The 55,963-nt window shown below is 71.1% G+C and carries 54 protein-coding genes (1 of these 54 cut by a window edge); 33 read left to right on the forward strand and 21 right to left on the reverse strand.

All coding sequences use genetic code 11. From position 1 onward, the window contains the following. Window positions 1-359: 359 nt before the first annotated feature. Window positions 360-1,100 (reverse strand): class I SAM-dependent DNA methyltransferase, encoded by a 741-nt coding sequence (locus NGF19_RS05735; RefSeq protein WP_252422662.1) that lies wholly within the window; start codon window positions 1,098-1,100, stop codon window positions 360-362. Window positions 1,101-1,156: 56 nt separating this feature from the next. Next, window positions 1,157-1,735, reverse strand: coding sequence for a TetR/AcrR family transcriptional regulator (locus tag NGF19_RS05740; protein WP_252422664.1), 579 nt, complete (start codon window positions 1,733-1,735; stop codon window positions 1,157-1,159). Window positions 1,736-2,107: 372 nt separating this feature from the next. Here NGF19_RS05740 and NGF19_RS05745 point away from each other — a divergent pair, with 372 nt between their 5' ends. The 5 genes from NGF19_RS05745 (at window position 2,108) to qcrB (ending at window position 8,669) form a co-directional block, all read left to right on the forward strand. Then, window positions 2,108-2,671, forward strand: a complete 564-nt coding sequence (locus NGF19_RS05745) for a 2Fe-2S iron-sulfur cluster-binding protein (protein ID WP_252422666.1) — start codon at window positions 2,108-2,110, stop codon at window positions 2,669-2,671. Continuing rightward, window positions 2,668-3,660, forward strand: a complete 993-nt coding sequence (locus NGF19_RS05750) for an FAD binding domain-containing protein (protein ID WP_252422668.1) — start codon at window positions 2,668-2,670, stop codon at window positions 3,658-3,660. Before NGF19_RS05745 ends, NGF19_RS05750 begins: the two co-directional genes overlap by 4 nt. After that, the gene (locus tag NGF19_RS05755) at window positions 3,657-5,780 is read left to right on the forward strand and encodes a xanthine dehydrogenase family protein molybdopterin-binding subunit (RefSeq protein WP_252422670.1); all 2,124 of its coding nucleotides are present in this window, start codon (window positions 3,657-3,659) and stop codon (window positions 5,778-5,780) included. Before NGF19_RS05750 ends, NGF19_RS05755 begins: the two co-directional genes overlap by 4 nt. Next, complete coding sequence (locus NGF19_RS05760; protein ID WP_252422672.1) at window positions 5,773-6,915, forward strand: XdhC family protein; 1,143 nt, start codon at window positions 5,773-5,775, stop codon at window positions 6,913-6,915. The genes NGF19_RS05755 and NGF19_RS05760 overlap by 8 nt, the downstream gene beginning before the upstream one ends. Window positions 6,916-7,169: 254 nt before the next feature. Next, window positions 7,170-8,669, forward strand: a complete 1,500-nt coding sequence (gene qcrB / locus NGF19_RS05765) for a cytochrome bc1 complex cytochrome b subunit (protein ID WP_252422674.1) — start codon at window positions 7,170-7,172, stop codon at window positions 8,667-8,669. Here the strand turns inward: qcrB and ctaF are convergent. From ctaF to NGF19_RS05780, 3 genes are all read right to left on the reverse strand, one after another. After that, window positions 8,599-8,988: an aa3-type cytochrome oxidase subunit IV gene (gene ctaF, locus NGF19_RS05770; RefSeq protein ID WP_252422676.1), complete on the reverse strand. Its 390-nt coding sequence runs from the start codon at window positions 8,986-8,988 to the stop codon at window positions 8,599-8,601. The genes qcrB and ctaF overlap by 71 nt on opposite strands. 54 nt (window positions 8,989-9,042) lie before the next feature. Beyond that, entirely contained in the window at window positions 9,043-10,713 is a 1,671-nt protein-coding gene (gene ctaD / locus NGF19_RS05775; RefSeq protein ID WP_252422677.1) for an aa3-type cytochrome oxidase subunit I, read from the reverse strand. Between the two features lie 204 nt (window positions 10,714-10,917). Further along, window positions 10,918-11,298, reverse strand: a complete 381-nt coding sequence (locus tag NGF19_RS05780) for a DUF5997 family protein (RefSeq protein ID WP_252422678.1) — start codon at window positions 11,296-11,298, stop codon at window positions 10,918-10,920. A gap of 82 nt (window positions 11,299-11,380) precedes the next feature. Here NGF19_RS05780 and NGF19_RS05785 point away from each other — a divergent pair, with 82 nt between their 5' ends. Further along, on the forward strand, window positions 11,381-12,205 hold the full coding sequence (locus NGF19_RS05785) for a LysR substrate-binding domain-containing protein (protein WP_252422679.1): 825 nt from the start codon (window positions 11,381-11,383) through the stop codon (window positions 12,203-12,205). Between the two features lie 141 nt (window positions 12,206-12,346). On the opposite strand, the gene NGF19_RS05790 is transcribed toward NGF19_RS05785, so the two are convergent. Then, on the reverse strand, window positions 12,347-12,823 hold the full coding sequence (locus NGF19_RS05790; protein WP_252422680.1) for an Lrp/AsnC family transcriptional regulator: 477 nt from the start codon (window positions 12,821-12,823) through the stop codon (window positions 12,347-12,349). A gap of 228 nt (window positions 12,824-13,051) precedes the next feature. On the opposite strand from NGF19_RS05790, the gene NGF19_RS05795 reads away from it, so the two are divergent. Beyond that, on the forward strand, window positions 13,052-14,539 hold the full coding sequence (locus tag NGF19_RS05795; RefSeq protein WP_252422681.1) for an FUSC family protein: 1,488 nt from the start codon (window positions 13,052-13,054) through the stop codon (window positions 14,537-14,539). A 121-nt stretch (window positions 14,540-14,660) separates the two neighbouring features. Continuing rightward, complete coding sequence (locus NGF19_RS05800) at window positions 14,661-15,680, forward strand: lactonase family protein (RefSeq protein WP_252422682.1); 1,020 nt, start codon at window positions 14,661-14,663, stop codon at window positions 15,678-15,680. A gap of 146 nt (window positions 15,681-15,826) precedes the next feature. On the opposite strand, the gene NGF19_RS05805 is transcribed toward NGF19_RS05800, so the two are convergent. Further along, complete coding sequence (locus NGF19_RS05805) at window positions 15,827-16,750, reverse strand: sirohydrochlorin chelatase (protein ID WP_252422683.1); 924 nt, start codon at window positions 16,748-16,750, stop codon at window positions 15,827-15,829. A gap of 189 nt (window positions 16,751-16,939) precedes the next feature. Here NGF19_RS05805 and NGF19_RS05810 point away from each other — a divergent pair, with 189 nt between their 5' ends. Then, complete coding sequence (locus NGF19_RS05810; protein WP_252422684.1) at window positions 16,940-17,617, forward strand: uracil-DNA glycosylase; 678 nt, start codon at window positions 16,940-16,942, stop codon at window positions 17,615-17,617. Between the two features lie 19 nt (window positions 17,618-17,636). Here the strand turns inward: NGF19_RS05810 and NGF19_RS05815 are convergent, their stop codons facing one another. The 3 genes from NGF19_RS05815 to NGF19_RS05825 form a co-directional block, all read right to left on the reverse strand. Next, on the reverse strand, window positions 17,637-18,449 hold the full coding sequence (locus tag NGF19_RS05815; RefSeq protein WP_252422685.1) for an SDR family NAD(P)-dependent oxidoreductase: 813 nt from the start codon (window positions 18,447-18,449) through the stop codon (window positions 17,637-17,639). Window positions 18,450-18,533: 84 nt separating this feature from the next. Further along, the gene (locus NGF19_RS05820; protein ID WP_252422686.1) at window positions 18,534-19,346 is read right to left on the reverse strand and encodes an SAM-dependent methyltransferase; all 813 of its coding nucleotides are present in this window, start codon (window positions 19,344-19,346) and stop codon (window positions 18,534-18,536) included. Window positions 19,347-19,451: 105 nt separating this feature from the next. Further along, complete coding sequence (locus tag NGF19_RS05825) at window positions 19,452-20,537, reverse strand: WD40/YVTN/BNR-like repeat-containing protein (protein WP_252422688.1); 1,086 nt, start codon at window positions 20,535-20,537, stop codon at window positions 19,452-19,454. Between the two features lie 358 nt (window positions 20,538-20,895). Here NGF19_RS05825 and NGF19_RS05830 point away from each other — a divergent pair, with 358 nt between their 5' ends. The 3 genes from NGF19_RS05830 to NGF19_RS05840 all read left to right on the forward strand — a co-directional run bounded on the left by NGF19_RS05830 (window position 20,896) and on the right by NGF19_RS05840 (window position 23,421). Then, window positions 20,896-22,281, forward strand: a complete 1,386-nt coding sequence (locus NGF19_RS05830) for a rhodanese-like domain-containing protein (RefSeq protein WP_252422690.1) — start codon at window positions 20,896-20,898, stop codon at window positions 22,279-22,281. Then, the gene (locus NGF19_RS05835; protein WP_252422692.1) at window positions 22,278-23,024 is read left to right on the forward strand and encodes a sulfite exporter TauE/SafE family protein; all 747 of its coding nucleotides are present in this window, start codon (window positions 22,278-22,280) and stop codon (window positions 23,022-23,024) included. Before NGF19_RS05830 ends, NGF19_RS05835 begins: the two co-directional genes overlap by 4 nt. A 109-nt stretch (window positions 23,025-23,133) precedes the next feature. Then, window positions 23,134-23,421 carry a metal-sensitive transcriptional regulator gene (locus NGF19_RS05840; RefSeq protein ID WP_252422694.1) on the forward strand — a complete coding sequence of 96 codons (288 nt, stop codon included), beginning with the start codon at window positions 23,134-23,136 and terminating at the stop codon, window positions 23,419-23,421. Window positions 23,422-23,449: 28 nt separating this feature from the next. Here NGF19_RS05840 and NGF19_RS05845 read toward each other — a convergent pair whose 3' ends face one another. Further along, window positions 23,450-24,808, reverse strand: a complete 1,359-nt coding sequence (locus NGF19_RS05845) for an FAD-dependent oxidoreductase (protein WP_252423193.1) — start codon at window positions 24,806-24,808, stop codon at window positions 23,450-23,452. Between the two features lie 228 nt (window positions 24,809-25,036). Here NGF19_RS05845 and NGF19_RS05850 point away from each other — a divergent pair, with 228 nt between their 5' ends. Beyond that, on the forward strand, window positions 25,037-25,483 hold the full coding sequence (locus tag NGF19_RS05850) for a DUF6214 family protein (protein WP_252422696.1): 447 nt from the start codon (window positions 25,037-25,039) through the stop codon (window positions 25,481-25,483). 50 nt (window positions 25,484-25,533) lie between these two features. Here NGF19_RS05850 and NGF19_RS05855 read toward each other — a convergent pair whose 3' ends face one another. The 5 genes from NGF19_RS05855 to NGF19_RS05875 form a co-directional block, all read right to left on the reverse strand. Next, the gene (locus tag NGF19_RS05855; protein WP_252422698.1) at window positions 25,534-26,217 is read right to left on the reverse strand and encodes a TetR/AcrR family transcriptional regulator; all 684 of its coding nucleotides are present in this window, start codon (window positions 26,215-26,217) and stop codon (window positions 25,534-25,536) included. 147 nt (window positions 26,218-26,364) lie between these two features. Beyond that, complete coding sequence (locus NGF19_RS05860) at window positions 26,365-27,063, reverse strand: HAD family hydrolase (RefSeq protein WP_252422700.1); 699 nt, start codon at window positions 27,061-27,063, stop codon at window positions 26,365-26,367. 51 nt (window positions 27,064-27,114) lie between these two features. Then, window positions 27,115-27,816: a phosphatase PAP2 family protein gene (locus tag NGF19_RS05865; RefSeq protein WP_252422701.1), complete on the reverse strand. Its 702-nt coding sequence runs from the start codon at window positions 27,814-27,816 to the stop codon at window positions 27,115-27,117. Window positions 27,817-27,874: 58 nt separating this feature from the next. Then, on the reverse strand, window positions 27,875-28,810 hold the full coding sequence (locus NGF19_RS05870) for a M56 family metallopeptidase (protein ID WP_252422702.1): 936 nt from the start codon (window positions 28,808-28,810) through the stop codon (window positions 27,875-27,877). A 123-nt stretch (window positions 28,811-28,933) separates the two neighbouring features. Continuing rightward, window positions 28,934-29,524, reverse strand: a complete 591-nt coding sequence (locus NGF19_RS05875; RefSeq protein WP_372505586.1) for a DUF5134 domain-containing protein — start codon at window positions 29,522-29,524, stop codon at window positions 28,934-28,936. Between the two features lie 184 nt (window positions 29,525-29,708). Between NGF19_RS05875 and NGF19_RS05880 the strand changes: the two genes are divergently transcribed. The 3 genes from NGF19_RS05880 to NGF19_RS05890 all read left to right on the forward strand — a co-directional run bounded on the left by NGF19_RS05880 (window position 29,709) and on the right by NGF19_RS05890 (window position 32,609). Further along, window positions 29,709-31,346, forward strand: coding sequence for an FUSC family protein (locus NGF19_RS05880; protein ID WP_252422703.1), 1,638 nt, complete (start codon window positions 29,709-29,711; stop codon window positions 31,344-31,346). Further along, window positions 31,343-31,936, forward strand: coding sequence for a MarR family winged helix-turn-helix transcriptional regulator (locus tag NGF19_RS05885; RefSeq protein WP_252422704.1), 594 nt, complete (start codon window positions 31,343-31,345; stop codon window positions 31,934-31,936). The genes NGF19_RS05880 and NGF19_RS05885 overlap by 4 nt, the downstream gene beginning before the upstream one ends. A gap of 106 nt (window positions 31,937-32,042) precedes the next feature. Then, the gene (locus NGF19_RS05890) at window positions 32,043-32,609 is read left to right on the forward strand and encodes a GNAT family N-acetyltransferase (protein WP_252422705.1); all 567 of its coding nucleotides are present in this window, start codon (window positions 32,043-32,045) and stop codon (window positions 32,607-32,609) included. Between the two features lie 30 nt (window positions 32,610-32,639). Here the strand turns inward: NGF19_RS05890 and NGF19_RS05895 are convergent, their stop codons facing one another. Then, complete coding sequence (locus NGF19_RS05895; RefSeq protein WP_252422706.1) at window positions 32,640-33,323, reverse strand: glycerophosphodiester phosphodiesterase; 684 nt, start codon at window positions 33,321-33,323, stop codon at window positions 32,640-32,642. A gap of 361 nt (window positions 33,324-33,684) precedes the next feature. On the opposite strand from NGF19_RS05895, the gene NGF19_RS05900 reads away from it, so the two are divergent. Genes NGF19_RS05900 through NGF19_RS05910 form a run of 3 tightly spaced genes read left to right on the forward strand, consistent with a single transcriptional unit; the run spans window position 33,685 to window position 36,967 of the window. Beyond that, entirely contained in the window at window positions 33,685-35,082 is a 1,398-nt protein-coding gene (locus tag NGF19_RS05900; protein WP_252422707.1) for a DUF6421 family protein, read from the forward strand. Between the two features lie 56 nt (window positions 35,083-35,138). Then, entirely contained in the window at window positions 35,139-35,891 is a 753-nt protein-coding gene (locus NGF19_RS05905) for an SDR family NAD(P)-dependent oxidoreductase (RefSeq protein ID WP_252422708.1), read from the forward strand. Continuing rightward, entirely contained in the window at window positions 35,888-36,967 is a 1,080-nt protein-coding gene (locus NGF19_RS05910) for a threonine aldolase family protein (protein WP_252422709.1), read from the forward strand. Before NGF19_RS05905 ends, NGF19_RS05910 begins: the two co-directional genes overlap by 4 nt. 108 nt (window positions 36,968-37,075) lie before the next feature. Here the strand turns inward: NGF19_RS05910 and NGF19_RS05915 are convergent, their stop codons facing one another. Further along, window positions 37,076-37,804 (reverse strand): lysophospholipid acyltransferase family protein, encoded by a 729-nt coding sequence (locus NGF19_RS05915; protein WP_252422711.1) that lies wholly within the window; start codon window positions 37,802-37,804, stop codon window positions 37,076-37,078. Window positions 37,805-38,040: 236 nt separating this feature from the next. On the opposite strand from NGF19_RS05915, the gene NGF19_RS05920 reads away from it, so the two are divergent. The 5 genes from NGF19_RS05920 to NGF19_RS05940 all read left to right on the forward strand — a co-directional run bounded on the left by NGF19_RS05920 (window position 38,041) and on the right by NGF19_RS05940 (window position 42,719). Then, window positions 38,041-38,421: a TlpA family protein disulfide reductase gene (locus NGF19_RS05920; protein ID WP_372505588.1), complete on the forward strand. Its 381-nt coding sequence runs from the start codon at window positions 38,041-38,043 to the stop codon at window positions 38,419-38,421. Window positions 38,422-38,685: 264 nt separating this feature from the next. Next, window positions 38,686-39,195 (forward strand): flavin reductase family protein, encoded by a 510-nt coding sequence (locus tag NGF19_RS05925; RefSeq protein ID WP_252422715.1) that lies wholly within the window; start codon window positions 38,686-38,688, stop codon window positions 39,193-39,195. Between the two features lie 197 nt (window positions 39,196-39,392). Further along, entirely contained in the window at window positions 39,393-40,178 is a 786-nt protein-coding gene (locus tag NGF19_RS05930) for an electron transfer flavoprotein subunit beta/FixA family protein (RefSeq protein WP_252422716.1), read from the forward strand. Window positions 40,179-40,234: 56 nt separating this feature from the next. After that, complete coding sequence (locus tag NGF19_RS05935) at window positions 40,235-41,197, forward strand: electron transfer flavoprotein subunit alpha/FixB family protein (protein ID WP_252422717.1); 963 nt, start codon at window positions 40,235-40,237, stop codon at window positions 41,195-41,197. Window positions 41,198-41,378: 181 nt separating this feature from the next. Beyond that, complete coding sequence (locus NGF19_RS05940) at window positions 41,379-42,719, forward strand: DUF6986 family protein (protein ID WP_252422718.1); 1,341 nt, start codon at window positions 41,379-41,381, stop codon at window positions 42,717-42,719. Here the strand turns inward: NGF19_RS05940 and NGF19_RS05945 are convergent. Beyond that, a complete protein-coding gene (locus NGF19_RS05945; protein WP_252422719.1) occupies window positions 42,685-43,731 on the reverse strand; it encodes a LacI family DNA-binding transcriptional regulator in 1,047 nt (348 codons plus the stop codon). The two genes, NGF19_RS05940 and NGF19_RS05945, sit on opposite strands and share 35 nt — an antisense overlap. 302 nt (window positions 43,732-44,033) lie before the next feature. On the opposite strand from NGF19_RS05945, the gene NGF19_RS05950 reads away from it, so the two are divergent. After that, entirely contained in the window at window positions 44,034-44,996 is a 963-nt protein-coding gene (locus NGF19_RS05950; RefSeq protein WP_252422720.1) for an ROK family protein, read from the forward strand. A gap of 114 nt (window positions 44,997-45,110) precedes the next feature. On the opposite strand, the gene NGF19_RS05955 is transcribed toward NGF19_RS05950, so the two are convergent. Then, on the reverse strand, window positions 45,111-47,135 hold the full coding sequence (locus NGF19_RS05955; protein ID WP_252423197.1) for an NPCBM/NEW2 domain-containing protein: 2,025 nt from the start codon (window positions 47,133-47,135) through the stop codon (window positions 45,111-45,113). Window positions 47,136-47,402: 267 nt separating this feature from the next. Here NGF19_RS05955 and NGF19_RS05960 point away from each other — a divergent pair, with 267 nt between their 5' ends. The 4 genes from NGF19_RS05960 (at window position 47,403) to NGF19_RS05975 (ending at window position 51,004) form a co-directional block, all read left to right on the forward strand. Further along, window positions 47,403-48,671, forward strand: coding sequence for an ABC transporter substrate-binding protein (locus NGF19_RS05960; RefSeq protein WP_252422721.1), 1,269 nt, complete (start codon window positions 47,403-47,405; stop codon window positions 48,669-48,671). Between the two features lie 20 nt (window positions 48,672-48,691). Beyond that, window positions 48,692-49,603: a carbohydrate ABC transporter permease gene (locus NGF19_RS05965; RefSeq protein ID WP_252422722.1), complete on the forward strand. Its 912-nt coding sequence runs from the start codon at window positions 48,692-48,694 to the stop codon at window positions 49,601-49,603. Then, complete coding sequence (locus NGF19_RS05970) at window positions 49,600-50,523, forward strand: carbohydrate ABC transporter permease (protein ID WP_252422723.1); 924 nt, start codon at window positions 49,600-49,602, stop codon at window positions 50,521-50,523. Before NGF19_RS05965 ends, NGF19_RS05970 begins: the two co-directional genes overlap by 4 nt. A 109-nt stretch (window positions 50,524-50,632) precedes the next feature. Beyond that, entirely contained in the window at window positions 50,633-51,004 is a 372-nt protein-coding gene (locus NGF19_RS05975; protein ID WP_252422724.1) for a MiAMP1 family antimicrobial peptide, read from the forward strand. 77 nt (window positions 51,005-51,081) lie between these two features. Here the strand turns inward: NGF19_RS05975 and NGF19_RS05980 are convergent, their stop codons facing one another. Next, complete coding sequence (locus NGF19_RS05980; RefSeq protein WP_252422726.1) at window positions 51,082-51,828, reverse strand: hypothetical protein; 747 nt, start codon at window positions 51,826-51,828, stop codon at window positions 51,082-51,084. Window positions 51,829-51,923: 95 nt separating this feature from the next. Here NGF19_RS05980 and NGF19_RS05985 point away from each other — a divergent pair, with 95 nt between their 5' ends. The 4 genes from NGF19_RS05985 to NGF19_RS06000 form a co-directional block, all read left to right on the forward strand. Continuing rightward, window positions 51,924-52,118, forward strand: a complete 195-nt coding sequence (locus tag NGF19_RS05985) for a hypothetical protein (RefSeq protein WP_252422727.1) — start codon at window positions 51,924-51,926, stop codon at window positions 52,116-52,118. A gap of 151 nt (window positions 52,119-52,269) precedes the next feature. Next, on the forward strand, window positions 52,270-53,313 hold the full coding sequence (locus NGF19_RS05990) for an NUDIX hydrolase (protein WP_252422729.1): 1,044 nt from the start codon (window positions 52,270-52,272) through the stop codon (window positions 53,311-53,313). A gap of 258 nt (window positions 53,314-53,571) precedes the next feature. Continuing rightward, the gene (locus NGF19_RS05995) at window positions 53,572-55,395 is read left to right on the forward strand and encodes an ABC transporter family substrate-binding protein (RefSeq protein WP_252422730.1); all 1,824 of its coding nucleotides are present in this window, start codon (window positions 53,572-53,574) and stop codon (window positions 55,393-55,395) included. 147 nt (window positions 55,396-55,542) lie between these two features. Beyond that, a protein-coding gene (locus NGF19_RS06000) for an ABC transporter permease (RefSeq protein ID WP_252422731.1) crosses the window boundary here: on the forward strand, window positions 55,543-55,963 show its start. It continues 566 nt past the right edge of the window; the window shows 421 of its 987 coding nt (coding positions 1-421); it begins with the start codon at window positions 55,543-55,545; its stop codon lies beyond the right edge, outside the window.

Raw genomic sequence — 55,963 nt, forward strand, 5'->3', positions numbered from 1 at the left:
ACCGCCTGCGCAAGCATAAGATCTTCGGCTACCTCACCCCGGCTGAGACCCGGCAGCGGCATCAACACGCCCTCGCAGCGTAACCATCGAGTGTCCAAGAGCACGGGGAAACTTCATGGACGGCCCATACCCATCCGGCGGACTCCCCGGTCTCCAGCGGCTCGCGCCGGGCCGCGCGGAGCCCTGCGGTGAGCGCGTCGAGATCCGTTCCACGCGCCAGTACGACGTTCACCTCGTGGTCAGGACGGGAACCCCGGAATGTGATCCAACTTCGCATGAGGCGAACCCTAGTTGGGGGCACTGACATTCGATCGATGGGTCGTGTCGACGGCACTCTTGGCGCGCCGAACGGGCTTGTCTCAGGTCGACCTGCGCCATACCGAGATGTGCTTCGCGGAGTCCTGAGTGAACGGCGTTCCGTCCCAGTCCGCTACTCGCCGCTCCAGTTCCAGCCCCGCGATCCGTGCCATCAGGTCGAGTTCCGACGGCCATACGTACCGGTGCCGGGACGCGTCGCGGCGGTAGCGACCGTCGTCGCCGTCGCGGGTGAGGTGGTGCGAGACGAGGATCTGCTCGACCAAGTCGAAGGTGTCGAAGCCGAGATGTCGATCCGAGACGTCGAACGGCACCGCGACCTGCCCCGGCGGCAGGAACCGCAGCGGCGGCACGCTCACCTCGATGACGAACCGGCCGCCGGGCGCCAGATGCCGCGCGGCGTTGCGGAAGCACTCCACCTGCTCGTCCTGGGTGAGCAGGTTCGAGATGGTGTTGTAGACGAGATAGACCAGGCCGAACTCGCCCGGGACGACGGTCGTGGCCATGTCCCCGAGCGTGACCGGAAGCGTGTCCTCGTCGACCTTGCGCCTGAGGACCGCGGCCATGTGCGGGGAGAGTTCGATACCGGCCACGGGCACGCCGCGTCGGCGCAAGGGGACGCCTACACGTCCGGTTCCGATGGCGAACTCCAACGCCCTGCCGTCCCCGGCGAGTTCGGCCAGGAAGTCGAGAGTCGGTCCGAGCACGGCGGCCGAGGACATCTCGTTCTCCTCGGCGTCATAGCGCTCGGCACTCGCACGGGTCCACAGCTCGCTGCTCGTCACGGTCGTCCACTGTGCAGAGCGCGGCGGGAGCTGTCCACGTATTTACCTCCGAGCGTTCACTGTTCACGCGCTCCCACTCGCAGCCCGTCCATGACGAGGTCGAGGAGGCGCGTCGCGCGAGGCTGCCAGTCGCCGCAGGGGTCGATCTGCCAGAGGCCGGCGATGGCGAGCAGGAAGTCGTCCGCCGTCACTCCCGGGCGGATGGTGCCCGCCTCCTCGTTGGCGCGAAGCAGGAGTTCGGCCGCGGAGGTCAGTGGCGCGTGACCCGGTTTCGCCGGGCCGCCCGGTGCGCTCGTGGCCTGGCGGATGGCGTCCGCGAGGCCTGCCTTGGCCATGGCGAACCCGGCGAGGCGGTCCATCCACTCCCGCAGGGCCCGCTCGGGTGCCCGGCTCTCCAGCAGCTCGGCCGCGCTGTCGGCGACCTGCCGCATCTCATGGCGGTAGACCTCGAGGACGAGCGCCTCACGATGGGGGAAGTTGCGGTAGAAGGTGCCCTGCCCGACGCCCGCCTTCCTGGCGATCACGCTCAGCGGAGCGTTCGCGGAGCAGGTCAGCTCGGCCAGCGCCACCTCCAGGATGCGCTCGCGGTTCCGCTGCGCGTCCGAGCGCTGAGGCGCGTCCTTCCTCGGCTGCACCCGTCCTCCTCGTAGGCTCGTGGCCGAACCCCGGTCTTGCTGAGCGGACAACTGTCCGGTAGCTTCCCCAGTACCGGACAGTTGTCCAATTTGCTCCACCATAGCGGTGGTTGCGGTTGATGGGGACACCCTGTGGCCGTCGACCTCGGCGTTCCTTCCCCGCGCCTCGCGGGTTCCCGAAGCACTATCGCTCCGTACAACACCACCGTTCCGTACAGCACCACCGCTTCGTACCGCACCACCGGCTTCGTACCGCACCGTCACTCCGTACAGCGCCATTACTCCGTACAGCGCCATCTCCTTGTCCGTGATTCGTCTGTCTGCCGGACCGCCCCTCGCGAGGGGTTCCGGATATGCGAAGGAAGGCTGATCGTGGCCCCACCCGTGTCCAGCGCCATCACCTTGACCATCAACGGCGAGAAGCACACGCTGTCCGTCGACCACCGCACCACACTGCTCGACGCTTTGCGTGAGCGTCTCGATCTGACCGGTACCAAGAAGGGCTGTGACCAGGGGCAGTGCGGTGCCTGCACGGTCCTGCTCGACGGGCGCCGGGCCGTGTCCTGCCTCCAGCTCGCGGTGGCCGTCGAAGGGCGTGAGGTCACCACCGTCGAAGGCGTGGCCGAAGGCGAGCGGCTGCACCCGGTGCAGCAGGCGTTCCTCGACCTCGACGGCTACCAGTGCGGGTACTGCACCCCCGGCCAGATCTGTTCCGCCGTCGCGGTGATCGAGGAACACGCGGCGGGCTGGCCGAGCGCCGTCACCGACGACGTCCGCCCCGAAGCCGGGCCGCCACCGCTGAGCGCCGAGGAGATCCGGGAGCGTATGAGCGGCAACCTGTGCCGCTGTGGCGCGTATGTGTCGATCGTCCAGGCGGTCGCGCGCGCGGCGGCCGAGGCGGGGGCCGAGGCCGAGGTCACGGAGGCGGTGGCATGAGGGAGTTCGGCTATCAGCGGGCGTCCGACGTCGCGGGCGCGGTCGCGCTCCTCGGCGCGGACCCGGACGCACGCTTCCTCGGCGGTGGCACCAACCTCGTCGACCTGATGAAGACCGGTGTCGAGCGGCCCGCCCGGCTCGTGGACGTCCGTGAACTCCCCCTGGACGGCATCGAGTCGACGAAGGACGGTGGTCTGCGTATCGGCGCGACCGTCACCAACAGCGACCTCGCCGCCCACCCCGAAGTCCGCCGCCGCTACCCGGCGTTGACGCAGGCGGTCCTGTCCGGCGCCTCCGGTCAATTGCGCAACATGGCCACGGTCGGCGGGAATCTGCTCCAGCGCACCCGCTGCGGCTACTTCGCCGACGTGACCAAGCCGTGCAACAAGCGTGTCCCCGGCAGCGGTTGCCCCGCCATCGAGGGCGACCACCACAACCACGCGATCCTGGGCGCCTCCCAGCACTGCGTGGCCGTCCATCCCTCGGACATGGGCGTCGCGTTGGCCGCCTTCGATGCCGTCGTCTCGTACGAAACCACCGACGGGCCGGGCGAGTTGGCGCTCGCCGACTTCTATCTGCCGGTGGGTGACACCCCGCACCGGGAGACCGCCCTGCCGCCGGGGGCGCTGATCACGGCTGTCACCCTGCCACCCGCCCCGGTCGCCGCCCGCTCGCGCTACCGCAAGGTGCGCGAGCGCGCTTCCTACGCGTTCGCGATCGGCTCGGTCGCCGCCGCGCTCGAGGTGCGGGACGGCGTCGTCCGCGAGGCGCGCCTGGCCCTCGGTGCGGTCGCGTCGCGGCCGTGGCGGGCCCGGACGGCCGAGCGGGAACTGACCGGGGCACGGGCCGACGGCGAAAGCTTCGCCGCCGCCGCGGACGCCGAACTCGCCGCGGCCAAGCCGCTGTCGCACAACGGATACAAGGTGACACTGATGCGCAACCTCATGGTGGCCGTCCTGTCCGAACTCGTCGAGGAGGCCTCCCGATGACCACCGCCACCGCCAAAGCCACGACGGCGCAGGGCTCCGTCGGCACCGCGCACACCCGCGTGGAGGGCCGGGACAAGGTCACCGGGACGGCCCGCTACGCGGGAGACCTTCCCTTCACCGAACTCGCCTACGGCTGGCTGGTGTTGTCCACTGTGGCCCGTGGCCGTATCCGCTCGATGGAGACCGGACCGGTCCTCGCGATGCCGGGCGTCCTCACCGTCCTGCACCATCAGAACGCGCCGCGGATCGACAGCGACTACATCGGGCGGCTGGGCGTTCCGCCGGACCCGAGCGCCGCCCTCTTCCAGCACGACCGGGTGCCGCACCTGGGCTGGCCGGTGGCGCTGGTCGTCGCCGAGACCTCCGAGCAGGCCAGAGAGGCCGCCGAAGCGTTGGTGGTGCACTACGAGGAGAAGCCGCACGACACCGCCTTCGACGGCGAACGCCCGGACGTGCCCTCGCAGGACACGGAGGAGAAGGGCGACCTGGAGGCCGAACTCGCCGCGTCCGCCGTGGTCGTGGACGCGCGGTACACCACTCCGGAAGAGCACCACCACCCGATGGAACCCCATGCGGCGACCGCCCGGTGGGAGGGCGGACGACTCGATGTCGTCGACTCCGACCAGGGCACCGCATGGGTCGCGGAGGAACTCGCCAAGCTCTTCTCGCTCGAACCGAGCGCGGTTCGGGTGCGGTCCGAACACGTGGGCGGTGCCTTCGGGAGCAAGGGGGCCCGTGCGCATCAGGTGGCCGCCGTGATGGCCGCGACCGCCCTCCAGCGCCCGGTCCGCGTCGTCCTGACGCGCCGCCAGATGTTCTCAATCACCGGCTACCGCAGCCCCACGTCGCAGCGGATCAGGCTGGGCGCCGACGCCGACGGGCGGCTGCGCGCGCTGGAGCACCGCTCCGTGAACCTCACCTCGACCGTGTTCGAGTTCGTGGAGCCCTGCGCCGGGGTGTCACGGGTGATGTACGACGCCGCCGCCCACCACACGTCCAACGAGGTCGTACGGCTCGATGTGCCGACCCCGACATGGATGCGCGCTCCGGGCGAGGCGCCGGGGTCGTTCGCGCTGGAGTCGGCGCTGGACGAACTCGCCGAGCGGTGCGGCATCGACCCGATCGAACTGCGCGTACGCAACGAACCCGAGCTGGGCCCCGTGTCCGGCCTGCCGTTCAGCACCCGTCGGCTGACCGACTGCTTCCGCGAGGGGGCCCGCAGGTTCGGCTGGGCCGAGCGGGACCCGCGCCCCGGCCTGCGCCGTGAAGGGCGCTGGCTGCTCGGCACCGGTACGGCGGCGGCGAGCTTCCCCTCCGGGGCCGCGCCCTCCACGGCGGCCGTGACCGCGCAGGCGGACGGCACCTTCACCGTGCGGATCGCCGCGGCGGACATCGGCACCGGGGCCCGTACCGCGATCACCCTGGTCGCCGCCGACGCGCTGGAGGTGGCACCGGACCGCGTACGGGTGCGCATCGGCGACAGCGACTTCGGACCGGCGATGATCGCGGGCGGTTCGATGGGCACCCGCTCCTGGTCATGGGCGGTCGCGGTGGCGGCCCGGGAGCTGCGCGAGCGGCTCGCCCTGGGCGGCGGCGTACCGCCGGAGGGCGTGACGGTGCGCTCCGACACCTCCGAGGCCGTCCGCGCCCTCGCCCAGAAGGAGCGGCACTCCTTCGGAGCGCAGTTCGCCGAGGTCGCCGTGGACGTCACCACCGGCGAGGTGCGGGTGCGGCGCATGCTCGGCATCTTCGCGGCCGGTCGCATCGTCAACCCGCTGACGGCGCGCAGCCAGTTCATCGGCGGGATGATCTGGGGCATCTCCATGGCCCTGCACGAGGAGGCGGTCCGGGACCGGGCCTCGGGCGGCCACGTCGGCGCCGACCTCGCCGGCTATCACGTGGCCACGCAGGCCGACGTACCGCTCGTCGAGGCGGACTGGGTGGACGACCCGGACCCGGACGACCCGGTCGGGATCAAGGGCGTCGGGGAGATCGGCATCGTGGGCGCCGCGGCGGCGATCGCCAACGCGGTCTGGCACGCGACCGGTGTCCGACACCGCAGCCTGCCCATCCGGCCCGACCGCGTCCTGGCCGCGGCCGAGGGAGCACCGGATGCTTGACATCGCCGAGGAGCTGCACCGCTGGGCCGAGGAGGGCAGGGCCTTCGCCGTCGCCACCGTCGTGGCCGTCGGCGGCAGCGCGCCCCGCGGCCCCGGTGCCTCCCTCGCCGTCGACAGCGAGGGCACGGTCATCGGTTCGGTCTCCGGTGGCTGTGTGGAAGGAGCGGTGTACGACCTGTGCGTCCAGGCGCTCGAGGACGGGGAGACCGTCCTCGAGCGGTTCGGGTACAGCGACGAGGACGCCTTCGCCGTCGGGCTGACCTGCGGCGGAGTCATCGACGTCCTGATCACACCGGTCGGCGTGGACACCCCCGCCGGTCCGGTGTTCCGCTCGGCCCTGTCGGCCGCCGTCCGGTCCGAGCCGGTGGCTGTGGCCCGGGTGCTCCAGGGCCCCGCCGACCTCCTCGGCAGGGCCCTGCTGGTCCGCCCCGACGGCACGTACGAGGGCGGCCTCGGCGGGCACCCGAGGCTGGACCGGACGGCGGCGGCCGAGGCCCGGTCGCTGCTGGAGGCGGGCCGCACGGGCACGGTGGCCGTGTCCGAGGACGGCTCCCACTGCCCCGGCGGTCTGACCCTGTTCGTCGAGGCGAACGTGCCGCCGCCCCGTATGGTCGTCTTCGGCGCGATCGACTTCGCGGCGGCGCTCGTACGGGTGGGCAGGTTCCTCGGCTATCACGTGACGGTGTGCGACGCCCGCCCCGTCTTCGCCACCCGAGCCCGCTTTCCCGAGGCCGACGACATCGTGGTCGACTGGCCGCACCGTTACCTCGAGCGCACCGCGACCGACGCGCGCACGGTCCTGTGCGTGCTCACCCACGACGCCAAGTTCGACATACCCCTGCTGACGGCGGCCCTGCGGATGCCCCTCGCGTTCGTCGGCGCGATGGGTTCGCGCCGCACTCATGAGGAGCGTGTCCGGCGGCTGCGCGAAGTCGGCGTGAGCGAGCGGGAGTTGTCGCGGTTGAGGTCGCCGATCGGCCTCGACCTCGGTGCCCGGACACCCGAGGAGACCGCCGTGTCGATCGCGGCGGAGATCGTCGCGGCCCGCAGAGGAGGCACGGGCGTGCCGCTGACCGACTCCGGGACACCCATCCACCACGACCGGGGAGAGGAAACGGTCGTCGCGGCTGCCTGACGCTACGGCGTAGCACCTCTCGCCCATCCGAACGGGTGCACCGGCCTGGGCGCGCGGGTGTTTCGCCGGGCCGGGGCACTCGGCCGACGGTCCGGCGGCAATCCATGTGCGAGGGGGCGTCGAGCGAGAACCGGCAGAAGGAGGCGTTCCATGGCCCGGACCCCGGACCGGACCCGAGGGGAACGACCCGTCGGCCGTGGCACGGGCGCCCCGTGAACGCGCGGCGCCGCCCGCCTGCCCTCCCCTCGGGCACGGTGGAAGGCAGGCGCGCCGGAGAGCGGCTGGCCGACGCGGCGGACGGGCGGCTGCCCGTGCTGGACGGCGGCGGGAAGCTGCTCCGCAAGGCCTTCCCCGACCACTGGTCCTTCCTCCTCGGCGAGATCGCGCTGTACAGCCTGGTCGTCCTCGTCCTGACCGGAGTGTGGCTGACGTTCTTCTTCACACCGGGGATGGGCGACGTCGTCTACGACGGACGGTACGCACCCCTGCGCGGCGTCCTCATGTCCCAGGCGTTCGACTCGACCCTGCACGTCAGTTTCGACGTACGCGGCGGACTGCTCGTACGGCAGATGCACCACTGGGCCGCACTGGTGTTCGTCGCCGCGATCGGAGTGCATCTGCTGCGGATCTTCCTGACCGGCGCGTTCCGCAGGCCCCGGGAGATGAACTGGACCATCGGCGTCACGCTGTTCGCGCTCGCCCTGGCCGAGGGCTTCGCGGGCTACTCGCTCCCCGACGACCTGCTCTCCGGTACGGGGCTGCGCATCGCCCAGGGCATCATGCTCTCCCTGCCGATCATCGGGACGTATGTGAGCCTGTTCGTGTTCGGGTCCGCCTTCCCCGGGCACGACATCGTGTCGCGCCTGTACGGCGTCCACATCCTGCTGCTGCCGGGCGCGTTGGTCGCCCTCGTCACCGTGCATCTCATCCTGGTCGTCTATCTGAAGCACACCCAGTGGCGCGGTCCGGGCCGAACCAACCGGAACGTCGTCGGCAAGCCGCTCTTCCCCCAGTTCATGGCCTCCTCGACAGGGCTCTCGCTCACCGTCTTCGGTGTGCTCGCCCTGCTCGGCGGCATCGCCCAGATCAACCCCGTGTGGACCTACGGCCCCTACCGGCCGGACCATGTGTCGACCGGCTCGCAGCCCGACTGGTACGTGGGCTTCCTGGAAGGCTCGCTCCGGCTCATGCCGCCCTGGGAGACGAACGTCGCCGGGCACACGATCATGTGGAACGTCCTGCTGCCCGCGGTCGTCCTGCCCGCCCTGCTCTTCCTCGTCCTGTACGCCTACCCCTTCGTCGAACAGCGTCTGACGGGCGAGCGGCACGAGGAGCACCACCTGTGCGACCGGCCACGCGAACGTCCCGTCCGCACCGGGCTCTGCGCCGCGGGCGTCACCTTCTACGGCGTCCTGCTGCTGGCCGGTGCCAACGACATCATGGCCGCGAGCTTCCATCTCTCGCTCAACGCCCTCACCTGGGTCCTGCGCACGGCCCTGGTCGTGGCCCCGATCCTCGCCTTCCTCCTCGCCCGACGCCTGTGCCACGCCTTGCTGGAGGCCGAGCAGAAGCGCCTGACCGAGGGGGAGGAGACCGGGGAGGTACGCCAGACCGTGGAGGGGGGCTACGAGAGCAGCCATGAACCCGTCACCCGGTTCCGGCCGGGAGCCCCCATGAAGCCGCTCAGTCCCGACGAGTCGCGTACTGGAAGGCCAGCCCGAAGACCCCCCGCGCCAGCACCGCGACGCCGATGAGGAACAGCCACAGCCCGTAGACCACCCCGGCGGCGGCGACGGCGAAGCCCAGCGCCGTGACGAAGGGCCAGGGGCTGTGGGCGGGGAAGAACTCCAACGGGCCCGCCGCGTCCGCCACTTCGGCCTCCGGACGGTCCTGCGGGCGGCGGCCCCGGCGCCGGTACTGCACCGCGCAGAAGAACGAGATCACACCGGCCATGCCGAAGGCGACGATCAGCACCGCCATACCGGCGGGATCGCGCGACCACACGCCGTACAGCGCGGCGGAGCCGCCGAAGAACAGGGCGACGACGCCGAACAACCAGGACTCGGTCTTCATCGCGGTCCCTCCTGGAGCTGCGGCTTCATCGCGGTCCCTCCCGGAGTTGCGGCTTCATCGTGGCCCCTCCTGGAGCTGCGGCCGGACGGCCTCGGGATGGTGCAGGTCGAAGGCGGGCGACTCGGACCGCACCCGGGGCAGGGCCAGGAAGTTGTGACGTGGCGGCGGACAGGACGTCGCCCACTCGAGCGCGCGGCCGTACCCCCAGGGGTCGTCCGAGGTGACCCGCTCACCGTGCCGGGCGGTGCGCCAGACGTTGTACAGGAACGGCAGGGTGGAGACACCGAGCAGGAACGCCCCGGCGGAGGACAGGGTGTTGAGCAGGGCGAAGCCGTCGGAGGGCAGATAGTCGGCGTAACGGCGGGGCATGCCCCGCGAACCGAGCCAGTGCTGCACCAGGAAGGTCAGCTGGAAGCCCGGGAACAGCAGCCAGAAGTGCAGCTTGCCCAGCCGCTCGTCCAGCATCCGCCCGGTGAGCTTGGGCCACCAGAAGTAGAAGCCCGCGAACATCGCGAAGACCACGGTGCCGAAGAGCACGTAGTGCAGATGCGCCACGATGAAGTACGAGTCGGTGACATGGAAGTCGAGCGGCGGGGAGGCGATGAGCACCCCGCTCAACCCGCCCAGCAGGAACGTGAAGAGGAACCCCAGCGCCCACAGCATCGGTGTCTCGAACGAGAGGGAACCCCGGTGCAGGGTGCCGATCCACGCGAAGAACTTGATGCCGGTGGGCACCGCGATCAGGAACGACATCATGGAGAAGAACGGCAGCAGCACGGCACCGGTGGCGAACATGTGATGGGCCCACACGACCGCGGACAGCATGGTGATCGCGATCGTCGCCCCGATCATCGGCAGATAGCCGAACTGCGGCTTGCGCGAGAACACCGGGAAGATCTCCGAGACGATCCCGAAGAACGGCAACGCGACGATGTAGACCTCGGGATGGCCGAAGAACCAGAACAGGTGCTGCCACAGCACGGCGCCGCCGTTCGTCGCGTCGAAGACGTGCGAGCCGAACTTCCGGTCCGACTCCAGGGCCAGCAGCGCGGCGGTGAGCACCGGGAACGAGGGCAGCACCAGGATCGAGGTGAACAGGATGTTCCAGGTGAAGATCGGCATCCGGAACATCGTCATCCCGGGCGCGCGCAGCGACAGGATCGTGGAGATGAAGTTGACGGCGCCGAGCGTCGTCGAGACACCTGTCACCACCAGACCCATCACCCACAGGTCCCCGCCCGCGCCGGGGGAGTGGTACGCGCTGTTCAGCGGGGCGTAGGCGAACCAGCCGAACGACGCGGCACCGCCGGGCACCAGGAAGCCCGATACGACCAGCAGCCCGCCGAAGAGATACATCCAGTACGAGAGGGCGTTCAGCCGCGGGAAGGCCACGTCCGGGGCGCCGATCTGCAAGGGCATCACCGCGTTGGCGAACCCGGCGAACATCGGGGTCGCGAACAGCAGCATCATCACCGTGCCGTGCACCGTGAAGAACTGGTTGTAGACGCCCTCGGACATGAACTGCAGCCCGGGGCGCGCGAGTTCGGCCCGCATCCCCATCGCCAGCAGGCCCGCCAGGAGGAAGAAGCAGAAGGCGGTGACCATGTACAGGCGGCCGATCACCTTGTGATCGGTGGTCGTGGCCCAGCGCAGCAGCGCCCGGCCGAGCGAGGACGTGGTGGTCGTACGCCGGGCAGCGGCGACGCGGTCCGACAGTTCCGTCATCGTCCTCCTCCACGGGCCCGCGCCCGGCGGCATCACGCCCGACGCGGCCTGCGGTGCCACCGCTCGGCGCGGATCATGAGCGTCCGCCGTGACGCTATCGCCGCGCCCCCGAGGAGGCGATCACGCCACGCCCGTGCCGCCGGTGTCGGAGTCAGGAAGGAGGATCAGAGGGAGAGGGGGTCAGGGGCGCGGGTCGCGCTCCTGTCAGGCCTGCTCGGCCTGCTTCTGCTTGACGCGCGCCGCTTCCTTGCGGACCTCGGCCTGCGTGGCGCGCTCCTTCTCCAGCCACTCGGGCCGGGCGTCCTTCAGCGCGTCGATCTGCTCGGTGGTGAGCGGCTCGACGATCCCGCCGCGCGCGAGGCCCGAGATGGAGACGCCCAGCTTCGCCGCGACCACCGGGCGGGGGTGCGGGCCGTTGCGTCGCAGTTCCCGCAGCCACTCGGGCGGGTTCGCCTGGAGCTCGTTCAGCTCGGCGCGCGAGATGACACCGGCCCGGAACGTGTCGGGGGTGGCGGGGAGGTACACACCCAGCTTCTTCGCCGCGGTCGCGGGCTTCATCGTCTGGGTGGTCTGGTGCGACTTCATGATGTCAAGACTATCGGCCGTGTACGGGACCTCCGACCACGCCCGGTGACCTGGCGGCGACCACGCCCGGTAACCTGGCGGAGTGACAGGCACGGAAGCACCACCCCCCTCGTTCCGGCTCGCGTACGTCCCCGGGGCGACGCCCGCCAAATGGGCCCGGATCTGGAACGAGCGCCTGCCCGATGTCCCGCTGACCCTCGTCCAGGTGTCGGCCGCCGAAGCAGCCGAGGCGCTGCGCGGAGGAGCGGCGGACGCGGGGCTCGTACGACTCCCGGTCGACCGCACGGTGTTCAGCGCGATCCCCCTCTACACCGAGGCGACCGTGGTCGTGGTCCCCAAGGACCACGTCGTGACGGCGGCCGACGAGGTGTCCCTGGAGGACCTCGCGGACGAGGTGGTCTTCCACCCCCTCGACGACGTCCTCGGCTGGGAGCAGCCCCCGGGTCTGCCCGCGTTCGAGCGGCCCGCCACGACGGCCGACGCCGTCGAACTCGTGGCGGCGGGCGTGGGCGTGCTCCTCGTCCCGCAGTCACTGGCGCGCCTGCACCACCGCCGGGACCTCACGTACCGCCCGGTCGTGGACGCTCCCCAGTCGAGCGTCGCGCTGTCGTGGCCCGAGGACGCGACCACCGATCTGGTCGAGGAGTTCATCGGGATCGTCCGCGGGCGGACGGTCAACAGTTGGCGGGGCCGTACCCCGGCCCAGACCCCGGCGGCTTCGGAGCGCGGACGCCCTGACACGGGCGGCGCGCGACGGAAGCCGACGGCCGGGAAGTCCGCGGCCGGGAAGTCCGCGGCCGGGAAGTCCGCGGCCGGGAAGACTGCGGGCCGAAGTCAGCGGAGTGCTTCCAAGACGTCCAAGGCCTCCAAGGGCGGCAAACGCGGTAAGCCCCGGCGCCGCTCCTAGCTAGGGCCTGTCGTCACATTCCCGTCGTCGCCCGGAGGGCGGCCCGGCGGCGTCTGGTGCGTGCTCTCGGTGTGCCGGGCGTCGCGGGGCAGACGGGAATGTGACGACAGGCCCTAGGACCGCCGCGCCCGTACGTCGTGCTCAGCTCGCGGCTGTGCGGGCGATCGACTCCACCAGCGGCAGCAGCCGGTGCGGGACGCGCTCGCGCAGCGCGACCTCCGTACGGGTGCGGACGACCCCGGGCATGTTGATCAGCGTCTGGATCACGTCCTCCAGATGCGCGTTGTCCCGCGCCACCACCCGAGTCATCAGATCGCCGCCCCCAGTGATCGAGAACGCCTCGACGATCTCCGGTACGGCCGCGAGGGCGTCGCCGATCTCGTCCAGATGCCCCTGGGTGACCTCGATGTGGACGAACGCGAGCACGGGATGCCCGAGAGCCGCGGGGGACAGGGCGGGACCCATGCCGGTGATCACCCCGTCGCGCTCCAACCGGTCCAGCCGGGCCTGGAGCGTGCCGCGCGCGATGCCCAGGATGCGCGCGTACTCACGCACGCTGGTGCGCGGCTGTTCGAGCAGCAGTCGCAGGATGCGGGTGTCGAGTGCGTCCACGGCCATGGACCGATGGCCCCCCTGTTCGTATCAGTGGATCTCCCTGACTGTACCAATGGCTCAGTGAAGAGCGTGCAGGTTGAGCCATCACTACCTCCCCGCTTACCTTGTCTATGTCAATGGCGCCGCGTAGCGCAGGACCGGCAACGAAGCCGGAATCCGTGCCCGTGGCGCCTTTCCATGTCCTCACGGCACCGAACACGAAACGGGGGCGGGTTGCCGACGGCGAAGAAGATGTTCACGGCTCCGGATCCAGGGCTGTTCCGGCTGCGCGTCTCCCTGCGCGCGGTGCTCGGGATCGGCCTCGCGGTGACGGTGTGCGAGCTGGCCGGACTGTCCCGGCCCGCCTCGATCACCGGTGGGCTGGCCGCCCTGCTCGCGCTGTTCACCGTGACCGACCCGACCGTGCGGCGCCAGGCGGTGACCACCGCGCTGCTTCCCGTCGTCGGCCTGCCCGTGCTCGCGCTCGCCTCCACCCTGCACGGGGTGCCGGTGCTGCGGGACGCGGCCTGGCTCGCGGTGGTCTTCGCCGGTGTGTACGCGCGCCGCTGGGGCCCGCGCGGCCATGCGCTCGGCGTCTTCGCGTTCATGGCCTTCTTCATCGCGCTGCTCCTGCACGTCGTCCCCGGTCGGCTGGCGGAACTGTGCGTCGCCGTGCTGCTGTCGCTGGTCACCGCCGCGGCGGTGCGGTTCGGCGTGTGGTGCGTCGAGCGCCGTACGCCGTCGCCCGCCGCGCCCGCCCCGCTCGACGGGCGCGGACTCGCCCGCCCCGCCACCCGCCAGGCGTTCCAGGCGGTGGCGGCCTGCGCCGTCGCCATCGCCGTGGGCGAGGCCGTGTCGCACGAGCGCTGGTACTGGGCCGTGGCCACGGTCTGGTGGATCTTCGTGAACACCGCATCGCGCGGCGAGACGCTGGTACGCGGCTTCCGGCGCGTCGTCGGCACGGTCACCGGGATCGCCGCAGGAGTGCTGGTCGCCCTGCCGCTGCACGGAGATCCGGCGCTCTCGGCCGTGCTCGCCGCCCTCTGCGTCTTCGGGATCTTCTACACGGCGGCGCTCTCCTACAGTTGGATGATCTTCTTCGTCACCGTCCTGGCGGGCCTGCTCTACGGCCTTCTCGGCGTCCTCGGCCCGGGGCTGCTCGCGCTGCGCCTCGCCGAGACGGGCGTCGGGGCGCTGAGCGCCGCGCTCGCCGTCGTGCTCGTACTGCCGATCACCACGCACACGGTCACCGACCAGTGGGTGCGCCGTGTCCTGCACGCCGTGCACGGGTGCACCGCCGCGACGGCGTGGCGCCTCGCGGGTGACCCGGAGGCGGACCCCGCCTCGCACGCGGCGGAACTGGAAGCGCTGCTGGGACGCCTGCGGGCGGCCCTCGCGCCGCTGGTGCATCCGCTGAACCCGCTGCGGGCACGCAAGGCGCGGGCCCTTCGGGTGCTGGCGCTGCTCGACGAGTGCGCCCGCCGGACCCGCGGCCTCGTCGCCGTCGCGGCCGATCCGGACGCCTCGCACGACGCCCGTCTCACGGAGGCCTGCCGTCGCGTGGAGACCGCGGTGGAGACGCTGCTCGGCAGGCTCCCGGCAGGCGCCCTCACGGCCCCCTCGGGCGTCCCGGCCCGGCACCCCGGCGCCGAGCGGGCCCTCGCCCACCTGCACGGTCTGGAACAGGCCCTGGTCGACCTGGCCGCACCGCTGAGCGTTCCCTCGCCGGTCCGCGTCTGAAGCCCTCTGACGCCGCTGACCCTCTGAGCCGCTGACCCTCTGAGCCTCTGAATCCGGCGTCCTGGTCTAGACCTCCTGCTACCGTCGTCCCTCCAGGCATCGGCGGGAGGGACGGGCAGCGGTGGACGGCGACCGGCGGCGGGCATACATCGGCTCCTTCACGGCGGCGGGAGGACGGGGCATCCTCACGGCCGCCGTGGACCCGGACACGGGCGCGCTCACCTTGCTGAGCGCCGTGGACTCGGTGCCCGATCCGTCGTACCTCGCGCTCCACGGCGGCATGCTGTACGCGGTCAGCGAGACCGCCGACGGCGCGGTCGCCGCGTACCGTCTCGACGGCGACGCGCCCGAACTCGCCGGTCCGCCCGCCGCCGTCGGTGGCAGCGGGCCCACGCACTTGAGTGTGCACGCCGGTCACCTCCTGACCGCCAACTACGGTTCCGGCAGCGTCAGCGCCGTCCCCCTGCGCGGCGACGGCACCCTGGTCGCGGCCGTGCCCGCGGTGTTCCGGCACGAGGGCGCGGGGCCGGTTCCGCAGCGGCAGCAGGGGCCGCACGCTCATCAGGTCCAGGCCGACCCGAGCGGCCGGTGGGTCGTCAGCGTCGACCTCGGGACGGACTCCGTCCGCGTGTGCGTACTGGACGGCGGCGCCCTGAGGCCGCACCACGAGACCCCGTTGCGCCCCGGCTCCGGGCCGCGGCACCTGGCCTTCCATCCGGCCGGGGACCGCGCGTACGTCCTCAACGAACTGGCGCCGACCGTCACCGTCTGCCGCTGGGACGCCGAGAACGGCGTGCTGCAGCCGGTCGCCGAGACACCGGTGCTGTCCGACGCGCCCCTGGCGGACGCCTACCCGTCGGGGATCGTGGCCTCGCCCGACGGGCGCTTCGTATGGACCGCGACCCGCGGCCAGGACGTACTGTCCGTGCTCGCCGTCGAGGGCGAGGGGCTGAGACTGGTGGCCACGGTGCCGTGCAGCGGTGTCTGGCCGCGGGCGCTCACCTGGTCACGGCACTGCCTGTACGTCGCCAACGAGAGGTCCGGGGACGTGACCTGGTTCGCGGTAAACCCGGAGACGGGTGTGCCGCGACGGGGCGGCTCGGTGCCGGCCCCCGCGGCTTCCTGCGTCGTGCTCGGCTGACCGGAAGGCCCGAAGGCGATCGGAAGACCCGAAGGCGATCGGAAGGCCCGAGGGCCGGTACGGCGAAGGGCCCGCTCCGTCGAGGGAGCAGGCCCTTTCGGCAGTCAGGACGAGGTCGGTCCGGACGAGGTCGGTCCGGGCCCGGCTCAGCGCGCCTGGGCGCCCTGCGGCTGCTGCGGGGCGATGCCCAGCGCCGTCGTGTACTTGGAGAGTGCCAGCTTGCCGATGGCAGGGTACGCGCCGAGCGCTTCGGCGGCGGCGCAGTCCGCCTCCTTGGCGGCGGCGTCCAGCAGCTCCGGCTCCAGCTCCGGGCCGATCAGATACGGCGCGAGCGCCAGTTGCTGCGAACCCGAGGAACGCAACTGCTCGGCGACGGCCGCGATCGAGCCCTCCTGGTCCAGCGCGGCGGCCATGACCGGCACCGCGAGCCGCGCGGCCAGCAGCATGCCGGTGATCCCGGCCGCCTGGACGGCCTCGTCGCCCCCCACGGAGGCGAGGATGATGCCGTCCGCGGCCGTCGCCACGGTGAACAGGCGGGCCCGGTCGGCGCGGGCGAGACCGGACTCGGACAGCCGGACGTGCAGGGCCTCGGCGAGCAGCGGGTGCGGACCGAGGGCGTCGGTCAGGTCCGCCGCGACGCGGCTGTCCATGACCGCCTGGCGGATCCGGCGCAGCAGCGCGCTGTCCGGACCGGCCAGCAGCGGCACCACCACGGCGACGGGCCCGTCGGGCTTCGTGGCCTCCACACCGGCGGCGACAGCCCGCTCATAGCGTGCCGTACGCTCCTCGGCGGCCTGCGCCAGCACGGTGCGCAGCGAGACGTACTCGGAGTCGTCCCCGTCCAGATAGCCGATCCGTGCGTCCAGGCCGGGCAGCTCGGAACGCGCGATGCTCATGACCTCCTCGGCCAGGCTGCGCGTCGCGGCGCTGGGAGTGCCCGGCACCGCGAGGACGAGCGCGGGCGCGCCCTCGGGGGTCGCCAGAGGTTCCGGGCGGCGATGCCGTCCGGGCTGGCGGGGTCGCGGCATTCGTACAGGCAGGCCGGATGCGGGTCCAGTGGGGGAGCTCATGGCGCCGCATGCTACTGGTTTGGTCGGCTTCCCTGTTCAGGGAGGGGGTCGGCTGAGCGGTATCCGTCCGATTTTGTCTGATGAGTTACGTTCAGATGAGAACTGATCGTTACGATCGGACTCTTCGGCGTCTCTCAACGGCTGGTCCGCCGGTACGGATTGTCGGTGCGGGCCACTAGAGTGCGCGACGTGGCACGACGACCGTTGCATGAACTTGTAGAGGCCGGCTGGGCGAAGGCTCTGGAGCCGGTGGCCGAGCGCATCACGGGCATGGGGGACTTCCTCCGTGCCGAGGTGGCGGCCGGCCGGACGTATCTCCCGGCGGGAGCGAACGTCCTGCGGGCGTTCCAGCAGCCCTTCGACGACGTACGCGTCCTGATCGTGGGTCAGGACCCCTATCCGACGCCGGGCATGGCGATCGGCTTGAGCTTCGCGGTCGCGCCGGAGGTGAGATCGCTGCCGGGCAGCCTGGAGAACATCTACCGGGAGATGAACACCGACCTCGGCCTGCCCCGGCCCTCCAACGGCGATCTGACGCCGTGGACCCAGCAGGGCGTGCTGCTGCTGAACAGGGCGCTGACCACGGCCCCGCGCAAGCCGGGCGCCCACCGGGGCAAGGGCTGGGAGGAGGTCACCGAGCAGGCCATCCGCGCACTGGCCGCGCGCGGGCGGCCGTTGGTCTCGATCCTGTGGGGGCGGGACGCGCGCAATCTGCGCCCGCTGCTCGGGGAGTATCCGGCGATCGAGTCGGCGCATCCGTCGCCGATGTCGGCGGACCGGGGCTTCTTCGGCTCGCGCCCGTTCAGCCGCGCCAACGACCTCCTGGTGCGGCAGGGCGCCCAGCCGGTGGACTGGCAACTGCCGTAGCCCACGCAGGGAGCGGCCCCTACGCGACCAGACGGCGCGTCAGCGTCATCAGGCGCTCACGGGCCTCGGGGTCGTAGGCCTGGTCATGGGCGCGTGCGTCCGTGAACCGGTCGAAGTAGCGGCCGGTGGTGGTGGCGAGTTCCGGGTCGAGGAGCAGCCGCACCGTCGGTCGGACGCCCTCGTCCACGCCGGTGACGGGGGTGAGGCCGTACGCGCGGACACCGTCGGTGTCCATCAGGTGCGCCGGGTGGAGGGCGTTCACCGTGACTCCGCTGCCGTCCAGTTCGGCCGCCCACTCGAAGGTCGCCATGATCAGGGCCAGCTTGCTTCGGCAGTAGGCGCGCAGGCCCTCGTAGTCACGCTCCAGCATGACGTCGTCGAAGTCGATCGCCTCCTGCCCGATCGAGGCGACGTTGACCACGCGGGCGGGAGCCGAGGCGGTGAGCAGGGGCAGCAGGTCGCGGGTCAGGGCGTACGGGGCGAGGTGGTTCACGGCGAAGCGGAGTTCATGGCCCTGACGGCTCAGCTCGCGGGTGAGCGGTTCGGCACCGCCGCCCGCCACGGCGTTGTTGATCAGACCGTCGAGGCGCGTCTCCGCCGCGCGGATACGGTCGGCCATCGCGTGCACCTGGTCCAGGTCGGACAGGTCGGCGAGATACGTACGAACGGTGGTGTCGGGGCCGGCGGCCCGCGCTTCCTCGGCCACGGCGTCCAGGCGAGCGCGGTCCCGGCCGTGCAGGAGTACGGTGCCGCCGCGCGCGGCCAGGTCGAGTGCGAGGGCGCGGCCCATGCCCTGGGTGGCGCCGGTGATCAATGTGGTGCGAGTGGTCATGCCGTTGACCTTCGCAGTGACCGACGAGGGGCGGGAGTGCGCGGTGAGCCTGGTGTTGCCACCACCAGGCTCACCGATCCGGGCTCAACTCTTGCGGCCCACACCGCCGAACATGGCGACCTCGGGCAGCGCGACGTCGGTACTGTCGGGATGCCAGCGGTTGCAGGAGACCACGCCGGGCTTCAGAAGCTCCAGCCCGTCGAAGAACCGGGTGACGGAACCGGGCGTGCGCTGGGTCAGTTTCGGCGTGCCGTGCTCGTTCCAGAACGCCACCGCGGCGTCGACGTCGGGCATGTCCGGCCGCGTGACCGTGTGCGAGAGGACGAGGAAGCTGCCCTGCGGCAAGCGGTCCATGAAGCGCCGCACGATCTCGTACGCCTCCTGGTCGTCCTCGACGAAGATGACGACGCCGAGGAGCATCAGCGCCACCGGGCGGCTCAAGTCGAGGGTGCGCGAGGCCTGTTCGAGGATGGAGTCGACGTTGCGCAGATCCTCGTCGAGGTAGTCGGTGCGGCCCTCGGGGCTGCTGCGGAGCAGGGCCGCGGCGTGGGCGAGGACGATCGGGTCGTTGTCCACGTAGACGACGCGGGACTCGGGCGCGACATGCTGCGCGACCTGGTGTGTGTTGTCCGCGGTGGGCAGGCCCGTGCCGACATCGAGGAACTGCCGTATGCCCTGCTCGCCCGCGAGATGCCGCACGGCCCGCCCGAGGAACTGCCGGTCCGCCAGGGCGTAGTCACCGATTCCCGGGTGCAGTCGGCGGATCTGGTCCCCCGCCTGCCGGTCGACCTCGTAGTTGTCCTTGCCGCCCAGCCAGTAGTTCCAGATACGGGCGGTGTGCGGCTGGTTCGTCTTGATCCTCTTGCTCAGCTCGCCGAAGGCGGGGCTGTCGGTCACGTGATGCCCTCCAGGTCGGACCGGTGATCAGTCAACCGGCACTCGGTCAACTGGCAATCTAATACCAGGAGTTGGGGAGAGCGGTGGGATCGTTCGGCAGGGCGGTCATGCGATCACCGCCGCCCGTACGCACAGCACGTCCGGCAGATGGGCAGCGAGCCGCTGCCAACTGTCGCCGTCGTCCGCCGACGCGTACACCTCGCCGTTGCGATTGCCGAAGTACACGCCCGCCGGGTCCGCGTCGTCCGTGCACAGGGCGTCGCGCAGCACCGTGCCGTAGTGGTCCTCGTCGGGCAGCCCCGCCGTGAGCGGCTCCCAGCTCTTGCCCGCGTCCGCCGTGCGGAAGACACGGCAGCGGCGGCCTGCCGGGACACGGTCCGAGTCCGCGTTGATCGGGAAGACGTACGCCGTGTCCCCGCGACGGGGATGGGCGGCAGCGGCGAACCCGAACGTCGACGGCAGCCCCGCGCCGATGTCCGTCCAGTGGGCACCCGCGTCATCGCTGCGGTACACCCCCCAGTGGTTCTGCAGATACAGCCGGTCCGGCGTCGCCGCGTCCTGCGCGACCTTGTGCACGCACTGGCCGAACTCCGGGTTCGGATCGGGCAGGAACACTGCCGAGACACCGGAGTTGGACGGTTCCCAGCTCGCCCCGCCGTCCCGCGTGCGGAACACCCCGGCCGTCGACACCGCGACCGTCACGGCCTGCGGATCCCGCCGGTCGGTGAGCACGGTGTGCAGACCCTCACCGCCACCGCCGGGCACCCACTGGGCGCGCGTCGGGTGCTCCCACAGCGGGCGGACGAGGCGGAAGCTCTCGCCCCGGTCCTCCGAGCGGTACAGCGCGGCCGGTTCCGTGCCCGCGTACACCACGTCCGGCTCGGCGCTCGCCGGATGGAGCTGCCACACGCGCTCCAGCGAGGCACCCGTGTCCTTCGGGAACCGGACGGCGGGCCGCTCGGGCTCGGTCCAGGTACGCCCGAGATCGTCGGAGTGGAAGACCGACGGCCCCCAGTGCGCGCTGTCCCCTCCGGCCAGCAGCCGGGGGGTGCCCGCGCGGGTGTCGATCGAGACCGAGTAGACGGCCTGCGCGTTGAAGCAGGGGCTCTCGTCGAACGTCCAGACATCGCCCCGTCGCCGCCCGATGAACAGCCCTTTGCGTGTGCCCACGGTGAGTAGTACGTCGGTCATGCCGATTCCTCCCGAAGCGCCATTGTTCCAGCACCGGTCAGTGTGCACCCCACCACTGACAGTGACCGTCGGGCGCCTGCTCCCCGCAGGTCAGAGCCCGTGTCGCGGGAGATGGAGCGCGGGGCGCGTCCCCGAGGCGGGGCGGTTCTGCGTCCGGTCGAAGGGGCGCGGAACGCGGACTAGCGTGGAGTCAGCGCCCCCGTGCGCGCGCCGAGCGCCCCCTCGCGCCGTCGAGCCCGTCGAGCGCCCGTCGAGTCGCCCTCCTCGACCGCCTGTCGAATACCCCCCGGGGTAATCGTGCTAGCCTTCTCATATACCCCAGGGGGTAATTCAGAGGATCAGAGGAAGGGAGCGTCCGGTGTTCTTCGTCGACACCCTCGAGCTGCCGGGGCTCGGCAACCGCAGCTATCTGGCAGGCGGCGCGCACACGGCCGTGGCCGTCGATCCGCCCCGGGACATCGACCAGGTCATCGCCGCGGCAGCGCGCCGCGGTGTGCGGATCTCACATGTGGTCGAGACACATGTGCACAACGACTATGTCTCCGGTGGGCTGGAACTCGCCCGTGTCACCGGCGCCACCTATCTGGTCCCGGCCGCCGCACACGTCTCGTTCGAGCGTACGCCCGTGCACGACGGCGACACGGCGGAGATCGACGCGGGCCTGACGCTGCGCGCGCTGGCCACCCCCGGACACACCCCGCACCACACCTCCTACGTCCTGGAGGACTCCGGCACGGCCGTGGCGGCCTTCACCGGAGGTTCCCTGCTCATCGGCACGGTCGGCCGCCCCGATCTGGTCGAGCCCCGGCTGACCGAGCGGCTCGCCCGCGCCCAGCACGCCTCCGCCCACCGACTGGCCACCGAACTCGCCGACGACACCCCGGTCCTGCCCACACACGGCTTCGGCAGCTTCTGCTCCTCGGCCCAGGCCGCCGGAACGTCCACCACCATCGGCAGGGAGAAGGAGGTCAACGACGCCCTCGTACGGGATGTCGACGCCTTCGTCGCCGACCTGCTGGCCGGGCTGGAGGACATACCCGCCTACTACGCGCACATGGGCCCGGTCAACGCCGCCGGTCCCGCGCCCATCGACCTGACCCCGCCCGCGCTCGCCGACGCCGAGGGCATCGCCGCGCGCCTGGCCGCGGGGGAGTGGGTGGTGGACCTGCGCAGCCGTGTCGCGTTCGCGGAGGGGCACCTGGCGGGCTCGTACAACTTCGACGCCGACGGGCAGCTCGCCACCTATCTGGCCTGGCTGATCCCCTGGGGCAAGCCCGTCACCCTGCTCGCCGCGTCGCCCGAGCAGCTCTCGGCCGCGCAGCGCGAGCTGGCCCGCGTCGGCATCGACCGCCCGGCCGCCGCGGCCGTCGGCGGACCCGCCTCCTGGATACGCGCGGGCGAGCAGCCGGCCTCCTTCCGCCGGGCCACGTTCGCCGACCTCGCGGACCGGTACGCCGACGGCGAGGTGGTCGTCCTGGACGTCCGCCGCGACTCCGAACGAGCCGACGGCCGGGTCGAGGGATCGGTGCACATCCCGATCCACACCCTGCACCGCCGCCTCGACGAGATACCCGCGGGCGAGGTCTGGGTGCACTGCGCGGGCGGCATGCGCGCCGCGATCGCCGCGTCCCTGCTCGACGCCGCGGGCCGTGATGTCGTCGCGGTCGACGACGGGTTCGAGTCGGCGGTGACGGCCGGTCTCACCACGCGCGGGAGCCGAGGCGACGGCGGTCCGGCCGCGTGACCACTCTGTTCATCGCTCTCGTCGCCGGTGCCCTCGTCGGACTGGCCCTCGGCGCGCTCGGCGGCGGTGGAAGCGTCCTGGCCGTCCCCGTCCTGATCCATGTACTCGGCTTCACCCCGGTCGCGGCCACCACCGCGAGCCTGCTCATCGTGACCGCGACGTCGGTGACCGCCCTGATCGCCCACGCCCGCGAGGAGAACGTGAGCTGGCGGACCGGAAGCCTGTTCGCCGCCGCGGGCATCATCCCGGCCATGCTCACCGGAGTGCTGGCCGCCCGGGTGCCCGACGCCGTTCTGACCGGCGCCTTCGCCGTCATCGCGCTGGTGGCCGCGCTGCGCATGCTGAGGCCCGCGGCCGTGGTCGACGGCGAGCGCGAGATACGGATGGCACCGGCCGCCGCTGCCGGAGCGGGACTCGGCGCGGTCACCGGCTTCCTCGGTGTCGGCGGCGGCTTCCTCGCCGTACCCGCGCTGGTGGGCGTCCTCGGCCTCAAGATGCGGCTCGCGGTGGGCACCAGCCTGCTGGTCATCACGATCAACTCGCTGGCCGCGCTCGCGGCGCGCACGGGGACGGCCCACGGGCTCGACTGGTCGGTCATCGCCCCCTTCGCCGGGGCGGCCGTCCTGGGCGCCTGGGACGGCAAGCGGCTCGCCGCACGCCTGTCCGGCGGCCTCTTGCAGCGGGTCTTCGCGGTCCTGCTGCTGGCCGTGGCGCTCTTCATGTTGGTCGGCGTGATCATCTGAGCACGGCGGCCTCCGGGCGGTGAGGCCGGACATCGGTGTCATCCTTGGTAGTCGCACACGTCCCCAGGCGAGGTAGATTACCCCCAGGGGTATTTCTTAGGAGTGGATCGTGGACCTGGATCTCGCGGGCGCCGAGCTTCGCGCCGTGCTGAACCGACTGCGCCGTGCGCAGGGCCAGATCTCCGGCGTGATCCGGATGATCGAAGAGGGCCGTGACTGCGAGGACGTGGTCACCCAGCTCGCCGCCGCGTCCCGGGCTCTCGACCGCGCGGGCTTCGCAATCATCGCGACCGGTCTCCAGAAGTGCCTGGTCGACGGCGACGGCGGCATCAAGTCGACGGAGGATCGCGAGGAACTGCGCGCGCGACTGGAGAAGCTCTTCCTGTCGCTGGCCTGAGAACGCGGCTGTGAGAAGGGGGCCTCGCTCACGGGGCCTCGCTCACGGGACCTCTGTGCGCGGCGGCCATGAGGGACTGCCAGTCCGGCAGCTTCACCACGTTCCGTCCCAGCGACGCCCCCAGCTCCGCCTCCGCCCGCTCGATCGCCAGCCAGCCCGCCCAGTCGACGGGTGCGAGGCCGTCCGCGCGCAGCGCCGCGAACGCGTCGTCGGGCACGTCACGCCGTACGAGGTCGGGCAGGTCCTCGAGCAGCGAGGCCACCGTCTCCTTCGCGCACGGCCGGTTGGTGCCGATCACGCCCGTCGGGCCCCGCTTGATCCACCCCGCCACGTACTCACCGGGCGAGACCGCCCCGTCCCGCAGCACGCGTCCCGCCCGATGCGGCACGGTCGCGGTTCCCGGGTCGAACGGGAGCCCCTCCAGCGGCACCCCGCGGTAGCCGACCGAGCGCAGCACGAGCTGGGCCTCGATGTCCTCGTACCGCCCGCTGCCCGTCACGCCGTCGCCCTGCTCGTCGGGCAGCGTCCGCTCGAAGCGCACCGCGCCCACGCGGCCCGCCTCGGCGAGCAGCTCGACGGGGCGCAGGAAGAAGCGCAGCCGGATCTGGCGCGCGGCCCCGCGCGGGGGAGTCGCGGCCCAGCCGCGCAGCACCTCGATGTTGCGGCGCTGCGGGGCGGGCAGCGCGGACGGATCGACGTAGGCCGGATCGAGCGCCAGTTCCCGCTCGTCCACGACGACGTCGGTGTCCGGCAGGGTGCCCAGCTCCCGCAGCTCCTTGGTGGTGAAGCGGGCCTGGGAGGGGCCACGCCGCCCCACCATGTGGATCTCGGTGACCTTGCCGGCCGCCAGCGCGGTCAGCGGCGCCTGCGGCATGTCGGTGGGGCTCAGCTCCTCCACCCCGCGGGCGAGCATACGGGCCACGTCCACCGCGACGTTCCCGACGCCGATCACCGCCGCCGCCCGCGCGCCGGGCAGGAAGTCCTCGACGGTGGAGTCGGGATGCGCGCTGTACCAGGACACGAACTCGGTCGCCGACCAGCTTCCGGGCAGGTCCTCGCCCGGGATGCCGAGATGCCGGTCGGTCGCGGCGCCCAAGCAGTAGACCACCGCGTGGTACAGCTCGCGCAGCCGGTCGGTCGGCACACCGCCCGCGCCGACGTGGAGGTTGCCGAGGAAGCGGATCCGCTCGTGCTCCAGGACCGTGCGCAGGCTGTTCTGCAAGGACTTGATCTTCTCGTGGTCCGGCGCCACGCCGTACCGGACCAGTCCGTACGGGCACGGGAGCCGGTCGAGGACGTCGACCCGTACCTCCGGGTCCTGCTCGACAAGGTTCTGCGCGGTGTAGACCCCGCTGGGCCCGGAACCGACGACGGCGACATGCAGCACGGACGGAACTCCCTCGGGGAGGAGGTCGCTGGTGGGGTCCAGCATGGCACCGTGTGCGCCGAGAGGGGAGCAGTGATGCGGGAGTGGCGCTGGGCCGACGGGGTGCGATGCCCCCGGTCCGCGCGTGGCTCCCCGGTCCGGGTTTGATCGTTCACTTACGTTGCGTCCGTGCTGGAAGCTTCCGTTGAGAAACCTTCTGATCACTTTCGATCGGGCGGGGTCGTCTCCGTGTGGCCCGCCTGGGAAGTGCAGGACCACGAGCAGACCACGTCGTGGTTCAGCCTGCGACTGGACCTTCCCCAGGGCGCCGTGGTCGACGTCCTGGCCGTCGTGTCCGGTGGGTGCGTGGCCATCGAGGAGGTACGGGCCGAGCCGCCCCTCTCGCTCGACGACCTGGCGGCGCTCGCCGACCGGATCGAGGAACCGTTGCTCACGGCGTGCGGTGCCTGGCTCGATCCCGCCGAGGAGGCGGAGGGCGCGGGCCGCATCGATGTGCCGCGCGGCGTCGAGGGGTGGCGGCTCGTGGCCGAGGAGTACCGCGCCGCGCAGGAGAAGGGCGCCGACCCGGTGCTCGCGGTGATGTCCGCGACGGGGCACAGCCGCCGCAGAGCGCTGAAGCTGATCGGCGCGGCGCGTGACGCCGGGTTCCTGACACCGCGGCACATCCGCCGCTGAGCAGGCGCCCCGCGGCGCGGGCCGCGCGAGTCGTACGAGACCCGGCCGGTCTACTTCGGGTGACCGCTCCCCTCCGGGTGACGGCGCTCCGTGGCGAAGAACCGCGCGAGATCCGCGGCGCACGCCTCGGTTGCCGTCCCGGAGTCCGGCGGGGTGCCCAGCTCTTGGTCGAGGCCGTACCGCCGGAACAGCTCGGCGCGCAGGACCGGCAGCGGCATCGGGGCGCCCGGCACCAGCGCCGCGTAGACCGAGCCCATCAGCAGGGCCCGCAGGGTCGGGTAGTCCGTGCCGGGGCGCGTCGAGCCGTGCCGGATGACCGTGTCGCGCAGCAGCTCCGCCAGGCGCTGCTGCTCGGGGCACTGCACGAACCCCTCGGCCTGCAGGATGCCCGCCATGTGCTGGCGCATGAGCACGGGGTGGTGGACGGTGAGGCCCAGGATCGCGTCGATGGCCCGCGCCATCCGCTCCCCGCCGTCCTCCGTGCGCGGCTCGCGCTCCAGGGCTTCCTCCAGCGTGCGGTGCATCAGCCGGTGCACGGCCGACTGGAGAAGCTGGCGCTTGCCGGGGAAGTAGTACGAGACCAGGCCCCGGGCGGAGCCGGCGCGGTCCGCGATGTCGCCGAGCGTCGTCGCGTCGTAGCCGCGCTCGCTGACCAGTTCGACGGCCGCCTGGAGGAGCCGTTCGCGAGAACGACGCCGCAGTTCTTCATTGACCGCGGCGCTGCGAGGGGACATCCTGGACTCCTGCGTTGACTGGCTGACAGCCAACTATACTCAGCACGTCCGGCCCCGGCGCTCCGCGCTGTGGTCCGGGTGGCGGCTGCTCTGGGTCACGCGGGGGATGGCCCAGAGCAGCCGCATGTTCCACCTCGGACGGACGGCTCAGCCGAGCAGGTCCAGCACGGGCCGCAGTCCGTCGGGGCGTTCCGTGACCGGGCGGTGGTCGACGAAGTGCACCGTGCAGCCCAGGTCCGCCGCGCCACCGTCCGCGCGGCGGTCGTCGCCGACCATCAGCGTGTCCTGCGGGGCGACGGCGAGCGCGTCACAGGCCAGGGCGAACAGTCGTGTGTCGGGCTTCTGGACGCCGTGTTCGTACGACAGCAGGTACGTGTCCACGTACGGGTCGAGGCCGTGCTCGCGGAAGACCGGCCGCAGGTCCCAGCCGATGTTGCTGACCACGCCGACGGCCACGCCGCGCTCGCGCAACGCGCCGAGCACCTCGGCGGTGTCGGGGTAGGGCTGCCAGGCGGCGGGCGTCATATGGCGGTCGTACAGCGCGTCGTGGAGCCGCGGGTCCGGCAGGGGCACCTGGCGTGAGACGCCGGTGAAGGCGGCTCGGTGCGCCTCGCTGCTGCGGTCACGGACCGCCCAGAGCGCCGCGAGGTCCTCGGGCAGCGGCTCCGCGGGCGGGGCGCCGCCCGCCTGCGCGCCCACCGCCTCCAGGCGCTCGGCGGTGCGCAGCAGCTCCGGCTCGGGCAGGGAGATATGGGCTTCCGTCAGGATCGCGCGCAGCCACGATTCGGTCGGCTCGATACGGAAGAGGGTTCCGGAGAAGTCGAAGAGCACACCTTTGATCGTCATGGCGCCGATCCTTCGGGAGGCGTCTTCCGTGGGTCAAGGGTGTCCTTCGGGTCAAGCGTGTTCTGTGGGGCGGGCGTTGCCCGCACCGTGCCGCCGCTCGTACGACGCCACCGCGAGCACGACCAGCAGTGCCCCGAACAGCCAGCCGCCCACCACGTCCGACGCCCAGTGCACACCGAGCCACACCCGGGTCAGCCCCACACCCACGACGGAGACCACGGCCACCGCGCGCGCCGTGGACCACAGGGCGCGTCCGGCGCCGTACCGGCGAAGGAGCCACAGCAGCAGGCCGCACACCACCGTCGCCGTCAGGGCGTGCCCGGAGGGGAAGGCCGCGTAGTGTGCCGAGTCGACCGGGTCGGGCCACACCGGGCGGGGCCGGCCGACCGCGGCCTTCACGGTCTGCTGCACCAGTGTGCCGAGCGCACATGTGGCCGCCACCCATAGTGCGAGCCACCAGGCCCGGTGCCGCCACACCAGCCACACCACGGCTGCCGCACACACGATGCGCAAGGTCGTCGGGCTCCACACCCAGTCCGTCAGGATGCGCGCGGTGTGCGTGGCCCCTCGGTCGGTCACCGCCCAGCGATGCGTGGTGCGCGCGATGTCGCCGTCCAGGGCCGTCAGCGGGTGCCAGGAGGCGGCGACCAGGACCAGGAGCAGCAGCGACGCGGCTGCCAGGACCGTCACGGTGAGCGCCGTGGTCCGTGGACTTCGCCGAGTGGGCGGTGGGTCGACGCGCGCGGGATGCATAGGGTGATCCTCCCCGATCCGCGAGGCCGGGGGCCACCGGTTCCCCTGACCCGGCGGGTCAGCCCAGAGCCCGCAGTCCCGGGACGAACGCCACCAGGACCGGGATCACCGGCACCAGTGCCGCGGTCGCCGTCAGCCCCAACCGGTGCACCGCCGGGAGCCGTTCGGGGGGAGCGAGGAGACGCTGGACGCGCTGGGGCACATGGGCCTCCGGGACGGCACCGGGGCCGAACACGCCCCGGTCCTCGTTCAGTTCGACCAGCGCGAGCGCGGTCGTGAGGCGACCGAAGCGGCGGGAGGCCACGTCGTCGGCGGCGAGTTCGACCAGCCGGTGCATCTCGTCCCGGAACGCGGCGAACACCGGGACCTGCGGGAACCCCTGCGCGAGCGCGGCCGAGGTGTGCAGCAGCCAGTCGTGGCGGGCGCGCGCGTGGCCCTGCTCATGGGCGAGTACGGCGTCCAGTTGCCTGCCCTTGAGGCGGCGCAACGCGGCCGTCGTGATGACCAGCCGAGGGGCGGCGCCGGGCAGCCACCGGGCGTCCGGACGCTCCCCCTCCAGGACCACCAGCCGGTCGCCCTCGGGCTCCTCGCCGGGCAACAGCGGGGCCCGCACGAGCAGTTCGGCCCGGTCGTGCCGACGGCGCGCCCGCGCCCGCGCGATCTCCCGGATCAGCATCGCGGCGCTCCACGCCCCGCCGCAGGCCAGAAGCACGGCGAGCGTCGCGGCCCAGGGACCGCCGGTGCTCAGCGCGTAGGCGTCCACGACCGCGTGCGGCGCGGGGGCGAACACCTGGCCGCGTACCGCCACCCAGGCGGCGGCGGCGCTGAGCGTCATCGACAGCACGCAGCACACCAGGACGGCCGCCACCACGCACTGCCACACCCACAGGGCTACCACGGGTTCCCGGTCCGGCCAGTGCGCCCGCGTGAGCAGCCGCGGAGCGAGGAGGGCGGTCAGGGCGCCGAGCAGAAGCAGTGCCGCGGGGACCATCATGGGCGAAGCCTATGAGCGGTGCGACGCGGGAGATACGCGCTGTCACGGCAAAGTGACGTACGCCACGGACGTGTCCGGCCTTGAGGCGGGCGGGAGTTGGGTAAGGCGGGCGCCGGGCGGCCTTCAGACGGTGAGGAGCATCGCCAGCATCCCGATGGCCATGGACAGGCGGCACACGCGCGCGAGTTCGGGCCGGTCGCCCCAACTCGCGGAGTGCGTGCCCCCCGCCACCGCCGCGGCCGGTACCAGCCGCGCCCCGGACCACAGCACGTACCCGGCGAAGTAGAGCAGGAACACCCCGGTGAGGAGCGGGAGGCCGCTGTGTCCGCCGTGTCCGTGGTGGCCGGGAGAGGCGGCCATCGTCGCCGCCATGTAGATCATCGCGACCGCGCCCACCAGATGGTGCAGATGGTGAGGGTGCGTGCGGGCGGCGAACAGCGCGTGGACGGCAGCCGCGCCGAAGACCACCAGGTAGGCGATCCAGGCCCAGCGCGGCGGCGCCACCACCGCGGGGGGCACGGCCATCGCCGCCATGCCGAACCCCATCAGGGCCTCGCCCCCCGCGGCCCGGCGCTGCTCCTCGACGGTGCTGCGCATGCGCAGCAGACAGTAGGCGCCGGTCGCCGCGCACAGCGCGACGAGCAGCAGACAGTAGGCGCCGGTCGCCGCGCACAGCGCGACGAGCAGCAGGCCGGGTGCGGCCGGTCCGTGCACCGCGCACCTCCCCGCTCGACGGGACTCGGACGGTCCCAGGGGGCATGCCCGGCACAGTCGGTGCGCACCCGAGCGCACAGGGGTACGAGGGGAGCGCGGGCCTGGCGGCGCGGTTCCGCGGCGCTCCGGCCTGCCGTTCTTCACCTAAACCTTTTACTAGTAAAATACCTGCTAACATTATGGAATGCCCAGTGCGACTTCCAAGACCTCCCGCGTGCGCCCGCTCCCTCTCTCCGGGCTGCTGCGCCTCGGCAGGCCTTCCGACATCTGGTACAAGCCCGCGCTGAGCGTGGTCGTCGCGGTCGCCCCGCCGAACCTGACCCTGCTCGCCCTCGGCCACCTCGACCTGGCCGCCTACACGATGGCGGGCTCGCTCTGCGCGCTCTACGCGCACAACCGGCCGTACGCGGCCCGTGCCCGCACCCTCGCCCGGGTCGTGCTCGGCATGGTCGCCGGACTCGCCGTCGCCCTGCTCACCGCGTCGCTCACCACGAACGCCGTGGTGCTCGTAACTGTCGGCGCCCTGCTCGCGGCCGTCCAGAAGATGCTCTGCGACGCCACCCGGATCGGACCCCCCGGCAACGTCATCTTCACCTTCATCACGTCGGCGAGCCTGTTCGTCCCGCAGACCCTCGGCCAGGTGCCCGGCCATGTCGGCCTGGCCGCCGCGGCGGGCGTCTGGTCCTGGCTCGTCGGCATGGCGCCCGGCCTCCTGCGGCCCCACGGGCCCGAGCGCCGCGCCACCGCGCACGCCCTGATCGCGACCGCCGCGTTCGCCGAGACCCGGACGCCCGCCGCCCGCGCCGGTGCCGCCGCCGTCGTGCACACCGCCTGGCAGACCCTGCTGTTCACCGGTGCGCGCTCCGCGCCCCGCCGCGCTCTCGAACGGCTCGTCGTCCGCGCCGAGGTGGCGCTCGCCGCGCCCACCGACAGCGACCCGGAGCGACTGCGCGCCTGGGCCCGCGCCCTGCGCGGCACCGGGCCCGTCCCGGAGCCGGACGACCTCGGCGAGGCCGCCGACGACCTCCTCGGCGTCGAGGCCGAACTCGACAGCCCGGCCCGCCCGTTGCACCGCAGGCTCGGCCCGCTCGCCCCTCTCGCCCTGCGCACCGCGCTGGGCTGCGCCCTCGCCGGCTATGCCTCCCTCGCGCTCGGCATCGGCCGCCCGTACTGGGCGCTGGTCACCGCCGCCGCGCTCTACCAGGCCAATGTCACCCTCACCTGGCGCCGCGGCGTCCAGCGTGTCGTCGGCAACCTCGTCGGCGTCCTGCTCTTCGCGGCCATCGCCCCGCTTGCCCACCTCAGCGACCTCGCCCTCATCCTGTGCGGGCTCGCCTTCAACTTCGGCGCCGAGGCGCTGATCAGCCGCAACTACTGGCTCGGCAGCGTCTGTGTGACCCCGATGGCGCTGCTCATCACCGAGTTCGGCCACTACCAGGAGCCCGGCGCGCTGATGGTCGACCGCGTCCTGGACACCCTCGTCGGGGCCCTGATCGGCTTCGTCGCCGCCATCGCCGTCACCAACCGGCGCGCGGGGGACCGGATCGAGCACGCGCTCGCCGCCGTGGACAGCGCCCGGGAGCGCGCCGCCGCGGTCGTGTCCGCCCAGCAGCCCGACCCCGCCGCCCTGGAGGCCGCGCGCCGCACCCTGGTCGCCGCCGTCGTGGATCTGCGCGCCGCCGCTGACGCCGCGGCCGGTGAGTGGTGGCTCGCCGCCCTGCCCGAGGAGCGGGTGCTGCACGCCGAACAGGCCGGACACCGTACGCTCGCGGCGACGATACGGCGGCAGGGACTGCACATCTCGGAGGGCGCACGGACATGACGGCAGTGAACGGACGGGCGAGCACGACGGCGAGCGGCGCGGATGCCGGGAGCGCCGGAGGGAGCGCCGCGGCCGGATACGGTCCCGCGGGCGACACCGTCGCCGCAGTCGTGCGCCAGTGGCAGGCCGTCCACCCCCGGATCGACACCGCCCCCATGGAGATCATCGGCCGTATCAACCGCTGTGCCGCCCTGCTCCAGCAGGCCGAGGACGCACCGCTGCGCCACGCCGGGCTCACCCGGCCCGAGTTCGACGTCCTCGGCACCCTGCGCCGTACCGGCCACGCGTTGACCCCCGGCGAGATCGCGCGGGAGACGTTCTCCTCCGGCGCCGCCGTCACCAAACGCCTCAAGCAGCTCGGTGAGCGCGGCCTGATCGAACGGCACGGCGACACCCGCGACCGCAGGGTCACCCACGTCCATCTCACGGACGCGGGCCGCGACCTCGTCGACCGCGTTCTGCCCGAACAGCTCTCCTACGAGAGGACCGCCCTGTCCGGCCTCGACGACGACGCGCAACGGGGCCTCGCCGCCGCGCTCGGCGAGCTGCTGGTCCAGTTGGAGGGCCGACTCGGGGGGCCGCGCGGCTGACCGTCCCCGCCGCGCCGCTCACTTCGTGGACCGTTCGAACGCGGCGCGGCCGGACGATTACCCTCGTGGCTGCCCCAGCCGCGCCATCGCATCGGAGAAGCCGCCCATGGACCGTCTCACCAGCGCCGTCAGCACCGCGGACGCCCCCACCGACGTGTTGTTCCGCGACGCCGTCGAGGCCGACGTCGACGCGCTGGTCGCGCTGATCGACTCGGCGTACCGCGGCGACTCCAGCCGCGCCGGCTGGACCACCGAGGCGGACCTCCTCCAGGGGCCGCGGACCGACGCCGAGGGGGTGCGCGAGGTCCTCCGGGCGGCCGACAGCAGACTGCTCACCGTCGAACGCGACGGCGCGATCATCGCCTGCTGCCACCTCGAACACCGCGGTGCACACGCCTACTTCGGCATGTTCGCGGTCAGCCCCGGCCTCCAGGGCGCGGGGCTCGGCAAGGCGGTCCTCGCCGAGGCGGAGCGGACGGCCCGCATCACCTGGGGCGTCCGTGAGATGCACATGACCGTGATCTCCCTACGCCTCGACCTGATCGCCTGGTACGAGCGGCGCGGTTACCGCCGTACGGGACGGATGAGCCCCTTCCCCTACGGCGAGGAGCGCTTCGGGATCCCGCAGCGCGACGACCTTCAGTTCGAACTGCTGGTCAAGCCGTTGATCTGACAGCCCGCGCCGGGGCCCGGCGTGCGAGGCTCACGCGGTGAAGCGGCCGGTGCGCTTGATCTCCGGGTGGTCCGTGGTCGCGCCGTCCAGCGCCAGGGCGCGTACGAGCCGCAGATGGTCCTGGGTGTTCACCACCCAGCCGATGATCCTCAGATCCGCCTTGCGCGCGTGCTCGACCACCTCCAGGGTCAGCCGGCGGATGTTGAGGCAGACGGTCGCGGCACCGGCCGCCACGGCGCGCTCCACGATATCGGTGCCGTAACGGCTGCCGATCAGCGCCGTGCGCACGCCGGGCACGAGCCGGGCGATCTCCGCGATCGCCTCGTCGTGGAACGAGGACACCTCGACCCGGGCGACCAGGTCCCGGCGCAGCATCACCTCGGCCAGCGCCCGCGCCGCGGCCACGTCCTTGATCTCCGCCTGGAGCGGTGCCCGCACGGTGTCCAGGACCTCTTCGAAGACGGGGACCCGCTCCCCGCGGCCCGCGTCGAGCGCGCGCAGCTCGGCGAGGGTCTTCCCGGCGATCGGGCCGGTGCCGTCGGTCGTACGGTCCACGTCCGTGTCGTGCATGACCACGAGCGCGCCGTCCTTGCTCAGATGCAGATCGAGTTCGATCACATCGAGGCCCGCGCGCTCGGCGGCGATGAAGGACCGGAGGGTGTTCTCGGGCTCGACACCCATGACTCCGCGGTGCCCGATGGTGAGGAAGTTCAAGGTTCAGCTCGCTTCCGTCGGCGACGACTCGGCTTGCGTGCACGGCGTTCCCCTACCCGCGGCACGGCCGCAGCCTAACGGCCCGGCCTCGCGAGGGAACCGGCCCCGCACGGCCCGAGGGGTGCGCGGACGGTGTGATTCCGGGCCGCGGGACCGGCCGTGGATCACCCCTGGGTGGGCGCGCCACACCACCGTTGACCTCACGCACCGCTGCCCCGACGGCACCTCCTGTGCTGCGGGACAGGAAGATGAACGGCGAGGTGGGGACAGCGCAGGATAATTTCCTGATCGTCCTCTTGCTGGGAGAAACCCTGTATGCATACGGTGTCTTGACGCGAGGTTCTCCCGTGGAGGATGAATTATGACGGAAATTCTTGTGCAGGCGGGTTCCGAAGGACAGGTTCCTTCACCGGAGAGGGTGGTGGACCATCCGGCCTGGCCCGTGCTCAAGGATGCCGTGGAGCGGATCCGGCCCTGGCAGTCCAAGGACGGTTCCATCGACTTCGACGCCGAGGGCGCGCCGGACCCCGCGGAGGCCGAACTCGCCGTGAGCCGTGTGGCGCGGGCCGTGGAGGAACTCTCCCCGCTGCTGCCGCACGACGCCGCGTACCACGAGGCGCTCGTGAAGGACCTGCGTCGCTGGGCCGACGAAGGCTTCAAGGTGCCCGACTTCCTGGACTCGCTGCTGGCCTTCCAGCCCGCCGTGCAGCGCGAGGACGGCAGGCAGCACCTGGTCGTGTTCCCGATGTACACGCAGAACGGCAACCTGGACCGCAACCTCGAAGCGGTCGTCCTGCGCATGGTCTGGCCCGAGTGGCTCGCCGAGCTGGAGGCCACCCGCTACGACAACCCGCTGTTCTGCGGCATCACGTTCGAGGACTTCACCGGCGGCTACGACACCAACTCGGCCGTTCTGTTCCCCGAGACCGTCGCCGTGCGCGAGGCCCCCGAGAGCTTCAGCTGGGGTGCCATCTTCTGCGACCGCGAGGCCGCCCGCTTCCGCCGTGTCACCGCCGCGGCCGTCGACATCCTGGGCCTCGAACTGCCCGAGGACATCGCCGCGATGGTGCACGACCAGCAGCGCTGCCAGCAGGCCTTCGTCCTGTGGGACATGATCCACGACCGCACCCACAGCCACGGCGACCTGCCGTTCGACCCCTTCATGATCAAGCAGCGGCAGCCGTTCTGGATGTACGGCCTGGAGGAGCTGCGCTGCGACCTCACCTCCTTCAAGGAGGCCGTGCAGCTCGAGGCCGACGGCTTCCCGCAGGGCCGCGACGTGCAGTACGCGGTGCTCTTCGACCGCATGTTCCGCTTCCCGGTCACCGGCGAGCGCGTCCGCAACTACGACGGCCTCGGCGGCCAGCTCCTCTTCGCCTACCTGCACCAGCACGACGTCGTCCGCTGGACCGACAACAAGCTGCACATCGACTGGCAGCGCGCCCCCGAGATCACCAACCAGCTCTGCGCCGAGATAGAGAAGCTGTACCGGGACGGCATCGACCGCCCCAAGCTCGTCCACTGGTTCAAGGCGTACGAGCTGGTCTCCACCTACCTCGCCCCGCACCCGGCCTCCCGCTGGGCCAAGGGCCCGGACGCCCTGGACCTCACGCTGCCGCCGCGTAAGCTCGTCGACGACGTGCTGGCGGACGAGTTTCCGCTCAGCATGTTCTACGAGGCGCTCTCCAAGAAGATCAAGAAGGTGATCGCCTCGACCAAGGGCATCACCGCGGAGACCCCCGAGCAGGTCGCCGCATGAGCGTCGACGCTGTAGGTACGGGTGAGGCAGCGAAGGCTGCTCAGGAGGCGAGGATCATGCACAACGGGAACGGTCCGCTCAGCGGTGCGGTGATCGCGGTGGCCGGCGCGGGCGGGCCCGCGGGCAAGGCGACGCTGATGCGGCTCGCCGAGGCCGGGGCGACCGTCGTCGGGTCGGACAACAACCCCGAGCGGCTCGCGGAGGCCGTGGACGCCGCTTCCTACGCGCACGGCGGCGCCAGTGTCGTGGGGGAGACGGTCGACCTGCTCGACCTGCAGTCGACCCGCGACTGGGCCGACCGCATCGAGAAGGAGTACGGCCGTGTCGACGGCCTCGTCCACCTCGTCGGCGGCTGGCGCGGCGGCAAGGCCTTCACGCGCAGCGGCATCGAGGACTGGGACCTGCTGGAGAAGCTCCTCATCCGCACCGTGCAGCACACCTCGCTGGCGTTCTACGACGGGCTCCAGCGCAGCGACCGCGGCCGGTACGTCCTGATCAGCGCGGCCGGGGCGTCCCAGCCGACCGCCGGGAACGCGGCCTACTCCGCCGCGAAGGCCGCCTCCGAGGCCTGGACGCTGGCCATGGCGGACGGCTTCCGCAAGACGGCCGACGAGAGCGGTTTGACGTCCGCGGCTACGATCCTGATCGTCAAGGCGTTGGTGCACGACGCGATGCGCGCCGAGCGTCCCAACGCGAAGTTCGCGGGCTTCACCGACGTCAACGATCTGGCCGAGGCCATCGCCGGTGTATGGGACAAGCCCGCCGCGGAAGTGAACGGAAACCGTCTGTGGCTGACCGAGAAGCCGTGAACCGTCCCCGGACCGACGCGCGTCGCCACCACGACCCGCAGGTCCGCGGTTTCGCCAGCGACAACTACGCCGGGGCCCACCCGGAAGTGATGGCCGCCCTGGCGCTGGCCAACGTCGGCCATCAGGCCGCGTACGGCGAGGACGCGTACACCGAGAACCTCCAGGCGATCATCCGCGGCCACTTCGGCGCCTCGGCGGAGGCGTTCCCGGTCTTCAACGGCACCGCTGCCAACGTCGTCTCGCTCCAGGCGGTCACCGACCGCTGGGGCGCGGTGATCTGCGCCGAGAGCGCGCACATCAACGTGGACGAGGGCGGCGCCCCCGAGCGCATGGGCGGCCTCAAGCTGCTCACCGTGCCCACGCCCGACGGCAAGCTCACCCCTGAGCTGATCGACCGCCAGGCCTGGGGCTGGGAGGACGAGCACCGCGCGATGCCGCAGGTCGTCTCGATCACCCAGAGCACCGAACTGGGCACGCTCTACACGCCCGACGAGATCCGCGCGATCTGCGAGCACGCCCACGCGCGCGGGATGCGGGTGCATCTGGACGGCTCCCGCATATCCAACGCCGCCGCGTCCCTGAACGTACCGATGCGGATGTTCACCAACGCGGTCGGCGTCGACATCCTCTCCCTGGGAGGGACGAAGAACGGCGCGCTGCTCGGCGAGGCGGTCGTCGTCCTCAACCAGGACGCCGTCCGCCACATGAAGCATCTGCGCAAGCTGTCCATGCAGCTCGCCTCCAAGATGCGCTTCGTGTCGGTGCAGTTGGAGGCCCTGTTCGCCAAGGACCTGTGGCTGCGCAACGCCCGCCACGCCAACGAGATGGCGCAGCGCCTGGCGGAGGGTGTGCGCGCGGTCCACGGCGTCGAGATCCTCTACCCGGTGCAGGCCAATGCCGTCTTCGCGCGTCTGCCGCACGAGGTGACCGAGCGCTTGCAGAAGCGCTTCCGGTTCTACTTCTGGGACGAGGCTGCGGGCGACGTCCGCTGGGTGTGCGCCTTCGACACGACCGAGGACGACGTGGACCGGTTCGTGGCGGCGCTCAAGGAGGAGATGGCGCGCTACACGCCCTGATCCGGCCCGTAGGAGCCGTACACGTACGCGGCCGATCGGCAGTCCGTCGACTGCTGATCGGCCGCGTATCGGCGTGTTCGGGCGCGTTCGTCGAGCGTTCGTCGTGCGTCAGTGCGCGCCGGCCGTGCGGAGCTGCTCCGGGGTGGGGGCCGTGCCGCCGAGGTGGGCGGGCATCCACCAACTGTCCTCCGGGCCCTTGGGACGGCCGGGGTAGGCGCGCTGCGCGGTCTCCAGCAACTCCTGGACGCGCTCGCGCAGTTGACGGGTGAGCGCGCCCGCGTACGTGTCGCGCGGGGCCTCCATCGCCTCGCCGACCCGGATCGTGATCGGGGTGTGGCTGCGCTTGAAGTTGCGCGGGTGGCCCTTCGTCCACAGCCGCTGCGTGCCCCACAGGGCCATCGGGACCAGCGGGACGCCCGCCTCCTGGGCCAGGCGCGCGGCGCCCGACTTGAAGCCCTTGAGGGTGAACGACTGCGAGATCGTGGCCTCGGGGAAGACTCCGACCACCTCACCGGACTTCAGCGAGTCCAGCGCGTGCGCGTACGCGGCCTCGCCCTGCTTGCGGTCCACCGGGATGTGCTTCATGGCGCGCATCAGCGGGCCGGAGATCCGGTGCCGGAAGACGGACTCCTTGGCCATGAAGCGCACCAGACGCTTCTGCGGCAGCGCCGCCAGGCCGTTGAAGATGAAGTCCAGATAGCTGATGTGATTGCTCACCACCACCGCGCCGCCGGACCGCGGGATGTTCTCCGAGCCCTGGCAGTCGATCTTCAGGTCCCATGCCTTGAACATCGTGAGGGCAAGGCCGACAACAGGACGATAGACGAGCTCAGCCATGGACGGGACGGACCCTTCTCTCTGCCTGGGAAGGGACTCCCGGCGAAAGTTACGCAGCCGTAGGTTTACGGCACGTTGCCGATCGTGCCCCAAGAACGCGTGCGGGGCCAGTCCTGATGCCGCTGAACAGCGAGATCCTCGTCACGTCAGCCGGATGGACCACCGCGGACCCCGCTTCGAGGTGCGGGAATGTCCCTGGCCCCGTGGACGCTGGAGGAAGACGCAGGGTTGCGCTCGTGCCGACGAGCGGGTACGGAGCCGGATACCGGCGAGAGGGCGGGAGAGCAGGCGTGGGTGGAGTGGACGACAGCGGGCGGCTCGGTGCGGGCGAGTTGGGGCAGGGACTCGGCGGACGGGCCACCCTCGTGCAGTTCTCCAGCGCCTTCTGCGCCCCCTGCCGCGCGACACGGCGGATCCTCGCCGAGGTGGCGGCCATGGTGCCCGGCGTCGCCCATGTGGAGATCGACGCCGAGCAGCGGCTCGAACTCGTACGGGCCCTCGGCATCCTGAAGACACCGACCGTCCTCGTCCTCGACGCCGAGGGGCGGATCGTGCGCCGGGCGACCGGACAGCCACGCAAGGCGGACGTGATCGCCGCGCTCGGCGCGGCCGTCTGACGTCCCATCGGCCCAGGTGGGCGACGTGCGAGGCGGCCCTGGGGCAGCGGGTGAGACATCTCCCAGATCCCGGGGCGCACTTGACTCTGCGCCCCAGCTATCGTCAGCTTGACCCTATGCCCCCGGAATTCCTTCTCCCCGAGCGTGTCCACGTGGTCCCGGCCCGCACCGCGAGTGGGCGCACCGTCCGGGCTGAATGAGCAGCCACGGATCCTCCCCCTCCGCGGGGTCCCCCCACGTCGTCTCTCGCAGAAGGACAACTCCATGACGGCCACGCCCGACCTCGGCACCCCCCGGCTCACCTCCCCGGACCTGTTGCGCTCCGTCTTCCGCCGACACGCGGCGGGAGTCGCCGTGATCACGGCCCAGTTGGGCGGCAGCCCGGTCGGCTTCACCGCCACCTCCCTCGCCTCCGTCTCCGCCGAGCCCGCGCTCGTCTCGTTCGGCATCGGGACCGGTGGCTCCAGTTGGCCCGTCATCTCCGAGACCCGCCATGTCGGGGTGCACATACTCGGCGAGCACCAGGAAGCCCTGGCCCGTACGTTCGCCAGGAGCGGCGCGGACCGCTTCGGGCCGCCCACGAGCTGGCGCGAGGGGCCGGAGGGCGTGCCCGTGCTGGACGGCGTCCTCGCCTGGCTCGTCTGCCGCGTGGTGGCGCGCGTGCCCGCCGGGGACCATCGCATCGTCGTGGGCGAGGTCGTGGCCGGTGACCCCTCGGGCGAGGGGCGCCCGCTTGTCTACCATCAGGGGCACTTCAACGGCCTTCGCGACTGACCCTCCTGGCCGGTTACACAGCGTTGCCAAGGTCACAGTGCAAAGCGCTTGCTTAGCGGGCGCTCGCTGGGTGTACTACTGACGAGTAATATCTTGTTCGGAGCGCGGGGTCGCCCCGATCGGGATCGGCCGCTTCAGGCGCCTATGCTGCCTGCAAGAAGGCAGCCCAGAACTGACGATGCAGTAGGAGAGCCGGCGTGAGCTTGAGGATCGTTGTCACTGTGAAGTACGTGCCCGACGCCACTGGCGACCGGCACTTCGCCGATGACCTGACCGTGGACCGCGACGACGTGGACGGTCTCCTCTCCGAACTCGACGAGTACGCGGTCGAGCAGGCGCTTCAGATCGCCGAGGAGGCGGACGACGCCGAGGTCACCGTGTTGACCGTGGGCCCGGAGGACGCCAAGGACGCGCTGCGCAAGGCGCTGTCCATGGGTGCCGACAAGGCGATCCACGTGGAGGACGACGACCTGCACGGCACGGACGCCATGGGCACCTCGCTGGTGCTGGCCAAGGCGATCGAGAAGGCCGGTTACGACCTGGTGATCTCCGGTATGGCCTCCACCGACGGTGCCGCCGGTGTCGTCCCGGCGCTGCTGGCCGAGCGCCTGGGCGTCCCGCAGGTCACCCTGCTGTCCGAGGTCGCGGTCGAGGACGGCGTCGTCACGGGCCGCCGCGACGGCGACACGGCCTCCGAGCAGCTTCAGGCGCAGCTCCCGGCCGTGGTGTCGGTGACCGACCAGTCGGGCGAGGCGCGTTACCCCTCCTTCAAGGGCATCATGGCGGCCAAGAAGAAGCCGGTTCAGGCCTGGGACCTGTCGGACCTCGACATCGAGGCCGAGGAGGTCGGCCTGGAGGGCGCCTGGACGAAGGTCGAGTCCGCGACCGAGCGTCCGGCGCGCACCGCGGGCACGATCGTCAAGGACGAGGGCGAGGGCGGCAAGCAGCTCGCTGAGTTCCTCGCGAGCCAGAAGTTCATCTAAGGCTCACCACCTTCACCGCCCCTCAGACTTCGCAATCCGCAAGGAGATCCATTCCCATGGCTGAAGTTCTCGTCTACGTCGACCACGTGGACGGTGCCGTCCGCAAGCCCACCCTGGAGCTGCTGACCCTGGCCCGCCGCATCGGCGAGCCCGTCGCCGTCGCCCTCGGCGCGGGCGCGGAGAACACCGCGTCCACGCTGGCCGAGCACGGCGCGACGCGCGTCCTCACGCACGACGCCGCCGAGTACGCCGACTACCTGGTCGTCCCGAAGGTGGACGCGCTCCAGGCCGCCTACGAGGCCGTCTCCCCGGCCGCCGTCCTCGTCTCGTCCTCCGCCGAGGGCAAGGAGATCGCGGCCCGGCTGGCGCTGCGCATCGGCTCGGGCATCATCACCGACGCCGTCGACCTGGAGGCCGGTGCCGAGGGTCCGGTGGCGACCCAGTCGGTGTTCGCCGCCTCGTTCAGCACCAAGTCCCGTGTGTCCAAGGGCACTCCGGTCATTACGGTCAAGCCGAACTCCGCCGCGGTGGAGGCCGCCCCGGCCGCCGGCGCGGTCGAGGCCCTGGCGGTGTCCTTCTCCGCCCAGGCCACCGGCACCAAGGTCACCGCCCGTACGCCGCGCGAGTCGACGGGCCGTCCGGACCTGACCGAGGCCGCGATCGTCGTCTCCGGTGGCCGTGGTGTCAACGGCGCGGAGAACTTCTCGATCATCGAGGCGCTGGCCGACTCCCTGGGTGCCGCGGTGGGCGCGTCGCGTGCCGCCGTGGACGCGGGCTGGTACCCGCACACCAACCAGGTCGGCCAGACCGGTAAGAGCGTGTCGCCGCAGCTCTACATCGCCTCCGGTATCTCGGGCGCGATCCAGCACCGCGCCGGTATGCAGACCTCGAAGACGATCGTCGCGATCAACAAGGACGCCGAGGCGCCCATCTTCGAGCTGGTCGACTACGGCGTGGTGGGTGACCTGTTCGAGGTCGTCCCGCAGCTCACCGAGGAGATCAAGTCCCGCAAGGGCTGAGCCACTTCATGAGCAGCAGCCCCCGGCACCGCTTCGGCGGTCCCGGGGGCTGCGCTCTGTTCCGGGCCGGGTGCCCCTCGGACACGGCTTCGCCGCACGGTCGTTGACCGGCCGCGAGGCGCGCGGATAGCGTCGCTCGACGCGTTCTTGATTCCGGTCGGCGGAAGACGGAGGCCGTGCGATGGAGCGGACGAGGGTGGCCACCAGTCTCGCGGGTGCCGTCAGCGAGGAGATCGGCGCCTTCCTGGCTCCGGTCGACGCCGCGTTGGCACGCCACTACCCCGGCGACCCCGGCACCCGTCAGCCCGTCCACACGGTCTACGTCCCCGGCGACGTCTTCGCGGCCGACACCGTCCGCTCCTGGGGCGAGCAAGCCCTCGCCGCCCTCGACCAACACGCCCCGGACGCCGCCTCGTTCGCCGCCGTCCTCGGCCTCGCGGACGATCTCGCCGGGCCCGTGTACGAGCGTGTGCGCGCGAAGCTGGCGCGCGAACCGATCGAAGACCTGCGCGTCGACTTCGAGGACGGCTACGGATCGCGCCCGGACGCCGAGGAGGACGAACACGCCGCCCGCGCCGCCCAGTTGATCGCCGAGGCCCGCGCCGAGGGCGGGATCACCGCCCCGTACGTGGGCATCCGTATGAAGTGCATGGAGGCGTCGGTACGGCGGCGAGGCATCCGTACCCTCGACGTCTTCCTGACCGGCCTGATGGCGGCGGGCGGTCTCCCGGACGGGCTCGTGCTGACGCTGCCGAAGGTGACGTATCCCGAGCAAGTCACCGCCATGGCACGGCTGTTGGGGGAGTCCGAGCAGGCGCACGGCCTTGCCCCGGGGCGGCTCGGGTTCGAGATCCAGATCGAGACCAGTCAGGCCGTCCTCGCGGCCGACGGCACCGCGACCGTCGCCCGCATGATCCGCGCCGCCGAGGGCCGCGTCACCGGGCTCCACTACGGCACCTTCGACTACAGCGCCTGCCTCGGTGTGTCCGCCGCCTACCAGGCCAGCGACCACCCGGCCGCCGACCACGCCAAGGCGATCATGCAGGTCGCCGCCGCGGGCACCGGAGTACGCGTCAGCGACGGCTCCACCAACGTCCTGCCGATCGGCCCGAGGGAGCGGGTCCACGACGCCTGGCGGCTGCACCACCGGCTCACCCGCCGCGCGCTCGCCCGCGCCTACTACCAGGGCTGGGACATGCACCCCGGCCACCTGCCGACCCGGTACGCGGCCGTCTTCGCCTTCTACCGCGAGGGGTACGAGCAGGCCGCGGCCCGCCTCGCCCGCTACGTGCGCCGCGTCGACGGCGACGTCCTGGACGAACCGGCGACCGCCCAGGCCCTCGGCGGCTATCTGCTGCGGGGCCTGGACTGCGGTGCCCTCGACGACGCGGAGGTCACCGAGGCGAGCGGGCTGAGCCGGGCCGAACTGGAGAGGTTCGCGGCACCGCGCCGCGCCGGAGCAGCCGACGGAGGCGCTGCGGACCGCCCTACGACGGCGGCAGTTCGCCCGAGCCGCGCGTGATCAGCCGCGTCGGCAACTCGATGCGCTCAGGCGTGAGCAGCGTGCCGTCGAGTTGGCCGAAGAGACGCTCGGCGGCCGTGCGGCCGAGGGCGGCGGCGTCCTGGGCGACCACCGTGACACCGGGGTCGAGCAGATCCGCCAACTCGAAGTCGTCGAAGCCGACGAGGGCGACGGAGCGGCCACGCCCGGCGAGGACCCGGACGACGGTGACCGTCACCCGGTTGTTGCCCGCGAAGATCGCCGTCACGGGCGCGGGACCCGCGAGCATCTCCTCGGCGGCCCGCCGCACCCGCTCGGGGTCGGTCACCCCGAGGGACATCCAGGACTCCTCGACCGGTATGCCCGCGTCCGCCATGGCGGCACGGTAGCCACGCAGCCGTTCGGCCGCGGTGTGGATGCGCGGCATGTCCCCGATGAAGCCGATCCGGCGGTGTCCGTGCGCGAGCAGATGGGCGACCCCGTCGCGGGCGCCGCCGAAGCTGTCGGACAGCACCGCGTCGGCGTCGATCTTCCCGGCCGGGCGGTCCACGAACACCGTGGCGACCCCGGCCCTCATCTCGGGCTCCAGATAGCGGTGGTCGTCACCGGCCGGGATGACGACCAGGCCGTCCACGCGGCGCGCGCACAGCGCCAGCGCCAGTTCCTGCTCGCGCTCCGGGTCCTCCGCGCTGGAACCGTTGATCAGCAGGGCGCCGTGGGCACGGGCGACCTCCTCGACCGCGCGGCTCAGCGGCCCGTAGAACGGGTCCGCGAGGTCCTCCAGGACGAGGCCGATGCTCGCGGTGCGGCCCTTGCGCAGCACACGCGCGCTGTCGTTGCGGCGGAAGCCCAGGGCCTCGATGGCCTCCTGGACCCGGCGTTCGGTGTCCGGGGTGACCCCGGGCTCACCATTGACCACGCGCGAGACCGTCTTCAGTCCGACACCGGCCCGTGCCGCCACGTCCTTCATGGTCGGACGGCTGCCGTAGCGGGTTCCGGAGAGACGGTCTGGTCGCGGGGCTGTCTCGGGCACGATGCGCTGTCCTGTCCGTCGTCCATGGAGAGGTGACACCCCATGGGGTCCTATGTGGTTGTGGGGCTATGTGGGGTCTGGCTGTGTGGCGTGCGGCTATGGGGATCGGTGCGGCTGTGTAGCGAGGGGCTGTGTCGCGTGGGGTATGGGGATCGGTGCGGCTGTGTGGCGAGGGGCTGTGTCGCGTGGGGCTGTGTGGGACTGTGTGGCGTCGAGCATAGAGCCTGGACAACGTTGTCAGAGCGGGAGAAACTGTGCTCCGCACATCTGTGCGCTCACGCCCTTGGGGAGACCTGACACTGATGCACACCGACCTGGTGGCCGCCCTCGACATCGGCGGCACCAAGATCGCCGGAGCGCTGGTCGACGGCCACGGCCGGATCCTGCTGCGCGCCCAGCGTGCGACGCCCGCGCGGGAGCCCGGCGACACCGTGATGGACGCCGTCGCGGACGTCCTGACGGAGTTGGCGGCCTCCCCCCTCTGGCGCGGGGTGCGTGCCGTCGGCATCGGCAGCGCCGGACCGGTGGACGCCTCCACGGGCTCGGTGAGCCCGGTCAACATACCGGGCTGGCGGGCGTACCCCCTGGTGGAGCGGGTCCGGGCCGCGACGGGCGGCCTGCCGGTCGAGCTGATCGGCGACGGTGTGGCCATCACGGCCGCCGAACACTGGCAGGGTGCCGCCCGAGGTCATGACAACGCGCTGTGCATGGTGGTGTCGACCGGCGTCGGCGGCGGTCTGGTGCTGGGCGGGCGGCTGCATCCGGGCCCGACGGGCAACGCGGGCCACATCGGGCACATCAGCGTCGACCTGGACGGCGATCCGTGCCCGTGCGGCTCGCGCGGCTGTGTGGAGCGCATCGCGAGCGGGCCGAACATCGCCCGCCGCGCCCTGGAGGGCGGCTGGCGGCCGGGCCCCGACGGCGACACCTCGGCCGCGGCGGTGGCCGCCGCGGCCCGTGACGGCCACCCGGTGGCCGTGGCCTCCTTCGAGCGGGCCGCGCGGGCGCTGGCCGCGGGCATCGCGGCGACGGCGACGCTGGTCGAGATCGACATCGCGGTCATCGGCGGGGGCGTGGGCAAGGCCGGTGACGTCCTGTTCACACCGCTGCGCGCGGCCCTGGCCGAGTACGCCACGTTGTCCTTCGTCCAGCGCCTGACCGTGGCGCCGGCGCTGATGGGCACGGACGCGGGGCTGGTCGGTGCGGCGGCAGCGGCGCTCACGACCACGCCTCCGCAGCCGAACGCGAGGGCGGCCGGAGTCTGACAGGAGGGGGGTCCGGCAAGAGGGGAGTCCGGCAAGAGGCCAGTGGGCCAGGGCTGTTCGGACACCCCGGCCACCGGCCACGCCACGCGACCATGCTCGGTCAATGCCGCGTACTCAGCACGTCAGCTTCGCGTCCGCCCAGTCCGCGTGGTCGGAGTCGATGCCGTCGCCGCCGTCGGTGACGACGAGGTGGACCACCTGAGCGCCGGTCACATCGGCGGTGAGCTGCTGCGCGGGCATCGCGTTGGTCAGCACCCCGGTGGCGGCGGCCTTCGTATCGTCCGCCCGGATCTCGAAGGCGACCGTCCCCGCGCCGCCCTTCTCGTCGTCCACGCCGACCCGCGCCGAGACCGTGCTGCACAGCCCGCCCGTGTAGAACGCGACGTCGCTCTCGGCATGGACCCCGAGCCCCTTGGCGTACACGGTCCCGCCGATGGTGATCGGATGACCGTCACCCGCGGCGCTCTCGCCGTTGCTGGTGTCGCGCTCGACGGGACCGTAGCCGTTGACCGTCGAGAGCCACGGCAGATCGCCGAGGTACGAGACCCCGTGGGGCGGCGGCGCGACCACCGTCGCCGTGACCGGTACCTCGCTGCTCGCCCGTACGCCGTTCGGCGCGCGGTAGTCCGTCCTCAGTGTCAGGTCGTACGCCCCCGTCGCCGTGCCCTCGGGCACGGTCACCCGCCAGGTCGTCCGCAGCGTGTGTCCCGTCGGCAGCGCTCCCGCGGTCGTCGGGGACGTGGGCCGCACCGTCCATCCCGCGGGCCCGGCCAGTGACACGGACACCCGCTCGGCCGCGGTGCGGCCGAGGTCCGTCACCGTCGAGGTGTAGTCGACCGTCCGGCCCGCCTCGGTGAACGGGCTGCCGTCGAGGCGCAGTTCGACGGCGGGCGGCTGCTCGGCCCACTTCCGGTCGGCCGTGACGCGGACGAGGAGCGTGCCGTGCGCGGGCACCGTCGCCGAGATCGTGCCCGCGGTGTTGGAGGACGTGTGCCGCCACAGGTCGCGCAGGGTGTACGCGCTCGCCCGCGGCAGGCCGACCGCCGTCGCCGTCGTACTGATCCGCTGGGCGGTGTTCGTCTCGTTGAAGAGGGCCACGGCACGGCTGCCGTCCGCCATCTCCTTGGCGACGACCCAGCGCCCGCCCTCGGACGAGACCACCGCGCCCTGCTTGCCGAGCGGGTCCTGGTCGACGGCGATGACCTCCTTGTTGCCGAGGATGTCGAAGGTCGCCGGGGAGGCCGTACGCAGATCGGAGCCGATGAGCAGCGGCGCGGCCATCACCGACCACATGGAGAAGTGCGTGCGGTACTCGGTGTCCGTCATACCGCCGTTGCCGACCTCCAGCATGTCGGGGTCGTTCCAGTGCCCGGGACCCGCGTACGGCGCGAGCGGAAGGTTCTGCTTGAGGATCGAGAGCATCGAGCCCCAACTGTCGCCGATGTCACCCGTGGTGCGCCACAACTGCCCGAGATCGGCGGCCCATTCCCAGGGCTTGTTCGCGCCCCACTCGCAGATGCTGTAGACGATGGGGCGGCCGGTCGCCTTCAGCGCGTCGCGCATCGTCGTGTAGCGCTGCTTGGCGTCCACGCCTTGGTTGTTGCAGTTGTCGTACTTGAGGTAGTCCACGCCCCAGTCGGCGAACTGCCGCGCGTCGCTGTACTCATGGCCGAGCGCGCCCGGGAACCCCGCGGGGTTGCAGGTCTTGGTGCCCGCGCTGGTGTAGATGCCGAGCTTGAGCCCCTTGGCGTGGACGTAGTCCGCAACTGCCTTGATCCCGTGGGGGAAACGCTCCGGATCGGGGACGAGCTTGCCGTCCGCGTCCCGTGTCGGCAGGGCCCAGCAGTCGTCGAGGTTGACGTACTGGTACCCCGCGTCCTTGAGCCCCTTCGCCACGAACAGATCCGCGATTCCTTCGACCATCGACTCGTTGAACTCCGCCCGGCACTGCGTGGAGTTCCAGTTGTTGAAGCCCATCGGCGGGGTGAGAGCGAGTCCGTCGGTCGGTGCGGGTGCCGTGGCCGGGGTCGTACGCGGGGTGGCCAGGGCCGGTGCGGCGAGCCCGGCCGCGCCCAACAGCCCTGCGGTGAGCGCTCCGATCACTCTTCGACGGATGGTGCGGGTGAGAAGGTGACGCATCATGACGTTCCTCCGTACTCGCGACAGAAGGGATGCCTTCCAGCTCGTATCAACGTGCGCGTTTACGGTAGGCCGTGTTGGACTGTGTTGGAAGAGATGTGGGTAACAGTTGATCGGTATCTCGTCAGAACCCTTGACGACGCCCCTACAGGGGGGTGAGATCCAAGCCTTGCGTTCGGTTGTGTTGAGTGGCATTCCAAGGAGAGCGACATGGCACAGTCATCGTTGGAGGGACTCACGTCGTCCGGGAGCTTGACCGGACATCGGATGTCCCGGCGAACTCTCCTACGCAGCACGGCCGTTGGTGTCGGGGCTGTCACCCTGCCGGCCCTGCTGGCCGCCTGCGGAAGCGGACCGGGCGGCAACAAGAACGAAGTCACCGTGGGGTCCAACGCCTCGGACGCGGTGCCCAAGACGGCGTTCCAGGCCGCCTTCGACGCCTACGAGAAGGAGTCGGGCAAGAAGGTCAAGGTCAACACCAAGGACCACAACGACTTCCAGGAGAACATCAACCGCTATCTCCAGGGAACGCCCGACGACGTCTTCATGTGGTTCGCCGGATACCGCATGCAGTACTTCGCCGAGAAGGGACTGCTCACCGACATCAGTGACGTGTGGCAGGGCTTCACCGGATTCTCCGACGCCCTCAAGGCCCAGTCCACGCACGCGGGCAAGCAGTACTTCGTGCCGTACTACTACTACCCGTGGGCCGTCTTCCACCGGAAGAGCCTCTTCGCGAGCAAGGGCTACCAACAGCCCAAGACCTGGGACGAGTTCATCGCCCTGGCCAAGCAGATGTCCAAGGATGGCACACCGGTCGCCTTCAGCGACAAGGACGGCTGGCCCGCCATGGGCACCTTCGACTACATCGACATGCGACTGAACGGATACGACTTCCACAAGTCCCTGATGGCGGGCAAGGAAGCGTGGACCGACCCGAAGGTGCGCAACGTCTTCGACACCTGGCGCGAACTCATGCCGTACTACCAGAAGGGCGCCCTCGGCCGCACCTGGGAGGAGGCCGGGCAGAGCCTCCAGCAGCGCAAGACGGGCATGGCCGTCTTCGGAATGCCGCACCCCGGCAGCCAGTTCCCGGAGAACGAACGGGACGACATCGACTTCTTCGCCTTCCCCGAGATCGACCCGCAGCACGGACAGGGCGCCGTCGAGGCACCCATCGACGGGTTCCTGATCGCCCGCAAGTCGAAGAACATATCCGGCGCCAAGAACCTGCTGACCTGGCTCGGCAAGCCCAAGGCCGAGGACGTCTACCTCCGGCACGACCCCAACAACGTGGCCGTGAACTCCGGTGCGGAGACCTCCGGTTACAGCGCTCTGCAGAAGAAGTCCGCCGAACTCGTCGCCGGCGCCCAGCAGATCTCGCAGTTCCTGGACCGCGACACCCGGCCCGACTTCGCCTCCACCGTGATGATCCAGGCGATCCAGGAGTTCATCGGGAACCCGAAGGACGTCGACGGGTTGTGCAACAAGATCGAACGGCAGAAGAAGACCATCTTCTCGCAGACCGCCGACTGATACACGGGGGGATACGTTCCGTGGCGCTCACCTCTCCACGGCGCGCCCGCCGACGGCTGCGCCGGTACACCCGACGCGACCTCGTCGTCCTCGGCGTGCTCCTCGGCATTCCCGTCCTGCTGGACCTCGCCATCGTATGGGGCCCGACCCTGGCCTCCATCGGGCTCTCCTTCACCTCCTGGGACGGCATCGGCGACATCCAGTGGGTGGGAACCGACAACTACCGGAACCTCTTCACCAATTACCCGCCGTTCTGGCCGGCCGCCCGCCACAACGTGCTGTGGCTGCTCTTCCTCGGCCTGGTCGCGACCCCGTTCGGGCTGCTGCTCGCGGTGCTCATCGACCGCGGCGTCCGCTTCAGCCGCTTCTACCAGTCCACGATCTATCTGCCGGTCGTGCTCTCGCTCGCCATCGTCGGCTTCATCGCCCAACTGATCCTGGGCACCGACCAGGGCGTGGTCAACACGATCATCGGCCCCCGTGAGAGCCCGGTCGACTGGCTCGGCGACTCCGACCTCAACATCTGGATGATGATGATCGCGGCGAGCTGGCGGCACACCGGGTACGTGATGATCCTCTATCTCGCGGGCCTCAAGTCCGTCGACCCGGCGCTGAAGGAAGCGGCGGCGATCGACGGGGCGGGCGCCCGCCAGACGTTCTTCCGCGTGGTGTTCCCCACCCTGCGTCCGGTCAACGTCATCGTCGGTGTGATCACGGTCATCGAGGCGCTGCGGGCCTTCGACATCGTCTACGCGGTCAACAAGGGCCGCAACGGCCTGGAACTGCTGTCCGTACTGATCACCGACAACATCATCGGCGAGGCGGGCCGCATCGGGTTCGGCTCCGCCATCGCGGTCGTCCTGCTGACTGTCTCCCTGGGGTTCATCGTGACGTTCCTGGTCCAAGAGCTGCGAGGTGCGCGCGAGCGATGAGCGCCGACCTCCGTACCGCCGCGCCGCCCCGCCCGGCCGCGACGCCCGTCACCGCCCCGAAGTCCCGCCCCCGCAAGGGCCGTTGGGGTGTGCACATCTTCCTGATGGCCGTGTCCCTGGCGTTCCTCGCCCCGCTCCTGCTGGCGGTCTACGCCTCCCTGCGGCCCTACGAGGACACCGCGCAGTACGGCTACTTCTCCTGGCCCCACCATCTGTCCTTCGACTACTACCGCCGGGCCTACACCGAGTCCGGCATGGGCAAGTACTTCACGAACACCCTGCTGATCGCCGTCCCCGCCGTGCTCGTGACCCTGTTCCTCGCGTCCTTCGTGGCCTTCGCGGTCTCCCGGCTGAAGATGCGCGGCGGGCTGGTCCTGCTGCTGTTCTTCACGGCGGGCAACCTGCTGCCCCAGCAGGTCATCGTGACCCCGCTGTACGTGCTGTTCAACAGGGTCCCGCTGCCGTGGTGGATGTCCGACTCGTTGATGATGTACGACTCCTACTGGGCCGTCATCGTCGTCAACATCGGGTTCCAACTGGGCTTCTGCGTCTTCGTCCTGGCCAGTTTCATGCGCACCCTCCCGCAGGAGATCACGGAGGCGGCGATCGTCGACGGCGCGGGTGTGTGGACCCGCTTCTGGCACATCACCCTGCCGCTGTGCCGCCCGGCCCTGGCAGCGCTCGCCACGCTCGAATTCGCCTGGATCTACAACGACTTCCTCTGGGCCCTGATCTTCATCTCCGACCCGGACAAGCTGCCGATCACGTCGTCGCTCAACAACCTCAGGGGCCAGTTCTTCACTGACTACAACCTGCTGGCCGCGGGTTCGATCCTGGTAGCCCTGCCGACGATCCTCGTCTTCCTGCTGCTGCAACGGCAGTTCATCGCGGGGCTCACACTGGGGTCGACGAAGGGGTAGGGAGACGACGAAGGGATAGGGAGCGCCCAGGAGTCGGAGCGAGCCACACGATGGGGTGAGGCAGGGCGGCGCGAAGTGTCCGGGCGGGCCGTGATCCGTTACGCAAGTCATGATCATTCCTCGTACAGCACAGCAGGCCACATCGATCCGCCGAGTCGCGGCAGCCCTCGCGGCAGCCGCGGCGATCGGCGGCCTCACCGCGGTCCCCGCCACCGCGACCGAGTCCCGCGCGTACGGCATGACCTCGTCCTTCGTCGCGTACGAAGGGACGAGCTTCTCGGGGCGGTCGGCCGACATCAACGGCTGCGGCCAGCACGCGATCCCCTTCCACGGCTCCTACAAGTGGATCCCGCGCGGCCAGGACGGCCGTATGCACAACGCGGCCGACGGCCGTGACCCCGTCCACACGGTCCTTCGCAGCAACAGGGACGCGGAAATGTCCACCCCCTTCGGCTGGCAGTCCATCTACATCGTCTGCTGACGCGCCGGTGCACTGAGCGACGGGGCTCCGGGTACGGCCTTCGGCCCGGCGGCCCCGGCCGCGCCGAACGGCGGGCGCTACTCGGATCTGCCGGAGAAGCCGTAGGACACCTCACGGCCGGGGACGGGCAGTCCCGTCGGCAGCAGGGGGCCGGGAAGGTCGGGTACGGCGACGGCGTCCCAGGCGACGGCGACGCCATCGACGAGGTGCGGCCCGAGGTCGACCGAGCTGACTTCGTCGCCGTTCGCATACGTGGTCAGGGTGAGCATGCCCATCCCGCCCTCGGACAGCGCGAGCCACTCGTCACAGGCCCAGCGGATCTCGTCGGCGTCACATGCGACCACGGTCGTGCTGTGCCGCACGGATCCGCTCCATCCCTCGTCCTCCAGCACGTAGTAGCTGTACGTCGACTCCGCGACGGGCTTGTCGCTCACGCCGAGGAGCATGGCCAACTCGGCCAGCCCGGCCTCCGCGTGAGCCGGGGCGCCGACCGTCCGTATCCGGGCATACAGCTCCTCCGCCTCGGCCTGCAGCCGTCTGAGCGTGCCCGGGTCCTGCCCGTGTTCCCCCATGAACTCGCGGAAGGAGATCTGCTCGGCCAGCCGTCCGGTCAGCAGGAACAGAGCCTGGACATCATCGGGACACGCCTCCACGGCGGCGCGCAGCCAGCGCTCCTCGGGCCAGGCCGGGTCGCCGTCGTCATCACCGGCACCGGGCTCCGGCGCCGTCAGGCACAGTAACTTCCCCAGTTCCAGAGCGGCTTGGGGATCGCCCGCCGTCGCCCTGTCGCGCAGCCGCGTGATCGACTCGTCCGTGATCGCCATGCGGTGACGCTATACCCCGCTACTGACACGCCCGCGTCGGGCAGTCGAGGACGGGTGCGCGTGACCACCGGTGGCGTTTCGCAGTTGGGCTGGGCATGAAGAAGCGCAGCATGCTCGCCATCGCCTCCCTCGCCGCCGGATTCGTCGTGGCCGCCGTCACCCCTTCGCACGCCGCCGACCACGAGACCTTCGGTGAGCTGAACGTCAAGGACGCCCTCAGCACCGTCGACCACACCGTCGACCAGGACGGCCTCGCCGGGGACGAGGGAGCCCTCGGACAGAACGGCTGACGGGCGGCAGCTTCGGACGGCGCGACGCCGGTGCCCCAGGGGGCACCGGCGTCGTCGTGCGCGGGGCGGCGGACGCGCACTCATCAGCAGCGGGTTTCCATGGCAGGGTGGAGTGGGCAAGCCCCAGGGGGCCAACAGAAGAGGGGGAACCGTGACCGTCGTCTGGATCAACGGTGCGTTCGGTGCGGGGAAGTCCACGACCGCACGCGAACTGGTCGAACTGATCCCGAACAGCGCACTTTTCGACCCCGAGGTCATCGGCGGAGCGCTCCCGCACCTGCTGCCGCCCAAACGCCTCGCCGAGGTCGGCGACTTCCAGGATCTGCCGATCTGGCGACGGCTCGTGATCGACACCGCCGCCGCGCTGCTCGCGGATCTCGGCGGTGTCCTCGTCGTGCCGATGACCCTGCTGCGCCAGGAGTACCGCGACGAGATCTTCGGTGGCCTCGCCTCCCGCCGTATCCCCGTACAGCATGTGCTCCTCGCCCCGGCTGAAACGATCCTGCGCGCGCGCATAGCCGGCCGGGAGGTCCCGTCGGACCTCCCCGACGGGGAGATGGGCACCCGCCAGTGGTCCTACGACCACATCGAGCCCTATCGCACCGCCCTCGGCACCTGGCTCGCCGCCGACGCGCACCCCGTCGACACCAGCGCCCTCACCCCGTACGAGACCGCCCTGCGGATCGCCGAGGCCGTCCGGACCGGCGACGCGCCCGTCTGCGACATCGTGCAGACCCCGGAGCCGACCGCCGAGACCCTCGCCGCCGGTGTGCTCCTCTTCGACGAGCAGGACCGTGTGCTGCTGGTCGACCCCACCTACAAGGCCGGTTGGGAGTTCCCCGGCGGTGTCGTCGAACCCGGCGAGGCTCCGGCCCGCGCCGGTATGCGGGAGGTCACCGAGGAGACCGGCATCGTCCTCGACGAGGTCCCGCGGCTGCTCGTGGCGGACTGGGAGCCGCCCATACCGCCCGGCTACGGCGGACTGCGGCTCCTCTTCGACGGAGGCAGGCTCGACAGCGCGGATGCGCACCGCCTGCTGCTGCCCGGACCCGAGCTGCGCGGCTGGCGGTTCGTCACCGAAGCGGAGGCGGCCGGTCTCCTTCCGCCCGTGCGCTACGAACGGCTCCGCTGGGCGCTGCGGGCCCGTGAACGCGGTGCGGCGCTCTATCTGGAGGCGGGCGTCCCGGTCGGCTGATCCGCCCGGCGGCCATGACCCGCGTGAGGTCGACGGTGCCTCTGGCGTGACGGCGATGGGTCTGACGCGTGCGCCACCTGCTGGCTTTGCCTGGCGTGTGCGGTTCCGAGTCGAAAGCACGGCCGAATCGATGCTGTCCCGGTATCCATCGAGGCGTGGCGAAGGAACGCCACCGCCTTACCGTGAAGTGCAGCTCCTCTCTCTGGCGGCCGTGGAGCCGCCCTTACAAGCCGGATACATCATCGGCCAAGGAGGGACATGCGCGTGCACTCATCGGCCCTGACGAAGGGCCTCACGCTGGCTGCCGGGCTCACTCTGGTCCTGGCCGCCTGTAGCGGCGGCGGTGGTGGCGGCGGAAGCTCCCACAAGGGCGGCGCGGCCACCGGGCTGTCGTCCTGTGCCACCCAGGGCAAGGCCAACACCTGCAACGCCGCCGCCACCAAGACCGGCGGAACGTTCACCTACGTGCTGGAGAAGAACATCCAGCAATGGCTCGTCCAGGACTCCAACGGCAACAGCTTCGAGAACGGCGAGGCGATCAGCGTCGTCCTGCCCCAAGTGTTCGTCCCGCTACCGGACTTCAGTGTCGCGCTCAACACCGACCTGGTGACCTCGGCGACGCAGACGAGCACCAGCCCGCAGACCTTCGTCTACAAGATCAACCCGAAGGCGTCGTGGAACGACGGCACACCGATCACCGCCGACGACTTCGTCTACTACTGGCGTACCAACAACGGCAAGGACTGCCCGCCGCCCCCGGCCAGTGACTCCACGCAGACCAAGGGCTGTCTGCCGCAGAGCACGGCCGGATACGACCGGATCAAGTCCGTCACCGGGTCCGACGGCGGCAAGACCGTCACCGTCGTGATGAACAAGCCCTTCGCCGACTGGAAGCAGCTCTTCGGTGCGGGCTATCCGCTCTACCCGGCCCATGTCGCCGAGAAGCTCTCCGGCGCCAAGACCGGTGACGCCGCACATATGACGGCCGGTCAGATGGCCCAAGGCTGGCAGTACTTCCTGAAGACACCGCCCAGCAAGTACCCGACCGCCGGTCCGTACAAGATGCAGGACTGGACGGACAACGACCACGCCACCTTCGTCCCCGACCCCAAGTGGTGGGGCGCGCACAAGCCGACCCTCCAGCGGCTCGTCTTCAAGGTGATCACGGACGCCACCCAGGAGCCGACCGCGCTGCGCAACAACGAGGTGCAGGGGATCTATCCGCAGCCCGAGGTGGACCTGGTCAACCAGATCAAGGCCATCCCGGACGTCACCTACACCATCGGCGCCGGGCTGACCTGGGAGCACTTCGACCTCAACCTGCACAACCCGGTGATCGGCAAGCACCTGGCGCTGCGCAAGGCGATGTTCACGGCCATCAGCGTCAAGGACATCATGGCCAAGACGGTCGGCCAGTTCGATCCGAACGTGAAGCCGCTCGGCAGCCACAACTACGTGCCCGTACAGTCGGGTTACCAGGACGTCGTCACCGGTACCGGACAGGGCTCGGGTGATGTCGCCAAGGCCAAGCAGTACTTGACCGACGCCAAGTTCACCGGCATCGGCACGGCGCTGAAGACCCCGGACGGCAGGACCGTCGGCCCCTTCAACTGCCGTTACACGACGGGCAACCAGATCCGGCAGAGCGAGTGCCAGATCCTGCAGAGCGCCCTCGCGTCCCTCGGTATCAAGGTCACCATCAAGCCGATCGGCGCCGCCGACCTCGGCACGGTCCTCACCGGGCACCAGTACGACATCATCGTCTTCGCCTGGGTCGGCTCCCCCTTCCCGAGCGCCAACGCGCAGCAGAACTGGGTCACCGGAGGCGGTGGCAACTACGGCGGCTACAGCAACAAGGAGGTCGACAAGCTCATCAACCAGGCGGTCGGTGAGGTCGACCCCGGCAAGGCGGCGAGCCTCCTCAACCAGTCGGACGCGCTCATGGTGAAGGACGCCTATGTTCTGCCGCTGTACCAGAAGCCGACGATCCTCGCGGTGCAGACACGGTGGGTGAACATGCGGGACAACGCCACCAACGTGGGCCCGCCGTACAACGTCGCCGAGTGGGGCCTGAAGAAGTAACGGACCCGGATCGGTCCACGCCCAGGCGCGGGTGTCCGGCCCCGGCAGCCCCGGGGCCGGGCCCCGCCCCAACGGACCTCCTCCCACCGGCACTTCGAGGGAAGACGTCCGGGAACTCCCCAGAGAAGCTCTTCGAGAGAAGACCGCATGCTCGCCTACACCGTGCGCCGCCTCCTCGTCTCCATTCCCGTCCTGATCGTCTCGACGTTCGTGGTGTTCCTGGTGGTCGTCAACGCCGGCGACCCCGTGGCCAACTTCGCCGTCTCACGGCAACCCGCCCCGAGCAAGCCCGCCGTGGCCGCGTTCGCGCGACACATCCACGCCGACCAGCCGGTCGCGGAACGCTACTGGAACTGGATCACCGGAGTCCTGCACGGCGACTTCGGCCCCTCCGTCCAACCCAACCTCGACATCGGGCACGACCTGTTCACCCGGTTCCGGGTGACCCTCACCCTGGTCGCCGCCGCGATGGTCCTCGCCCTGCTGATGGCCGTGCTCTTCGGGGTGTTCAGCGCGCTGCGCCAGTACTCCGTCGCCGACTACGTCATCACCTTCCTCGGCTTCCTGT

The sequence above is a fragment of the Streptomyces macrolidinus genome, from assembly GCF_023887685.1.
GTDB classification, from domain to species: domain Bacteria; phylum Actinomycetota; class Actinomycetes; order Streptomycetales; family Streptomycetaceae; genus Streptomyces; species Streptomyces macrolidinus.

What these genes read in the sequence shown, in the direction of transcription:
- NGF19_RS05750 (WP_252422668.1), top strand. Translation starts at nt 2,668, where the DNA reads ATGAGGGAGTTCGGCTATCAGCGGGCGTCCGACGTCGCGGGCGCGGTC.
- NGF19_RS05755 (WP_252422670.1), top strand. Translation starts at nt 3,657, where the DNA reads ATGACCACCGCCACCGCCAAAGCCACGACGGCGCAGGGCTCCGTCGGC.
- NGF19_RS05760 (WP_252422672.1), top strand. Translation starts at nt 5,773, where the DNA reads ATGCTTGACATCGCCGAGGAGCTGCACCGCTGGGCCGAGGAGGGCAGG.
- ctaF (WP_252422676.1), bottom strand. Translation starts at nt 8,988, where the DNA reads ATGAAGACCGAGTCCTGGTTGTTCGGCGTCGTCGCCCTGTTCTTCGGC.
- ctaD (WP_252422677.1), bottom strand. Translation starts at nt 10,713, where the DNA reads ATGACGGAACTGTCGGACCGCGTCGCCGCTGCCCGGCGTACGACCACC.
- NGF19_RS05780 (WP_252422678.1), bottom strand. Translation starts at nt 11,298, where the DNA reads ATGAAGTCGCACCAGACCACCCAGACGATGAAGCCCGCGACCGCGGCG.
- NGF19_RS05790 (WP_252422680.1), bottom strand. Translation starts at nt 12,823, where the DNA reads ATGGCCGTGGACGCACTCGACACCCGCATCCTGCGACTGCTGCTCGAA.
- NGF19_RS05795 (WP_252422681.1), top strand. Translation starts at nt 13,052, where the DNA reads ATGTTCACGGCTCCGGATCCAGGGCTGTTCCGGCTGCGCGTCTCCCTG.
- NGF19_RS05805 (WP_252422683.1), bottom strand. Translation starts at nt 16,750, where the DNA reads ATGAGCTCCCCCACTGGACCCGCATCCGGCCTGCCTGTACGAATGCCG.
- NGF19_RS05815 (WP_252422685.1), bottom strand. Translation starts at nt 18,449, where the DNA reads ATGACCACTCGCACCACATTGATCACCGGCGCCACCCAGGGCATGGGC.
- NGF19_RS05825 (WP_252422688.1), bottom strand. Translation starts at nt 20,537, where the DNA reads ATGACCGACGTACTACTCACCGTGGGCACACGCAAAGGGCTGTTCATC.
- NGF19_RS05855 (WP_252422698.1), bottom strand. Translation starts at nt 26,217, where the DNA reads ATGTCCCCTCGCAGCGCCGCGGTCAATGAAGAACTGCGGCGTCGTTCT.
- NGF19_RS05860 (WP_252422700.1), bottom strand. Translation starts at nt 27,063, where the DNA reads ATGACGATCAAAGGTGTGCTCTTCGACTTCTCCGGAACCCTCTTCCGT.
- NGF19_RS05865 (WP_252422701.1), bottom strand. Translation starts at nt 27,816, where the DNA reads ATGCATCCCGCGCGCGTCGACCCACCGCCCACTCGGCGAAGTCCACGG.
- NGF19_RS05870 (WP_252422702.1), bottom strand. Translation starts at nt 28,810, where the DNA reads ATGATGGTCCCCGCGGCACTGCTTCTGCTCGGCGCCCTGACCGCCCTC.
- NGF19_RS05880 (WP_252422703.1), top strand. Translation starts at nt 29,709, where the DNA reads ATGCCCAGTGCGACTTCCAAGACCTCCCGCGTGCGCCCGCTCCCTCTC.
- NGF19_RS05885 (WP_252422704.1), top strand. Translation starts at nt 31,343, where the DNA reads ATGACGGCAGTGAACGGACGGGCGAGCACGACGGCGAGCGGCGCGGAT.
- NGF19_RS05890 (WP_252422705.1), top strand. Translation starts at nt 32,043, where the DNA reads ATGGACCGTCTCACCAGCGCCGTCAGCACCGCGGACGCCCCCACCGAC.
- NGF19_RS05900 (WP_252422707.1), top strand. Translation starts at nt 33,685, where the DNA reads ATGACGGAAATTCTTGTGCAGGCGGGTTCCGAAGGACAGGTTCCTTCA.
- NGF19_RS05905 (WP_252422708.1), top strand. Translation starts at nt 35,139, where the DNA reads ATGCACAACGGGAACGGTCCGCTCAGCGGTGCGGTGATCGCGGTGGCC.
- NGF19_RS05915 (WP_252422711.1), bottom strand. Translation starts at nt 37,804, where the DNA reads ATGGCTGAGCTCGTCTATCGTCCTGTTGTCGGCCTTGCCCTCACGATG.
- NGF19_RS05925 (WP_252422715.1), top strand. Translation starts at nt 38,686, where the DNA reads ATGACGGCCACGCCCGACCTCGGCACCCCCCGGCTCACCTCCCCGGAC.
- NGF19_RS05935 (WP_252422717.1), top strand. Translation starts at nt 40,235, where the DNA reads ATGGCTGAAGTTCTCGTCTACGTCGACCACGTGGACGGTGCCGTCCGC.
- NGF19_RS05940 (WP_252422718.1), top strand. Translation starts at nt 41,379, where the DNA reads ATGGAGCGGACGAGGGTGGCCACCAGTCTCGCGGGTGCCGTCAGCGAG.
- NGF19_RS05950 (WP_252422720.1), top strand. Translation starts at nt 44,034, where the DNA reads ATGCACACCGACCTGGTGGCCGCCCTCGACATCGGCGGCACCAAGATC.
- NGF19_RS05955 (WP_252423197.1), bottom strand. Translation starts at nt 47,135, where the DNA reads ATGCGTCACCTTCTCACCCGCACCATCCGTCGAAGAGTGATCGGAGCG.
- NGF19_RS05960 (WP_252422721.1), top strand. Translation starts at nt 47,403, where the DNA reads ATGTCCCGGCGAACTCTCCTACGCAGCACGGCCGTTGGTGTCGGGGCT.
- NGF19_RS05970 (WP_252422723.1), top strand. Translation starts at nt 49,600, where the DNA reads ATGAGCGCCGACCTCCGTACCGCCGCGCCGCCCCGCCCGGCCGCGACG.
- NGF19_RS05975 (WP_252422724.1), top strand. Translation starts at nt 50,633, where the DNA reads ATGATCATTCCTCGTACAGCACAGCAGGCCACATCGATCCGCCGAGTC.
- NGF19_RS05980 (WP_252422726.1), bottom strand. Translation starts at nt 51,828, where the DNA reads ATGGCGATCACGGACGAGTCGATCACGCGGCTGCGCGACAGGGCGACG.
- NGF19_RS05985 (WP_252422727.1), top strand. Translation starts at nt 51,924, where the DNA reads ATGAAGAAGCGCAGCATGCTCGCCATCGCCTCCCTCGCCGCCGGATTC.
- NGF19_RS05995 (WP_252422730.1), top strand. Translation starts at nt 53,572, where the DNA reads ATGCGCGTGCACTCATCGGCCCTGACGAAGGGCCTCACGCTGGCTGCC.